The sequence below is a fragment of the Azospirillum brasilense genome, assembly GCF_005222205.1.
GTDB classification, from domain to species: domain Bacteria; phylum Pseudomonadota; class Alphaproteobacteria; order Azospirillales; family Azospirillaceae; genus Azospirillum; species Azospirillum brasilense_G.
The window spans coordinates 1762837-1818042 of sequence record NZ_CP032345.1; the positions used below are offsets into that span (position 1 = coordinate 1762837).

General features: G+C 69.6%; 51 protein-coding genes (2 of these 51 cut by a window edge). 27 read left to right on the plus strand and 24 right to left on the minus strand.

Annotation, left to right across the window (positions count from 1 at the left end):
* Both htpG and D3869_RS08555 read right to left on the minus strand, forming a co-directional pair.
* Positions 1-1701: the 5' portion of a molecular chaperone HtpG gene (htpG, locus tag D3869_RS08550; protein WP_137139700.1), read on the minus strand. It extends 201 nt beyond the left edge of the window; 1701 of the gene's 1902 nt are visible here — the first part of the coding sequence; its start codon is at positions 1699-1701; its stop codon lies beyond the left edge, outside the window.
* Positions 1702-1995: 294 nt separating this feature from the next.
* Entirely contained in the window at positions 1996-3621 is a 1626-nt protein-coding gene (locus D3869_RS08555) for a DUF945 domain-containing protein (RefSeq protein WP_137139701.1), read from the minus strand.
* A 173-nt stretch (positions 3622-3794) separates the two neighbouring features.
* Between D3869_RS08555 and D3869_RS08560 the strand changes: the two genes are divergently transcribed.
* The 3 genes from D3869_RS08560 to D3869_RS08570 all read left to right on the plus strand — a co-directional run bounded on the left by D3869_RS08560 (position 3795) and on the right by D3869_RS08570 (position 7733).
* A complete protein-coding gene (locus D3869_RS08560) occupies positions 3795-6308 on the plus strand; it encodes a helicase-related protein (RefSeq protein WP_247895597.1) in 2514 nt (837 codons plus the stop codon).
* 133 nt (positions 6309-6441) lie between these two features.
* A complete protein-coding gene (locus D3869_RS08565; protein ID WP_137139702.1) occupies positions 6442-6879 on the plus strand; it encodes an RNA-binding S4 domain-containing protein in 438 nt (145 codons plus the stop codon).
* Positions 6880-7001: 122 nt separating this feature from the next.
* Complete coding sequence (locus tag D3869_RS08570) at positions 7002-7733, plus strand: TerC family protein (RefSeq protein ID WP_137139703.1); 732 nt, start codon at positions 7002-7004, stop codon at positions 7731-7733.
* Positions 7734-7805: 72 nt separating this feature from the next.
* Here the strand turns inward: D3869_RS08570 and D3869_RS08575 are convergent, their stop codons facing one another.
* The 3 genes from D3869_RS08575 to D3869_RS08585 form a co-directional block, all read right to left on the minus strand.
* Positions 7806-8237, minus strand: a complete 432-nt coding sequence (locus D3869_RS08575) for a CBS domain-containing protein (protein ID WP_246472179.1) — start codon at positions 8235-8237, stop codon at positions 7806-7808.
* A gap of 120 nt (positions 8238-8357) precedes the next feature.
* The gene (locus D3869_RS08580) at positions 8358-8972 is read right to left on the minus strand and encodes a DUF938 domain-containing protein (protein ID WP_137139704.1); all 615 of its coding nucleotides are present in this window, start codon (positions 8970-8972) and stop codon (positions 8358-8360) included.
* A 9-nt stretch (positions 8973-8981) separates the two neighbouring features.
* Entirely contained in the window at positions 8982-10172 is a 1191-nt protein-coding gene (locus D3869_RS08585; protein WP_137139705.1) for a YbfB/YjiJ family MFS transporter, read from the minus strand.
* 133 nt (positions 10173-10305) lie between these two features.
* Between D3869_RS08585 and D3869_RS08590 the strand changes: the two genes are divergently transcribed.
* The 5 genes from D3869_RS08590 (at position 10306) to D3869_RS08610 (ending at position 14716) form a co-directional block, all read left to right on the plus strand.
* Positions 10306-11229: a LysR family transcriptional regulator gene (locus tag D3869_RS08590; protein ID WP_137139706.1), complete on the plus strand. Its 924-nt coding sequence runs from the start codon at positions 10306-10308 to the stop codon at positions 11227-11229.
* 144 nt (positions 11230-11373) lie between these two features.
* Complete coding sequence (gene fdxA, locus D3869_RS08595; protein ID WP_014238741.1) at positions 11374-11706, plus strand: ferredoxin FdxA; 333 nt, start codon at positions 11374-11376, stop codon at positions 11704-11706.
* Positions 11707-12025: 319 nt separating this feature from the next.
* Positions 12026-12526, plus strand: coding sequence for a CarD family transcriptional regulator (locus D3869_RS08600; RefSeq protein WP_014238739.1), 501 nt, complete (start codon positions 12026-12028; stop codon positions 12524-12526).
* A 198-nt stretch (positions 12527-12724) separates the two neighbouring features.
* Complete coding sequence (locus tag D3869_RS08605) at positions 12725-13540, plus strand: hypothetical protein (RefSeq protein ID WP_137139707.1); 816 nt, start codon at positions 12725-12727, stop codon at positions 13538-13540.
* A gap of 273 nt (positions 13541-13813) precedes the next feature.
* A complete protein-coding gene (locus tag D3869_RS08610) occupies positions 13814-14716 on the plus strand; it encodes an RNA polymerase factor sigma-32 (protein WP_137139708.1) in 903 nt (300 codons plus the stop codon).
* A 230-nt stretch (positions 14717-14946) separates the two neighbouring features.
* Here the strand turns inward: D3869_RS08610 and D3869_RS08620 are convergent, their stop codons facing one another.
* Both D3869_RS08620 and D3869_RS08625 read right to left on the minus strand, forming a co-directional pair.
* Positions 14947-16920: an adenylate/guanylate cyclase domain-containing protein gene (locus D3869_RS08620; protein WP_137139709.1), complete on the minus strand. Its 1974-nt coding sequence runs from the start codon at positions 16918-16920 to the stop codon at positions 14947-14949.
* 105 nt (positions 16921-17025) lie between these two features.
* The gene (locus tag D3869_RS08625; protein ID WP_137139710.1) at positions 17026-18543 is read right to left on the minus strand and encodes a M48 family metalloprotease; all 1518 of its coding nucleotides are present in this window, start codon (positions 18541-18543) and stop codon (positions 17026-17028) included.
* Positions 18544-18759: 216 nt separating this feature from the next.
* Between D3869_RS08625 and D3869_RS08630 the strand changes: the two genes are divergently transcribed.
* The 7 genes from D3869_RS08630 to D3869_RS08660 all read left to right on the plus strand — a co-directional run bounded on the left by D3869_RS08630 (position 18760) and on the right by D3869_RS08660 (position 25998).
* Positions 18760-19596 (plus strand): thermonuclease family protein, encoded by an 837-nt coding sequence (locus D3869_RS08630; RefSeq protein ID WP_137139711.1) that lies wholly within the window; start codon positions 18760-18762, stop codon positions 19594-19596.
* Positions 19597-19665: 69 nt separating this feature from the next.
* The gene (pip, locus tag D3869_RS08635) at positions 19666-20616 is read left to right on the plus strand and encodes a prolyl aminopeptidase (protein ID WP_137139712.1); all 951 of its coding nucleotides are present in this window, start codon (positions 19666-19668) and stop codon (positions 20614-20616) included.
* A 167-nt stretch (positions 20617-20783) separates the two neighbouring features.
* Positions 20784-20984, plus strand: a complete 201-nt coding sequence (gene rpmI / locus D3869_RS08640) for a 50S ribosomal protein L35 (RefSeq protein ID WP_094301526.1) — start codon at positions 20784-20786, stop codon at positions 20982-20984.
* Positions 20985-21005: 21 nt separating this feature from the next.
* On the plus strand, positions 21006-21377 hold the full coding sequence (gene rplT / locus D3869_RS08645; RefSeq protein ID WP_014238729.1) for a 50S ribosomal protein L20: 372 nt from the start codon (positions 21006-21008) through the stop codon (positions 21375-21377).
* Between the two features lie 122 nt (positions 21378-21499).
* The gene (gene pheS / locus D3869_RS08650; RefSeq protein ID WP_014238728.1) at positions 21500-22567 is read left to right on the plus strand and encodes a phenylalanine--tRNA ligase subunit alpha; all 1068 of its coding nucleotides are present in this window, start codon (positions 21500-21502) and stop codon (positions 22565-22567) included.
* 13 nt (positions 22568-22580) lie between these two features.
* Complete coding sequence (pheT, locus tag D3869_RS08655; RefSeq protein ID WP_137139713.1) at positions 22581-24977, plus strand: phenylalanine--tRNA ligase subunit beta; 2397 nt, start codon at positions 22581-22583, stop codon at positions 24975-24977.
* 511 nt (positions 24978-25488) lie between these two features.
* Positions 25489-25998, plus strand: a complete 510-nt coding sequence (locus D3869_RS08660; RefSeq protein ID WP_247895598.1) for a response regulator — start codon at positions 25489-25491, stop codon at positions 25996-25998.
* Between the two features lie 28 nt (positions 25999-26026).
* On the opposite strand, the gene D3869_RS08665 is transcribed toward D3869_RS08660, so the two are convergent.
* The 3 genes from D3869_RS08665 to D3869_RS08675 all read right to left on the minus strand — a co-directional run bounded on the left by D3869_RS08665 (position 26027) and on the right by D3869_RS08675 (position 29722).
* Positions 26027-27613, minus strand: a complete 1587-nt coding sequence (locus tag D3869_RS08665) for a DUF3369 domain-containing protein (RefSeq protein WP_137139714.1) — start codon at positions 27611-27613, stop codon at positions 26027-26029.
* A gap of 159 nt (positions 27614-27772) precedes the next feature.
* Positions 27773-28732 (minus strand): SH3 domain-containing protein, encoded by a 960-nt coding sequence (locus D3869_RS08670; protein ID WP_137139715.1) that lies wholly within the window; start codon positions 28730-28732, stop codon positions 27773-27775.
* 105 nt (positions 28733-28837) lie between these two features.
* On the minus strand, positions 28838-29722 hold the full coding sequence (locus D3869_RS08675; RefSeq protein ID WP_137139716.1) for a LysR substrate-binding domain-containing protein: 885 nt from the start codon (positions 29720-29722) through the stop codon (positions 28838-28840).
* A gap of 144 nt (positions 29723-29866) precedes the next feature.
* On the opposite strand from D3869_RS08675, the gene D3869_RS33025 reads away from it, so the two are divergent.
* Positions 29867-30037, plus strand: a complete 171-nt coding sequence (locus tag D3869_RS33025; protein WP_175426424.1) for a hypothetical protein — start codon at positions 29867-29869, stop codon at positions 30035-30037.
* Positions 30038-30045: 8 nt separating this feature from the next.
* Here the strand turns inward: D3869_RS33025 and D3869_RS08680 are convergent, their stop codons facing one another.
* Both D3869_RS08680 and lepA read right to left on the minus strand, forming a co-directional pair.
* Positions 30046-30774 carry a hypothetical protein gene (locus D3869_RS08680; protein ID WP_247895774.1) on the minus strand — a complete coding sequence of 243 codons (729 nt, stop codon included), beginning with the start codon at positions 30772-30774 and terminating at the stop codon, positions 30046-30048.
* A gap of 149 nt (positions 30775-30923) precedes the next feature.
* A complete protein-coding gene (gene lepA / locus D3869_RS08685; protein ID WP_094301531.1) occupies positions 30924-32726 on the minus strand; it encodes a translation elongation factor 4 in 1803 nt (600 codons plus the stop codon).
* Positions 32727-33003: 277 nt separating this feature from the next.
* On the opposite strand from lepA, the gene D3869_RS08690 reads away from it, so the two are divergent.
* Positions 33004-34320, plus strand: a complete 1317-nt coding sequence (locus D3869_RS08690; protein WP_175426425.1) for an FkbM family methyltransferase — start codon at positions 33004-33006, stop codon at positions 34318-34320.
* A gap of 22 nt (positions 34321-34342) precedes the next feature.
* Here D3869_RS08690 and glgA read toward each other — a convergent pair whose 3' ends face one another.
* Both glgA and glgC read right to left on the minus strand, forming a co-directional pair.
* Entirely contained in the window at positions 34343-35821 is a 1479-nt protein-coding gene (gene glgA / locus D3869_RS08695; RefSeq protein ID WP_137140605.1) for a glycogen synthase GlgA, read from the minus strand.
* 90 nt (positions 35822-35911) lie between these two features.
* Complete coding sequence (gene glgC, locus D3869_RS08700) at positions 35912-37183, minus strand: glucose-1-phosphate adenylyltransferase (protein WP_137139718.1); 1272 nt, start codon at positions 37181-37183, stop codon at positions 35912-35914.
* Between the two features lie 549 nt (positions 37184-37732).
* Here glgC and D3869_RS08705 point away from each other — a divergent pair.
* A complete protein-coding gene (locus D3869_RS08705) occupies positions 37733-39049 on the plus strand; it encodes an ammonium transporter (RefSeq protein ID WP_137139719.1) in 1317 nt (438 codons plus the stop codon).
* A gap of 91 nt (positions 39050-39140) precedes the next feature.
* Here the strand turns inward: D3869_RS08705 and D3869_RS08710 are convergent, their stop codons facing one another.
* The 3 genes from D3869_RS08710 to D3869_RS08720 form a co-directional block, all read right to left on the minus strand.
* Entirely contained in the window at positions 39141-40379 is a 1239-nt protein-coding gene (locus D3869_RS08710; RefSeq protein ID WP_137139720.1) for a class I SAM-dependent methyltransferase, read from the minus strand.
* Between the two features lie 89 nt (positions 40380-40468).
* Positions 40469-41320, minus strand: a complete 852-nt coding sequence (locus D3869_RS08715) for an AraC family transcriptional regulator (RefSeq protein ID WP_137139721.1) — start codon at positions 41318-41320, stop codon at positions 40469-40471.
* A gap of 56 nt (positions 41321-41376) precedes the next feature.
* Positions 41377-42477 carry an asparaginase gene (locus D3869_RS08720; RefSeq protein ID WP_137139722.1) on the minus strand — a complete coding sequence of 367 codons (1101 nt, stop codon included), beginning with the start codon at positions 42475-42477 and terminating at the stop codon, positions 41377-41379.
* A gap of 117 nt (positions 42478-42594) precedes the next feature.
* Between D3869_RS08720 and D3869_RS08725 the strand changes: the two genes are divergently transcribed.
* From D3869_RS08725 to D3869_RS08735, 3 genes are read left to right on the plus strand one after another with little or no spacing between them, the layout of a single operon-like run.
* Entirely contained in the window at positions 42595-43179 is a 585-nt protein-coding gene (locus D3869_RS08725; RefSeq protein ID WP_137139723.1) for an RNA methyltransferase, read from the plus strand.
* A gap of 58 nt (positions 43180-43237) precedes the next feature.
* On the plus strand, positions 43238-43786 hold the full coding sequence (locus tag D3869_RS08730) for a class I SAM-dependent methyltransferase (RefSeq protein WP_137139724.1): 549 nt from the start codon (positions 43238-43240) through the stop codon (positions 43784-43786).
* A complete protein-coding gene (locus tag D3869_RS08735) occupies positions 43783-44022 on the plus strand; it encodes a hypothetical protein (protein ID WP_137139725.1) in 240 nt (79 codons plus the stop codon). The genes D3869_RS08730 and D3869_RS08735 overlap by 4 nt, the downstream gene beginning before the upstream one ends.
* A gap of 71 nt (positions 44023-44093) precedes the next feature.
* Here the strand turns inward: D3869_RS08735 and D3869_RS08740 are convergent, their stop codons facing one another.
* On the minus strand, positions 44094-44780 hold the full coding sequence (locus D3869_RS08740) for a ChrR family anti-sigma-E factor (RefSeq protein WP_137139726.1): 687 nt from the start codon (positions 44778-44780) through the stop codon (positions 44094-44096).
* A complete protein-coding gene (locus D3869_RS08745; RefSeq protein ID WP_137139727.1) occupies positions 44777-45352 on the minus strand; it encodes a sigma-70 family RNA polymerase sigma factor in 576 nt (191 codons plus the stop codon). The genes D3869_RS08740 and D3869_RS08745 overlap by 4 nt, the downstream gene beginning before the upstream one ends.
* Positions 45353-45768: 416 nt before the next feature.
* Between D3869_RS08745 and D3869_RS08750 the strand changes: the two genes are divergently transcribed.
* The 5 genes from D3869_RS08750 (at position 45769) to D3869_RS08770 (ending at position 49569) form a co-directional block, all read left to right on the plus strand.
* The gene (locus D3869_RS08750; RefSeq protein ID WP_137139728.1) at positions 45769-46317 is read left to right on the plus strand and encodes an invasion associated locus B family protein; all 549 of its coding nucleotides are present in this window, start codon (positions 45769-45771) and stop codon (positions 46315-46317) included.
* A 78-nt stretch (positions 46318-46395) separates the two neighbouring features.
* Positions 46396-47565 carry a 23S rRNA (adenine(2503)-C(2))-methyltransferase RlmN gene (gene rlmN / locus D3869_RS08755; protein WP_114857867.1) on the plus strand — a complete coding sequence of 390 codons (1170 nt, stop codon included), beginning with the start codon at positions 46396-46398 and terminating at the stop codon, positions 47563-47565.
* A gap of 27 nt (positions 47566-47592) precedes the next feature.
* Positions 47593-47829, plus strand: coding sequence for a hypothetical protein (locus tag D3869_RS08760; protein WP_094301545.1), 237 nt, complete (start codon positions 47593-47595; stop codon positions 47827-47829).
* On the plus strand, positions 47829-48140 hold the full coding sequence (locus D3869_RS08765) for a hypothetical protein (protein WP_119508841.1): 312 nt from the start codon (positions 47829-47831) through the stop codon (positions 48138-48140). The genes D3869_RS08760 and D3869_RS08765 overlap by 1 nt, the downstream gene beginning before the upstream one ends.
* 193 nt (positions 48141-48333) lie before the next feature.
* Positions 48334-49569, plus strand: a complete 1236-nt coding sequence (locus D3869_RS08770; RefSeq protein WP_035669763.1) for an argininosuccinate synthase — start codon at positions 48334-48336, stop codon at positions 49567-49569.
* A 79-nt stretch (positions 49570-49648) separates the two neighbouring features.
* Here D3869_RS08770 and D3869_RS08775 read toward each other — a convergent pair whose 3' ends face one another.
* The 3 genes from D3869_RS08775 to D3869_RS08785 all read right to left on the minus strand — a co-directional run bounded on the left by D3869_RS08775 (position 49649) and on the right by D3869_RS08785 (position 52389).
* A complete protein-coding gene (locus tag D3869_RS08775) occupies positions 49649-51355 on the minus strand; it encodes a methyl-accepting chemotaxis protein (RefSeq protein WP_137139729.1) in 1707 nt (568 codons plus the stop codon).
* Positions 51356-51539: 184 nt separating this feature from the next.
* The gene (locus tag D3869_RS08780; RefSeq protein ID WP_137139730.1) at positions 51540-51974 is read right to left on the minus strand and encodes a VOC family protein; all 435 of its coding nucleotides are present in this window, start codon (positions 51972-51974) and stop codon (positions 51540-51542) included.
* A gap of 1 nt (position 51975) precedes the next feature.
* On the minus strand, positions 51976-52389 hold the full coding sequence (locus D3869_RS08785; RefSeq protein WP_211114934.1) for a rhodanese-like domain-containing protein: 414 nt from the start codon (positions 52387-52389) through the stop codon (positions 51976-51978).
* Positions 52390-52544: 155 nt separating this feature from the next.
* On the opposite strand from D3869_RS08785, the gene D3869_RS08790 reads away from it, so the two are divergent.
* Positions 52545-52988, plus strand: a complete 444-nt coding sequence (locus D3869_RS08790) for a YkvA family protein (RefSeq protein WP_137115261.1) — start codon at positions 52545-52547, stop codon at positions 52986-52988.
* A gap of 4 nt (positions 52989-52992) precedes the next feature.
* Here D3869_RS08790 and D3869_RS08795 read toward each other — a convergent pair whose 3' ends face one another.
* Positions 52993-53922: a DMT family transporter gene (locus D3869_RS08795; RefSeq protein WP_137139731.1), complete on the minus strand. Its 930-nt coding sequence runs from the start codon at positions 53920-53922 to the stop codon at positions 52993-52995.
* Between the two features lie 122 nt (positions 53923-54044).
* Positions 54045-55206 carry the 3' portion of a c-type cytochrome biogenesis protein CcmI gene (gene ccmI, locus D3869_RS08800; protein WP_137139732.1) on the minus strand. The gene runs 269 nt beyond the window's last position, so the window shows 1162 of its 1431 coding nt (coding positions 270-1431); its start codon lies beyond the right edge, outside the window; it ends in the stop codon at positions 54045-54047.

Sequence of the window (55206 nt, forward strand, 5' to 3'; positions counted from 1 at the left end):
CTTGGCCGCCGGGGCGTCCATGCCGAGCTGCTTGTGCTGCTTCAGCAGGCGCTCCAGGTGCATGTCCATGTCGTTCTCGTCGGCGACGAGGCAGACGGCGCTGTCGGTCAGGCGCTCCGACGGGCGGACGTCCTTCACAGCGTCCTGGAGCGTCAGCTTCAGAAGCGCCAGCAGGTCGGTCAGCTCGCCTTCGGAGGCCTTCTCCTCGGCCGGCTTCTCCTCGCCGCCCTGGATCTTGCCGAGGTCGGCGCCGCCGCGGGTCACCGACTTGAAGGGCTTGTCCTGGAAGCTGCCGACCGACGGCACCCAGAACTCGTCCACCGGGTCGGTCAGCAGAAGCACTTCGACGCCCTTGGCCTTGAAGCCTTCGAGCTGCGGGCTGCGCTTCAGCGTCTCGATGTCGTCGCCGCTGATCGTGAAGATGGCCTCCTGGCCCTCCTTCATGCGGCCCAGATACTCCTCCAGCGAGACCAGACCGTCACCGGCGGTGCTGCGGAAGCGCATCAGCTTCAGCAGATCGTCCCGGTGCTCGTAGTCGTCGTAGAGGCCCTCCTTGAGGACGGCGCCGAAATTCTCCCAGAAGGCCGCGTATTCCTCCGCCTTCTCGGCGTCGCGGGCCTTCTTGCCCAGCTCCGACAGGACGCGGCGGGTGATGCCGGCGCGGATCTTGGCCAGCATCGGGTTGTGCTGGAGCATCTCGCGGCTGATGTTCAGCGGCAGGTCCTCGCTGTCCACCACGCCGCGCAGGAAGCGCAGGTAGGGCGGCAGCAGCCCTTCCGCCGAATCGGTGATGAAGACGCGCTTGACGTACAGCTTCACCCGGTGGGCGCGCTTGGGGTCGAACAGGTCGAACGGCTTGGAGGACGGCACGAACAGCAGGTTCGTGTATTCGATGGCGCCTTCCGCCCGCCAGTGCAGGGTCAGCCACGGATCGTCGAAGGCGTGCCCGACATGGTGGTAGAACTCCGTGTACTGCTCCGCCGTGATCTCGTTCTTGGAGCGCATCCACAGGGCCGACGCGCTGTTCAGCGACTTGGCGTCCTCGCCCTCCCCGAAGAGGATCGGGATGGCGATGTGGTCGGAGTATTTGCGGACGATGGCGGAGAGGCGGTGCTCCTCCAGATACTCGTCGTCGCCTTCGCGCAGGTGCAGCCGGATCTGCGTGCCGCGCGGCAGGTCGGCGACGTCGGAGATGGTGAACTCGCCCTTGCCGTCCGACAGCCAGCGCCAGCCCTGCGTCTCCCCGGCCTTGCGGGTCAGCACCTCCACCCGGTCGGCGACCATGAAGGCGGAATAGAAGCCGACGCCGAACTGGCCGATCAGGTTGACGTCTTTCTTGGCGTCGCCCTCCTTCGCCCCATCCTTAGCGTTCTCCTTCAGGTTGCGCATGAAGGCGGCGGTGCCGGAGCGCGCGATGGTGCCGAGGTTCTCGACCAGATCCTCGCGGTTCATGCCGATGCCGTTGTCGGCCACGGTGAGGGTCCGCGCCTCCTTGTCCACGATCAGCCGGACCTTCAGGTTCGGGTCGTCGGCGGACAGTTCGGGCTGCGTCAGCGCGGCGTAGCGCAGCCGGTCGCAGGCGTCGGAGGCGTTGGAGACCAGCTCGCGCAGGAAGACTTCCTTCTCGCTGTAGAGCGAGTGCGCGACGATGTCGAGCAGGCGGCTGACCTCGGCCTGGAAGCTGAGCCGTTCCTCGGTCATGGTGTCATCCTTGATCGTTTTTGTTGGTGGTGGGCTTGTTGGTGGTGGCCTTGCCGATGGGGCCGAAGGACGGCGCAGATATGTGCGAGCGCATCGCCCCATGCAAGAGCGATCGGCTGGCGTTGCGCTGGAGTTTCGCAACCGGAGTGGTGGGGTGAGGGGAGGATTGCCCCCACCCTGACCCTCCCCCGCTGCGCAGGGGAGGGGACTAAGATTCCCTCTCCTGCGAAGCGGGGGAGGGAAGGGGCCCGCGGCGAAGCCGCGGGAAGGGTGGGGGCAAGAACCTCGGCAGCCTCAGCGCTTCTTGCCCTGGATCGGCTCGGGCTCCGGCGCCGGCTGGCCCATGCCCATCAGCGCGCTCATGTCCGCCCCGTTCAGCAGGAACTGGCCGGTCTCGGTCACGTCGATCTTGTAGCTGCGCACGTCGTTGCCGGCGTCGTCCTTGGACGCCTGTCCGAAGGCCTGGAGCATGGCGATCACCCCCAGCGCGTTCTGGGTGCTCTCGTCGGCCTTCTTGCCCGGCTTGGGCTGCATCGCCTTGGCGGCGGCGTCCAGCCCGCGCAGCAGCACCGTGCTGTTGCCCACCGCGCCGAAGGCGGAGTTGGCGGCCATGCGCATGGCGCCGGTCATGGTGCCGGAGGCCGCCGGGGTGTTGACGACGAAGCGGTCGATGCGCAGCTCCGTCCCGACCTCCGCCATGGCGCCCATCAGCCGGTTGCCGATGGCCGACATCTCGGCCTCGTCGTCCGGCAGGGCGGCTTCCTCCTCGGCCTCGCCGTCCTCCTCGTCCTCCTCACCGGCGGCGGCCTGGGATTCGGCCAGCGTGGCGAGGTCGGCGAAGGCCCGCCACAGCGAGGCGGTCGGCAGCTTCGCGGTGCTGATCTGGATGTCCAGCTTGTCCGGCATGAAGGCCTTGGGCGCCACCTCCGGCTCCAGCGTCAGGCCGCTGGACTCGATCCCGAAGGTGGTGGAGGCCATCGGCTTGTCCAGGTCCTCGGCGCTGCCGCGCAGAACGAGCTGGCCGAGGGCGAGGCGGGTGCCGTCCTCCGGGTTCAGGGCGGTCAGGCCGGACAGGCGGACGCGCCCGCTGGCCCCGCCCATCAGGTTCTGCATCAGCGGGATCAGCTCCGCCGCCGGAGGCTGGGTGCCGGCCAGGGCGTGGGTCTGGGTCAGCCGCTGCATGGCGTCGGCGCGGGCGAGGTCGACGCGGGTGTAGGTGCCCTCCATCGTCAGGCCGCCGAGGTTCAGCACCTCCTTCTTCGTCTCGTCGAGGAAGCGCAGGTTGCTGACGGACAGGGCGCCCGGCCCGCTCCACAGCGGGGTGCCGGCGGCGGCGGTGCCGTCGGGCTTCAGCTCCCCGGCGACGGTGATGGCGCCGACGGTCAGGGCGCTCTCGTCCTTCTTGCCCTTCTTGCCCTTGCGGTCGCTGGTGACCGACAGGTCGCCAAGCTCCGCGTCCATGGACAGCGCCGTCTCGTAGGCGCCGGACCACAGGGCGCTGATGCGCTGGCGGCCCAGCTTGACGGTGGCCGACGGCTTGCCGTTGTCCAGGATGGCGACGCGGTCGGGCAGGGTGGCGGTGACGGCGTGGGTGTTGCCGTCCTGCGGCTTCACCGTCAGGTGGATGGTGCCGATGTCGGCGGTGGTGCCGTCGTCCGACACCGCGGTCAGGGCGGGCAGCGCCACCTTGTAATGGTCGCCGGCCGGGGTCGCCACCGGCTCGCCGCTCCAGCGCAGCTCGGTCTCGTCGCCCTCGCTCTTGGGGAACCAGCGGGCCAGCCCGTCCTTCAGCGTGGCGGCGAGGGCCCTGGCCCCGTCCTCGGTCACCGGGGGCGCCTCCGCGCGCGCGGTGGCGGGCGGCAGCGCCAGGGTTGCGAGCATCAGCGCGGCGGCGAGCGGACGGGCGGGAATACGGCGCATGAGGAGTCCCTTAGGGTGGAGCGCGCCAGCGTAGACGGGATAACCGGCGCCCGTCCATCGGCCCGAGGTTTTATACCCCGCCCCGGAAGAGTTCGGCCCCGGATGGGCATTGCGGCACGGCACGGCCGCCCTGACGCTTGCATTGCCGGTGCACAGGCCCAAAACTTACGCTTATGACCTCTGTCCTTTCTTCGTCCGGGGGCGGTCTGGGTGCGGGTGGCCGGGTGGTCGCCGTGCTGGGGCCGACCAACACCGGGAAAACCCATCTCGCCATCGAGCGCATGCTCGGCCACCGGACGGGGATGATCGGCTTTCCGCTGCGCCTGCTGGCCCGCGAGAACTACGACCGCATCGTGTCGATCAAGGGCAAGAACGCCGTGGCCCTGGTGACGGGGGAGGAGAAGATCCTGCCGCCCAGCCCGTCCTACTGGGTGTGCACGGTGGAATCCATGCCGCTCGACCGGGCGGTGGATTTCCTGGCGGTGGACGAGGTGCAGCTCTGCGCCGATCCGGAGCGCGGGCACATCTTCACCGACCGGCTGCTCAACGCGCGCGGGCTGGTCGAGACGATGTTCCTCGGCTCCGACACGGTGCAGCCGCTGATCCGCCGGCTGGTGCCGCGGGCCGAGTTCATCAGCCGCCCGCGCTTCTCGCAGCTGACCTACGCCGGCTACCGCAAGCTGACGCGCCTGCCGCCGCGCTCCTGCGTCGTCGCCTTCTCGGCGACCGACGTCTACGCGCTGGCCGAGATGATCCGGCGCCAGCGCGGCGGCACCGCGGTGGTGCTGGGCGCGCTGTCCCCGCGCACCCGCAACGCCCAGGTCGGGCTCTACCAAGCGGGGGAGGTCGACTATCTGGTGGCGACCGACGCCATCGGCATGGGGCTGAACATGGACGTCGACCATGTCGCCTTCGCCCGCATCGTGAAGTTCGACGGCTTCGCCCCGCGCCGCCTGCGCGCGCCGGAGGTGGCGCAGATCGCCGGGCGCGCTGGGCGGCACATGCGCGACGGCACCTTCGGCACCACCGACGAGGTGGGGGAACTGGAGGCCGACGTGGTCGACCGCGTCGAGAACCACCAGTTCGAGACGATCAAGACGCTGATGTGGCGCAACAGCAAGCTGCGCTTCGACACGCCGGGCTTCCTGCTGAAGTCGCTGGAGGAGCGCCCGCCGATCCCGGAGCTGCTGCGCGCCCGCGACGCCGACGACCATCTGGCGCTTCAGGCGCTGGTCCGCGACCATGAGGTGATGGACCTCGCCAAGGGCCGCGACAACGTGCGGCTTCTCTGGGAGGTCTGCCAGGTCCCCGACTTCCGCAAGGTGCTGTCGGACGCCCACACCCGGCTGCTCGGGCAGATCTTCCGGCAGCTGCGCACCGGCATCGGGCGGCTGGACGAGGACTGGGCGGCCAAGCAGATCGCCCGGCTGGACCGCACCGAGGGCGACATCGACGCGCTGGTCGCCCGCATCGCCCATATCCGCACCTGGACCTACATCTCCAACCGGCCGTCCTGGTTGACCGACCCCGTGCACTGGCAGGCGCGCACCCGCGCCATCGAGGACAAGCTGTCCGACGCCCTGCACGAGCGGCTGACGCAGCGCTTCATCGACCGCCGCTCGGCCACGCTGGTGCGCACGCTGAAGGACGGGCGGGACCTGATCGGCGGCGTGCGCGCCGACGGCGAGGTGGTGGTGGAGGGCCACCCGGTGGGCCGGCTGGAGGGTTTCCGCTTCGTCCCCGACGCCCCGGAGCGCTCGGAGGAGGCCAAGTCCCTGCTGACCGCCGCCCGCCGCGCGCTGCGCGAGGAGGTGGCGTCGCGCCTGCGCGCCTTCGAGCAGGAGCCGGACGACGTGTTCGCCCTGGGGCCGGACGGGGTGCTGACGGCGGACGGGCTGCCGGTGGCCCGGCTCGGCCCCGGCCCGTCGGTGCTGACCCCGGCGGTCCTGCCCTTCGACGAGGGGCTGCTCGACCAGGGGCAGCTCGACCGCGTGCGCGTCCGGCTGGAGCGCTGGCTGAAGGACCGCGTCGCCGCCCGGCTGCGCCCCCTGCTGGCGCTGCGCGACGCGAGCGATCTGACGGGAACGGCGCGTGGGCTGGCTTTCCAGCTCGTCGAGAACATGGGGGCGATGCCCCGCGCTCCGGTCGCCCCGCTCGTCGAAGGGCTGGAGAAGGCCGACCGCAAGGCGCTGTCCCGCCATGGGGTGCGGCTCGGCGTGTCGCACCTCTACCTGACGGCGCTCGCCAAGCCGGGGGCGGTGGAGTTGCGCGGGCTGCTGTGGGCGGTGAAGCACCGCCTGCCCCTGCCGGTGCCGATCCCGCCGCCGGGCCGCGTCTCGGTGGAGGCGACGGGCGCGCCGCCCGCCTTCTGGGAGGCCATCGGCTATCCGGCGGCGGGGCCGCGGGCGCTGCGGGTGGACATGCTCGACCGGCTGGAGACCGAGCTGCTGACCGCCGCCAAGGAGGGCCGGCTTGTCGCCGAGCCGGCGCTGGCCCAGATGATCGGCGCCAAGCCGGACGAGCTGGAGGCGGTGATGAAGGGGCTTGGCTACACCCGTTCGGTGGCGGAGGATGGGGCGGTCTCCTGGCGCCGCCGCCGCAACCCGCGCCACAAGCCCCGCCGCGAGACCCCCGTCAACGCCGACCACCCCTTCGCCAAGCTGCGCCAGCTTTCGGGAATTGGATGAAAAGATTTGCTTTTGCCCCCTCCCTAACCCTCCCCCGCCTTCGGCGAGGGAGGGGACTTCGCAAATTTTCCCTCTCCCGCGAAGCGGGGGAGGGAGGGACCCGCGCGGCAGCGCGGGAGGGTGGGGGCCGCGCATGACCGACATCGACGACGACGACGATCTCCCCGACTCCGGCTCCGACCCCACCCCGGCGGGCCGGCTGCGGATCGACAAGTGGCTGTGGTTCGCGCGCTTCTTCAAAACGCGCAGCCTCGCGGCGAAGCTGTGCAACGGCGGCGGCGTGCGGGTGTCCGGCACGGTGGTCGGCAAGGCGCATTACGCGGTTAAGCCCGGCGACGTGCTGACCTTCGCGCAGGGGCGGCACATCCGCGTCATCAAGGTGATCGCGCTCGGCAGCCGGCGCGGCCCGGCGCCGGAGGCGCAGGCCCTCTACGAGGACCTCGCCCCGCCGGTGCGCGAGGAGGCGATCCAGGACCCCTACCGCGCGCCGCCGGCCCCGCGGGAGCCCGGCGCCGGACGCCCGACCAAGCGCGACCGCCGGGCGCTCGACCAGCTCTACGGAGAGGAGTAAGCCGGAACAGCCGGGAAAAGCGGCGGTGAAGCGCGGGCGGGGCCATTGCCATTCAGGGGCCGCACCCTCATCTGCGCAAAATAATCCCGCAACGGCCGACTTTTCTGGAGCCCGCCGCCCCCATGCTCGAACTGTTCTCCGACCCGCAGGTCTGGGCCAGCCTCCTGACGCTCACCGCGTTGGAGATCGTGCTCGGCATCGACAACATCATCTTCATTTCGATCATGGCGGCCAAGCTGCCGGTCCACCAGCAGCAGAAGGCCCGGCAGCTCGGTCTGGCGCTGGCGCTCCTGATGCGGCTTGCGCTGCTCGCCTCCATCTCCTGGGTGGCGACCCTCACGGAACCGCTGATCACCGTGCTCGGCATGGGCTTCTCGGGCCGCGACCTGATCCTGCTCGGCGGCGGCCTGTTCCTGCTGGCCAAGGGCACGATCGAGATCCACAACACCGTGGAGGGCCACGAGGAGGACAGCGCCGCCCCCAAGCTCGCCAGCTTCGGCGCGGTGGTCGGGCAGATCATCGTGCTGGACATCGTCTTCTCGCTGGACAGCGTGATCACCGCGGTCGGCATGTCCAACGACCTGCCGGTGATGGTCACCGCCGTCATCATCGCCATGGCGGTGATGCTGTTCGCCGCCCGGCCGGTGGGCGATTTCGTGAACCGCCACGTCACCGTGAAGATGCTGGCCCTGTCCTTCCTGCTGCTGGTCGGCGTGGCGCTGATCGCCGACGGCTTCGGCTTCCACATCCCGAAGGGCTACCTGTACTTCGCCATCGCCTTCTCGACGCTGGTCGAGGCGCTGAACCTGATGGCCGCCGCCCGCCGCAAACGGAAGAAGGCCGAAGCGCACTGACGCTCCGGCCCTTCTGAACGGGTCTTCCGACGGGCCGCCCCTTCGCGGGGGCGGCCCGTTCGCCTTTTCGGGTCAGGTCCGCATCAGACCGTCGCGGAACTCCACCTCCTCCACCAGATGCTCGTAGGCGAGCTTGAAGAGGTCGCGGATCGAGACGATGCCGACCGCGCGCTTGCCCTGGGTGATCGGCAGGTGGCGGTAGTGCTTCGACTGCATCAGGGTCAGCGCCTCGATGGCGTCCGCGTCCGGCGGCAGGGTGTCCGGGTTGCGGGTCATGATCGCCGACACCTCGGTCTCGAAGGCGTCGATCTGGGTGGAAAGCACCTTGTTGTTCAGGTCGCGCTCGGTGACGATGCCGACGAGGTCGCCGTGGTTCACCACCAGGACGGCGCCGATGTTCTTCTCCGCCATCAGCTTCGACACGGTCAGGACGGAGGTGTCCTCCGTCACCAGGATGAGTTCCTGCGACTTCACCACGTCCGGAACCAGCTTCCGCTTCATCATTTCCCCCAATTTGTAATTTGTTTACAAACTCAAGCGCTGCAGGGAAACAATAGCAAATATCGCAGGTGCAAAACTGCGGCAGAAGACCGCACCTCGGATGGGGTGGTCCGGATTGGGCAGTTAGCGACGACGCAGGACGACGGTCAGGTTGTTGGCGGGCATCTCCACCACCTCGGCCAAAGCGAAGCCGGCGGCGGCGCCCTCCACCGCGTCGAGGTCGCGCACGCCCCAGGCGGGATTGCGGGCCTTCAGGTCGGCGTCGAAGGCGGCGTTGCTGGGTGCGCTGTGCCGCCCGCCGCGCGTGAAGGGGCCGTAGAGCAGCAGCGGCCCTCCCATGGGCAGAAGGCGGGCGGCCCCGGCGAACAGGCCGAGCGCCGCCTCCCACGGGGCGATGTGGATCATGTTGATGCAGACCACCGCATCGGCCGCCTCGACCGGCCAGTCGGGTGCGGCGGCGTCGAGGTCCAGCGGGTCGCGCAGGTTGGGCAGCGCCGCCGTGGCGGCCCAGGAACGGACGCTGTCGCGCAGGCCCGGGTCGGGGTCGCTCGGCTGCCACGTCACGGCGGGCAGCGCCGCGGCGAAGGCCACGGCGTGCTGGCCGGTGCCGCTCGCCACCTCCAGAACCAGACCTTGCGGCGGCAGGACGCGGCGCAGCACCTCCAGGATGGGGGCGCGGTTGCGCTCCGTCGCGGGGGCGTGGCGGCGAAAGTCCTCGGGGTGCAGCGGATCGAACATGGGGGGAGGCTAACCGCCCCCGGCGCCCAGGGCAACCGCGGCGGGGTCGCGGCGTCCGGCCATCCAGGCCCCGGCGGCGAGGAGGAGCGCGCCGGCCAGCACCGCGGCGGCGGCGCCCAGCAGGGCGGAATCGAAGCTGCCGGTGCGCGCCACCACCAGCCCCGCCGGCACCGGCCCGATGATCTGCCCCAGCCCGTAGACGGCGGTCAGCGCGCCGATGACGCGGGCCGACGCCCCGCCCGACAGGTGCCGCCCCAGCGTGAAGGACAGGGTGACGATGCCGACGAAGGTTCCGCCGAACAGCACCGCCGACAGCAGGGCCGCCGCCGGGGAACCGGTGATCGGCAGCAGGATGCCCACCGCCTGCACGACATGGGCGAGGATCAGCGCCCGCCACAGGCCGAGCCGCCGCCCCGCCGCCGCCCAGACAATGCCGGACGGCATGGCCGCCAGACCGGTGACCATCCAGGCCGCGGCGCCGAGCGGCGCCGTCTCCGGCATCGTCTTCAGGATGGCGACCAGGAAGGTGCCGGTGACGATGTAGCCGGCCCCCTCCAGGAAATAGGCCAGCGTCAGCAGGATCATGGGAACGGAAGGGCGGAAGGCGGGCATGGATGTGGGCCGGGCGGCTGCGGTGTGACCAGGCTCGCGCGGCGCATCGCTCACCCACAGCCAGGACAGGGTGCCGAAGCCCAGGCAGACCAGCCCCAGCCACAGCCAGTCGCCGCGCCAGCCCAGCCGGTCGCCCATCACGGCGACGAACAGGCCGCTCGACGCGATGCCGAGGCCGACGCCGGTGTAGAGCCAGCCGGTCCAGGACTCCCGCCCGGCGCGGGCCAGCGCGTCCAGCGTCATGGCGATGCCCAGGATGAACAGGCCGGCGCTGGCCAGCCCGGAGACGAAGCGCAGCACGGCCCAGGCCGCCAGGTCGTCGGTGAAGCCCATACCGGCGGTGGAGGTGACGCTGGCGATCAGCGCGGTGCGGAAGACGGCGGTGCGCGCCGCGCCCTGCGGCACCAGCCCGACGCCCAGCGCCCCCAGGAAATAGCCGAGATAGTTCAGCGAGGCGAGCAGCCCCGCCGCGTCGGTGCCCAGACCGGTCGCCGCCTGCATGGCCGGCAGGATCGGCGTGAAGGCGAAGCGCCCCACCCCCATGGAGACGACCAGCACCAGCACGCCGCCGATCAGCGCCCGGACCATGCTTTCCTCCCACCGGCTGGCTTTTTTTCTCTGCGCCCATCCTCGCGCGTCGGAACCCTCATTTCCAATGATTTGTTTCGATGCTATGCTTCACTGTGAGTGATGGGAGATGTCCGGATCGGGGGAGGGGGCGATGGACCTCGCGGGCCTGCGGGTGGTGAAGGCGGTGGCGGACACCGGCAGCGTCAGCCGGGCGGCGGAGACGCTGAACTGCGTCCAGTCCAACGTGACGGCCCGGCTGAAGCGGCTGGAGGAGGATCTCGGCGTGCCGCTGTTCCTGCGGCTCAGCCGCGGCATGGCCCCGACGCCGGCCGGGCGGGTGCTGGCCGACTACGCCGACCGCGTGCTGCGCCTCGTCGCCCAGGCCCGCGACGCGGTGGCCGACGCGGCGGGGCGGGGCGGGCGGCTGTCCGTCGGCACCATGGAGACCACCGCCGCGGTGCGGCTGCCGCCGATCCTCGCCCGCTTCCACGCGGAAAATCCGGACGTCGACCTGACCATCGTCCCCGGCCCCACCGAAACCATGCTGGGGGAGGTCCTGGCCGGGCGCATCGACGGCGCCTTCGTCTCCGGGGCGGTGGAGCATCCCGAACTGGTCAGCCGGCCCGTCTTCGAGGAGGAGCTGGTGCTGGTCGAACCGGCCAGCGGCATCACCAGCGAGTCCGGGCGGAACACCCTGCTGGCCTTCCGGCGCGGCTGCGCCTACCGCGCGCGGGCCGAGACGGCGATGCGCGAGGCCGGGCGGGTCCCCTACCGGGTGATGGAGTTCGGGGCGCTGGAGGCCATCCTGGGCTGCGTCGGCGCCGGCATGGGCGTCACCGTCCTGCCCCGCGTCGTGGTGGAGCGGGAGCCCTGGCGCGGCCTGTTCACCGCCCGCCCGCTGCCGCCGGAACTGGCCCGCATGCCCACCCGTTTCGTCCGGCGGGTGGATTCCATGGAGACGGTGGCCCTGCGCACCTTCCTGGAGGCGGTCGCGGAGGGGAATATGGAGGGTGGGGCTGCGTCGCTTGCGCCCACACAACCGGCGGGGTTGATCCCGTCTCGGGCGGCGTGCTAGGCAAGCGCCGCGGTCGGGCCATGGTCCATCCATGCCCTCGGCCGCGCCCACGCGCGAGCACGTCAGTCGAAGCGTCCATCGAAGCGACTCGAACCCCGGCGCGTGAACACCGCCGGAACTGGCGAGAACAGCGGAGAACGAATCATGCCCTACGTCGTGACGGAAGACTGCATCAAGTGCAAGTACACCGATTGCGTCGAGGTCTGCCCCGTGGACTGCTTCTACGAGGGCGAGAACATGCTGGTCATCCACCCGGATGAGTGCATCGACTGCGGCGTGTGCGAGCCGGAATGCCCGGCCGAGGCCATCGTGCCGGACACCGACGGCCGCGCGGAGAAGTGGATGGAGCTGAACCGCGACTACGCGGCGCAGTGGCCCAACCTGACCCGCAAGAAGGACGCGCTGCCCGACGCCGACGCCATGAAGGGCGTGGACGGCAAGTTCGACAAGTTCTTCTCTCCGAAGGCCGGCGGCTAAGCGGAGTCGGGACTATTGCGGCGCATGGCATTCTTTTGCCGCCATGCAAAAACGACAGGTCGGCCATCGGCGGGCAACGTCAGAATCCGGACGGCTGCCCGCGCGTAGCCTTTGTAACCCGGCCGTAACATCGCTATAATACGCGCCCGGAGCCGGCCTCAGCGTCATTGCCGGAATTCCCATCGACCAAGGGCTCAGTGCAACAGTGCGCGGCGTGGAGGACCCCATCCCCACGGTGTGTCGTTGTCACCGGGCCTTTTTCGCCCCCTCCACCGGGGCGGCAAAATGGCGCGATCGCGAGAAGTGAGAGCCAACCCAAATGTCGAACAAGCTTGACTTCGAGGCCGGTGACTTCGTCGTCTACCCGGCCCATGGCGTCGGTCGGGTCGAGGGAATCGAGACCCACAGCATCGCTGGCATGGATGTTCAGCTCTACGCGATCACGTTCGAAAAAGAGCGCATGACGCTCAAGGTTCCGGTCGGCAAGGCCAAGGCCGCCGGCCTGCGCCGCCTCAGCACGAAGGACCGCATCAAGGTCGCCCTGGAGACGCTGCAGGGCCGTTCGCGCGTCCGCCGCACGATGTGGAGCCGCCGCGCCCAGGAGTATGAGGCCAAGATCAACTCCGGCGACCCGGTGGCCATCGCGGAGGTCGTGCGCGACCTGTACCGCGGCGCCGACCAGTCCGACCAGTCCTACAGCGAGCGCCAGATCTATCAGGCCGCCCTGGAGCGTCTGGCCCGCGAACTGGCCGCCGTCGAGAAGATCGACGAGACCAAGGCCACCGAGCGGCTGGAACTGGTCCTGAAGAAGGCCGCCTGAGTCCGGTTCGACCCCGTTTCCCGGTCCGGAAGCGGGAACCGGTTTCCGATTGTGATGTTGACGATGAAGGCGCGGCGCTTTGGCCGCGCCTTTGTCTTAAGTTTTCGTCTTTCGCCGGGTCCGTGCGGCGCCTACACTCCCGCCCCCGGCCTGTTCTGGGCCGGTCCGTGACCGCTGGATGGGGTGAGCGTCTCCGGCATGTCTGAAGCGCAGAAATTCATCGATCTCCGGAACCCGCGGCGCATCTGGGCCGTCGGCTCGATCCACGCGCAGACGGACCATCTCCACGCCGTGCACGAGGTGATCGCGGCGCGCTTCCTGCCCGGCGACCGGCTCGTCTATCTCGGCAACATGGTCGGCTGGGGCGAACGGGTGCTGGAGACGGTTGACGCGCTTCTGGCCTTCCGCACCTGGCTGCTGAGCTGGCGGGGCATGGAGGCCGACGACATCGTCTATCTGCGCGGCGCGCAGGAGGAGATGTGGCACAAGCTGCTCCAGCTCCAGTTCGCGCCCGACCCGCAGCAGGTGCTCGACTGGATGACCCGCCACGGCGCGGGGGCCACGCTGGCCGCCTATGGCGGCACGGTGGAGCAGGGCATGGCGGCGGCCCGCGGCGGCACCATGACGCTCGGCCGCTGGACCCAGGGGCTGCGTCAGGCGATGCACGCGCAGCCCGGTCACGAAAATGTGTTCAACACCCTGCGCCGCGCCGCCTACTGCACCGGCCAGGAACAGGGCCAGGGCGGCGTGCTGCTGGTCAGCGCCGGCGTGGACACCCGCCGCCCGCTGAACCATCAGGGCGACGCCTTCTGGTGGGGGGCGCCCGGTTTCGCCCAGATGTCAGAGCCTTACGGCGGTTTCGCCCGCGTCGTGCGGGGCTACGACCCGGCCCGCAAGGGCGTCGCGGTGACCGACCGCGTGGCGACCCTGGACGGCAATTGCGGGTTGGGTGGGCACCTCGTTTGTGGATGCCTGTCGCCTTCGGGTGAGATCCTGGACCTGTTCCAGGTCTGATCCATCTCCCTTTTTCCTACCCGTCCGACCCATTCCTTCGGCCTCCGCCACCGAATCCCTTCCGGTGCGGATGATCCGAAACGTCTTGTGCTGCGTATGACGTGCAACAGGGCGAGGGGAACGGCTGTTGTCCCAACCGTCGGCGGTCCGTGGCGAACCGGCCACAGCGAACCGACGGATCTTTGGACCTGAGGGGGCCTGTCCCTTCGGACTCCGCAGCACAGGGCACGAGCAGCCTGAAACGCGGCCGCCCAGACGGGAAGGAAGGGACGTATGGCCTACATCGACGATCCCGAGACTCAGCGCGCGAATCTGAGTTTCATCAAGGCTTCCATGCGTGAGCCTCTGCTGACGCGCGATCACGAATTCGATCTCGCCCGCAAATGGCGCGAGGGCGGCGACGAACGGGCCCTTCACGAACTGGTCCGCGCCTACACCCGGCTGGTGGTGGCGACCGCCGCGCGCTTCCGCAACTACGGCCTGCCCATGGGCGACCTCGTGCAGGAGGGCAATGTCGGGCTGATGCAGGCGGCCAGCCGGTTCGAGCCGGACCGCGAGGTGCGCTTTTCCACCTACGCGGCGTGGTGGATCCGCTCGGCCATGCAGGATTACATCCTGCGCAACTGGTCGATCGTCCGCACCGGCACCACCGCCGCGCAGAAGTCGCTGTTCTTCAATCTGCGCCGCCTGCGCGCCCGCATCGAGAGCCTCAGCCAGGGCGGCACCGGCTCCGGCAACAGCCTGACCAAGGAGGGTCGGGAGTGGATCGCCGGCGAACTCCAGGTCGACGTGACCGAGGTGGAGGCGATGGAGATGCGGCTGTCCGCGTCCGACCAGTCGCTGAACTCCCCGGTCGCCGACGGCTCCGACGAGGACTGGCAGGATTTCCTGGCCGACCAGCGCCCCTCGCCGGAGGAGGTGGTGATCGGCATGCGCGACAGCCGCACCCGCTCGCAATGGCTGGCCGAAGCGTTGGGCGAACTCAGCCCGCGCGAACGCACGATCATCCAGGAGCGCCGCCTGCGCGAGGAGGGCGCCACCCTGGAACAGCTCGGCCGCGAACTGGGGGTGAGCAAGGAGCGGGTGCGCCAGCTTGAGCACCGCGCCCTGCTGAAGCTGCGTCAGTCGATGCTGAAGCGGGTGGAGGGGTTCGGGGACCTGCTGGCGGACGCGTAGACGCCAGTTGCTCCCTCCCTAAAGCGAACGTCCGTTCGCTTTAGATTCACATCGCCTCACTCGCCGGCGGCTTCGGCCGCACGTGCGGCCGGGACCGCCGTCGCGGTCCAAAGCGGATTGCAATCCGCTTTAACCCTCCCCCGCTTCGCAGGGGAGGGGACTGCCGCCGCTTCGCGATCATCTCCCTCCCCTGCGCAGCGGGGGAGGGCCGGGGTGGGGGCAAAACCCACCTACGCCTTCTCCTCCTCCCGAACCGCCCCCGCACCATCTCCCCCGCCCTCATCATCCAGGGTGACCCGCCACACCTCCGTCGTGCCGCTGCGGCCGCGGAGCGTGCGGTCGCCGACGCAATCCAGCGGGGCGGCGCCGTCGCCCTGGAAGGCGGTGGCGGCGCTCGACAGGACGATGACCTCCTCGTCCCCCTGCAGGGCGGAGGCCAGCTCCTCGATGCGGGCGGCGACGTTCACGGTGTCACCGACGATCGTGTAGTTGATCCGGCTCGCCGACCCGATATTGCCCACCACCACCGGTCCGGAATGCAGCCCGATTCGCACGCGGATCGCCGGCAGCCCCGCCGCCGCGCGGCGGCGGTTGCCGTCGCACACGGCGCGGGTGATGGCGTGGGCGGCGCGCAGCGCGCGGGCGGCGTGGTCCGGCTGCTCCTCCGGCGCGCCCCAGAAGGCCATGATGGCGTCGCCGATGAACTTGTCCACCGTGCCGCCCTCCGCCTCGATGCAATTGGCGAGCAGGGTGAAATGCTCGTTCAGCAAAGCGGCGGTGTCGGCGGCGCCCATATGCTCGGCCATGCGGGAGAAGCCGCGGATGTCGGTGAACATCACCGTCACCTCCCGCTCCTCCGACTGGAAGCTGGTCAGGCCGCCGCGGCGGTGCATCAGCCGCAGCACCAGCGCCTTGGGCACATAGGTCTCGAACCAGCGCAGGCCGCCGACCATGGCGTTGAAGGCGCTGTTGGCGCGGGCCAGCTCGCGCAGGCGCGAATCGGGAAGCTCGTCGATCGCGCGGAACTCGAAGGTCCGGACGCGGTCGGCGGCCTCGGCCAGACGGGCCACCTGGGCGCTTATGCGCCGTCCGACGATCAGCGCCACCGCCACCGAGATCAGCAGGATGCCGAGACCGGCGAGGCCGGTGGTGTAGAGGCGGCGGACCTCGGCGCTGGCCTCGTTCGCGCGGAAGCTGATGCCGATGGTCCAGTCCCGCTGGCCGTAGCCGGCCATGCTGCGCATCAGGAACAGGTAGTCCTCGTCCAGCACGTTGACGATCCGGCCCTCCACCCGCTTCTTCAGCGCGTCCACCGGCTGGCCGGTCTGCCACAGGGCCGCCAGCGCCGGGTCGGCCACCTGATCGATGCGCGGCAGGGGCGGGCCGTCGGTCTTGCCGGAGAAGTCGAACTTCATGCCGGCCAGCGACGGGTGGGCCAGCACATGCTGGCGGTCGAACAGGACGAAGGCGTTCAGACCCTGCTCCACATAGAGCGTGGACAGGAAGCGCGACAGGTCGCCCAGCGACACGCCGACCACCACCTGCCCCAGATAGGTGCCGTTGCGCCGCACCGGCTGGAACAGGGTGACGAAGCTGGTTCCCGCCTCCTTCGACCACAGCGGGTCGGCCCAGACGGCGGTGGTGCGGTCGGCGCCGTTGCGCAGCTCCGGCGCCAGCTCCGGCTCGTGGCGCAGATCCTCCCGCCCGATGTGGAGCTGGTTGCCCAGCCGGTCGGCGCGCAGGCCGGTGCGGTCGGGATGGAAGAAGGCGATGCCGGTCACGTCCGGCGCCCCGGCCAGCGCGCCGCGCAACGTGTCCTGGAGCGAACGGGAATCGGCGGGATCCAGCTCCCCCCGCTCCATCAGTCCGGCCACGAAACGGGCCATGTCCCGCGCGGGGTTGAGCTGGTTGCGGATGCGCACCTCCACCCCCGACAAAGCGAGGTCGGCGCGGTCGTTCAGCAGCGTGAAGGTGTTGCGGCTGGCGCTGACGAGGCCGAGCACCAGAACGCTCGCCACCGCCAGCAGCATCAGCGACCCGAAGCCGGCCACCAGCACCGCCGCGATGGGCAGGCGCAGGCGCGGGCGGCCCAGCGCGGGCGGGCGCGTCCGGCGTGGACCACCCCTCTTGCGCACGGCCTCCTTCAGCCGGGCGACGCGCAAGCCGGTTTGCAGAAAACGCCGTTTGGTGGGGTGGTCAGCCATGGCGCGGAGCCTACAGGACGCACGCGGCCATCGGCAATCGGCCATCGCGCCGCGTCCCGCAACGGTCACCCCGCCATCAACCGGGCGCCGTCAAACGGGCGTTCCTCAGCCGGTGATGATCTTCACCGGACGTCCGGGCTGGATCGGCGTGCCCGGGGGAAGGTCGTTGATGATCCGGAACAACTCCTCCGCGTAGGGCTCCCGCGGCATCTGGCGGACGAAGCTCTCCACGCTGTCGCCGGGGCGGGCGGTCTGCACGCGGATGCGCCGGGGCTGGTAGGACGCCGCCTCCTGCCGGGTCAGCCGGCGGAAGCTGCCGGCGGTCTGGCGGAAATCGGCGTCGAAGCGGGACAGCGCGCCGCCGGGGGCCAGGAAGGTGAAGCGGTAGAGGGTGCCGGAGTCGGCCCGGATGGCGACCAGCCGCACGTCCACCGCCCCGGCGTCGGTCTTGCCCTGGGTCAGCGCGGTGGCCGCCGGCATGCCGTTGACGGCGAAGGATTGCAGGTCCCGCAACGGCGCCCCCTGCGCCCAGGTGCCGCTCAGATAGGCGGCGGGGTCGCGCACGCCCGGCGCCTTGCCGCCGTCGAAGACGATGGCGCCGCCGTTCGGCCCCTTGGCGATCACCTGCTGCGCCCCGTTGAGCAGGCTGTAGCCCTGCGGCACGTCGAAGGCGATGCCCAGCTCCGGGTGGGCGAAGGTCCGGCCGCGGACGAAGCCGTTCTCCGGGCTGTCGCCGTAGATCACCCCGTCCATCGCCGCCATGTAGGGATCGACGGGCCGCGCCCCGCGGGGCAGCTCGCGGGCGATGGCCGCCGCCTCGTCGACGCGCGACGCGGTCTGCGGGTGGGTGGCGAAAAAGTCGAAGCCGCCCTCAGACGCCCCCTTGCCGGCGCGCAGGCCGGAATATTGGGTGTCGCGGCGCATGGTCTCCAGGAAGGTCGCCATGGCGAAGGGGTCGTAGCCGGCGCGGTGCAGATACTCGATGCCCAGCCGGTCGGCCTCCGTCTCCTGGCCGCGCGAATAGCGGGCGAGCAGGGCGGTACCGCCGATGTTGGCGATCTGCGCCAGCTCCGGGCTGCCCAGCACGAGGCCGATGCCGGCGGCGAGCAGCCCGGCGATGGTCTGGTTGGTCTGCCGCGCCTGGCCATGGTGGGCGATGACGTGGCCGATCTCGTGCCCGAGCACGCTCGCCACCTCCGCCTCGTCCTTGGCGAGCGCCAGCAGGCCGCGGGTGATGTAGACGTAGCCGCCGGGCAGGGCGAAGGCGTTGACCACGTCGCTGTCCAGCACGGTGAAAGTCCAGGGGCCGGAACGGTCGGTCTGGGCGGCCAGCCGGTTGCCGATGTCGGTGATGTAGGCCTGCAGCCGCTGGTCGGGGTAGGCCCCGCCATACTGGGCGAGGATCTTGGGATGCTCCTGCGCGCCGATCGACTCCTCGCTGCCGCCGAGCAGCTGGGCGCTGGCCGGGGCACAGGCCGAGGTGAGCAGCAGGACGGCCAGCCCCGCGGCGGCGATCCGGCGCAGCGGGGATGGGGACGATGGTTGTTTCTGACGTCCCCTCTCCCCCCTGGGGAGAGGGTCAGGGTGAGGGGGGTGCGCTTGTGCCCGTGGCGCCACGCGCATTCCCCTCACCGGCCCTCCGGGCCACCCTTTCCCTGGGGGAGAGAGGGTTGGATCGGCCGATTGCCTTGGCGGAGACAGGGAAGACGGCTTGCGTTTGGTCGTCGGTTCGGGCGTCATGAGTCGTCATATCGGAAGGGGGTTCGCAGGGATCAAACTCCCCATGATCAAACTCCCCATCCGCACCGCCTGTTCCACCGCTCCATCCCCGCACCCGCTATGCCGCGCCGCCTTCTTCCGCTGACGCTGTCCGCCCTGCTGCTGATGGCGAACACCGCCGGGCCGCCGGAGCTGCGCGTCGCCGCTGTGACCGACGGCGCCACGCTTCTGCTGGAGGACGGGCGCAGCCTGCGTCTGGCCGGCATCGAGCCCGCCGCACCGCCCATGGGGGCGGAGCCGGGCGACCACTGGCCGCTGGCCGAGGCGGCGCGGCAGGCGCTGGCGGAGCTGGCCGTCGGGCAGCGCCTGAGCGTGCGGGGGGAGGCGCGGACCGACCGGCACGGCCGCCTGCTGGCCCAGGTGGAGCGCGGCGACGGGCTGTGGCTCCAGGGCGAGCTGCTGGCCCGCGGCCTCGCCCGCGTGCACACCCGGCCCGACGCCCGCGCCCTGGCCCGGGAGATGCTGGCGGCGGAGGCCGGCGCGCGGGCGGCGGAGCGCGGCATCTGGCGGACCCGCGCCTACGCCGTGCGGCCCGCCGACCCCGACGCGCTGCGCCGGGACCGCGACAGCTTCCAGATCGTCGAGGGGCGGGTGCTGCGGGTGAGCAAGGCCGGCGGCGACGCCTATCTGGATTTCGGCGAGGACTGGCGGACCGACGTCACGGTGCACATCGGGCGGGCCGCCTTCCCGGCCTTCGTCGCCGCCGGCATCGACCCGCTGTCCTACGAGGGACGGACCGTCCGGGTGCGCGGCTGGGTGGGCCTGCGCGCCGGCCCGCTGATCGAGGCGACCCACCCCGAGCAGATCGAGCGGCTGGATGGCGCCGGCCCGCCCCTCCGCGCTTCACGACGCCATCCATCCCCGCCGCCGGAGCCTTCCGACGACGAGGAGGAGTGAGCCTGTGGCGGACAGCGGACGGGCGTCCTACACTTGCTTCCATTCGGCCCGGACTGACAGGACCTCTTCATGCCCCGCAGCGAGCTTTTCCCGCCCATCGACCCCTACCAGACCGGCTTCCTGCCCGTGGACGAGATCCACACGCTCTATTGGGAGCAGTCGGGCAACCCGCGCGGCGTGCCGGTGCTGTTCCTGCATGGGGGGCCGGGGGCGGGCGCCTCGCCGACGCACCGGCGTTTCTTCGACCCCGGCCATTACCGCATCGTCGTGATGGACCAGCGCGGGGCGGGCCGCTCCACTCCGCTGGGCGAGGTGCGGCGCAACACGACCGAGCTTCTGGTGGAGGACGCCGAACGGCTGCGCCGCCATCTGGGGATCGAGCGCTGGCTGCTGTTCGGCGGAAGCTGGGGATCGACTCTGGCGCTGGCCTACGGGCAGACCCATCCGGAGCGCTGCCTGGGGCTGATCCTGCGCGGCATCTTCCTGATGCGGAAGACGGAGATCGACTGGTTCCTCTACTCCATGCGCACGATCTTCCCGGAGGCCTGGGCCACCTTCGCCGGCCACATCCCGCCGGAGGAGCGCGGCGACCTGCTGGAGGCCTACTGGCGGCGCCTCAACGCGCCGGATGCGGCGACCCGCATGGCGGCGGCGCGGGTGTGGAGCATGTACGAGGGCTCCTGCTCCTCGCTGCTGCCCTCGCCGGAGCTGATCGCGACGAGCGCGGAGGACACCCACGCGCTGGGCCTCGCCCGCATCGAGGCGCATTACTTCCGCTCCAACCGCTTCACCCCGGAGGACAGGCTGCTGCGCGACGTGCACCGCATCCGGCACCTGCCGGGGGCGATCGTCCAGGGCCGCTACGACATCGTCTGCCCGATCGCCAGCGCCGACGAGCTGCGCCGCGCCTGGCCGGAGGCCGATTACCGCGTGGTGCCCGACGCCGGCCATTCCGCGATGGAGCCGGGCATCCGCGCCGCCCTGGTCCAGGCGACGGAGCGGTTCAAGGAGTACCGGTAGGGGGAGGGGCGCGCGCCGGCCCCCTCATACCTCGCCCGCATTCGCTCCCCCTTGCGTTGCGGCGTGGCCGCGCGTATAACCCTGCGCTCCAACGGGCGGCGAGGCCGGGTCCGAGACCCAGGGCATGCCCAACCGTCAGTCGGGAACATCCAACGCAAGGATTGAAAATGCCCAAGCTGAAGACGAAGAGCGGCGCCAAGAAGCGCTTCAAGGTGACCGCGTCCGGTAAGGTGCGCGCCCAGGCGGCTTTCAAGCGCCACTGCCTGGAGCAGAAGAGCCCGAAGATGAAGCGCAACGCGCGCGGCATGATGACCCTGGCCGAGCCGGACCAGAAGATCGTGCTGAAGAACTGGCTGCGCAACGCTTGATATCGTAAGGGAATCTGAACCATGGCTCGTGTTAAGCGCGGCGTCACCACGCACGCCCGTCACCGCAAGATCCTGAAGCTCGCCAAGGGCTACCGGGGCCGCAACTCCAAGAACTTCCGCATCGCGATCGAGAAGGTCGAAAAGGCCCTTCAATACGCGTATCGCGATCGCCGCAACAAGAAGCGCGATTTCCGCGGCCTGTGGATCCAGCGCATCAACGCCGGTGTCCGCCAGTACGGCCTGACCTACTCGCGCTTCATCAACGGCATCAAGCTGGCCGGCATCGAGATCGACCGCAAGGTCCTGTCGGATCTGGCCGCCCGTGAGCCGGAGGCCTTCAAGGCCATCGTCGATCAGGCCCAGGCCGCTCTCGCCTCCAAGGCCGCCGCCTAAAGGGTTCGCCGCGCAAGCGGAAACCCCGGTCCGGCGCCGGACACGAAAGAAGGGAGCCGTGCCTCTGGGCCGGCTCCCTTTTTCTTTACGCTCGCACTTCCTTATGGCTCGCGGGAAATGACATGCTCGATGCGCTGAAAGACGAACTCCTGTCGCAGGTCAACGCCGCTGGCGACCTCGCGGCCCTCGAAGAGGTGCGGGTCACCGCGCTCGGCAAGAAGGGGCGCATCACCGGCTTCATGAAGGAGCTGGGCGGGCTGTCGCCCGACGAACGGCGCGAACGCGGCCAGCAGCTCAACGCGCTGAAGGACGAGATCGCCGCCGCCATCGACGGCCGCAAGGCCGACCTCGCCCGCGCCCATCTGGAGGCCCGCCTCCAGGCCGAGCGGATCGACGTCACCCTGCCGGTCCGTCCGGAGACCGAGGGGCGCATCCACCCGATCAGCCAGACCATCGACGAGATGGTGGCGATCTTCGCCGAGATGGGCTTCAGCGTCGCCGAGGGGCCGGACGTCGAGGACGACTTCCACAACTTCACCGCCCTGAACTTCCCGCCGGGCCACCCCGCCCGCGACATGCACGACACCTTCTATCTGCCGGACGCCGGGGATAAGAAGATGCTGCTGCGCACCCACACCAGCCCGGTGCAGGTCCGCACCATGCTGAACAAGAAGCCGCCGATCCGCATCATCGCGCCGGGCCGCACCTACCGGTCCGACTACGACATGACCCACACCCCGATGTTCCACCAGATCGAGGGGCTGGTCATCGACGAGGCGACCCACATGGGGCACCTGAAGGGCTGCCTGATCGAGTTCTGCCGCGCCTTCTTCGACGTGGACGACCTGCCGCTGCGCTTCCGCCCCAGCTTCTTCCCCTTCACCGAACCGTCGGCGGAGGTGGACATCGGCTGCTCCCGCAAGGGCGGAGAGCTGAAGCTCGGCAACTACGGCGACTGGCTGGAGATCCTCGGCTGCGGCATGGTGCACCCCAACGTGCTGGAAGCCTGCGGCATCGACAGCACCAAGTACCAGGGCTTCGCCTTCGGCATGGGAATCGAGCGCGTGGCGATGCTGAAATACGGCATCCCCGACCTGCGCACCTTCTTCGAAGCCGACCTCCGCTGGCTGAAGCATTACGGCTTCGTGCCGCTCGACGTTCCCAGCATGGCCCAGGGCCTGACGCGCTAAAGGAGCCGGACCCATGAAGTTCACGCTGTCCTGGCTGAAGGACCATCTGGAGACCGACGCCACGCTCGACCAGATCGTGGAGAAGCTGACCGCCCTCGGCCTGGAGGTCGAAGGGGTGGAGGACCGCTCGAAAGAGCTGAAGCCCTTCCGCGTCGCCCACGTCGTCTCCGCCGAGAAGCACCCGGACGCCGACAAGCTGCGCGTCCTGGTCGTCGACACCGGCACCGAGAAGCTCCAGGTCGTCTGCGGCGCGCCCAACGCGCGCGCCGGCCTGAAGGGCGTCTTCGCGCCGGAGGGGGCCTACATCCCCGGCTCCGACATCACGCTGAAGAAGGGCGTCATCCGCGGCGTCGAGTCGAACGGCATGATGTGCTCCGAGCGCGAGCTGAAGCTGTCGGAGGAGCACAACGGCATCATCGAGCTGCCGGACGACGCGCCGGTCGGTGTCGCCTACGCCGACTACGCCGGCCTGGGTGACCCGGTCATCGACATCAGCCTGACGCCGGACCGCGCCGACTGCGCCGGGGTGCGCGGCATCGCCCGCGACCTCGCCGCCGCCGGTCTGGGCCGGCTGAAGCCGCTGGCGGCGGAGCCGGTGAAGGGTGCCTTCGCCAGCCCGTTCGGCGTGACCATCGAGGCGCCGGACGCCTGCCCGATGTATGTCGGCCGCTACTTCCGCGGCGTGAAGAACGGCCCGTCGCCGAAGTGGCTGCACGACAAGCTGGTCGCCATCGGCCTGCGCCCGATCTCCGCGCTGGTCGACATCACCAACTTCATCACCTTCGACCTGTCGCGCCCGCTGCACGCCTTCGACGCCGACAAGGTCAAGGGCGGCATCGTCGTCCGCATGGCCCGCGAGGGCGAGACGCTGGCGGCGCTGAACGGCAAGGAATACCCGCTCGACCCGAGCATGACGGTCATCGCCGATCATGAGCGGGCCGAGGCGCTGGGCGGCATCATCGGCGGCGAGGCGTCGGGCTGCACCGAGACGACGGTCAACGTCTTCCTGGAGGCGGCGATCTTCGACACCGTGCGCACCGCGCAGACCGGCCGCAAGCTGGGCATCGAGTCGGACGCCCGCTACCGGCTGGAGCGCGGCGTCGATCCGGCGGCGGTCGTGTCGGGGATGGAGCGGGCCACCCGCCTGATCCTGGAGATCTGCGGCGGCGAGGCCTCCGACCTCGTGATCGCCGGCGAGGAGCCGCAGTGGCGCCGCACCCTGACGCTGCGTCCGGGCCGAGTCGCCGCCCTGGGCGGCGTCGAGGTGCCGCGCGACGAGCAGACCCGCATCCTGGTCGATCTCGGCTGCGAGATCGTCGGCGAGGATGCGGACGGCACCCTGCGCGTCGTCCCCCCCTCCTGGCGCGCCGACATCCACGGCGAGGCCGATCTGGTGGAGGAGGTGCTGCGCATCCACGGCTTCGACGCCATCCCGGCCACCCCGCTGCCGCGCGACAGCGTGCTGACCCGCCCGGCCCTGACCACCAAGCAGCGCCGCGTCGGGCTGACCAAGCGCACGCTGGCCGTCCGCGGCCTGTCGGAAGCGGTCACCTGGTCCTTCATGGCCGGTCCCGTGGCCGAGCTGTTCGGCGGGGTCGGCGAGGGGCTGACGCTGGTCAACCCGATCAGCGCCGACCTCGACGTGATGCGCCCGTCCATTCTCGGCAACCTGATCCAGGCCGCCGGGCGCAACGCCGACCGCGGTTACGCCGACGCCGGCCTGTTCGAGGTCGGCCCGGCCTTCCGCAAGCCGTCGCCGGACGGGCAGGACATCGTGGCCGCCGGCATCCGCGCCGGCAACGCGGTGCCGCGCCACTGGGCGGAGAAGGCCCGCGGCGTCGACGCCTTTGATGCCAAGGCCGACGCGATGGCCGTGCTGGAGGCCGCCGGGGCGCCGGTGACCAACCTGCAGGTCACCACCGACGCGCCGGGCTGGTACCATCCCGGCCGCTCGGGCGTGCTGCGCCTCGGCCCGACGGTGATGGCCCGCTTCGGCGAGATCCACCCGACCGTGCTCGGCACGCTGGGCGTCAAGGGGCCGGTGGTCGGCTTCGAGGTGTTCCTCGACGCCATCCCGCTGCCCAAGAAGAAGGGCGGCACGGCGCGTCCGCTGGTCCAGCTCTCGCCCTTCCAGCCGCTGGAGCGCGACTTCGCCTTCGTCGTCGGCAAGGATGTCGAGGCCGACAAGCTGATCCGCGCCGCCAAGGGCGCCGACAAGGCGCTGGTCAAGGACGTGACGGTCTTCGACGTCTACCAGGGCGCGAATCTGGAGGAGGGCAAGAAGTCCGTCGCCCTCTCCGTCACGCTCCAGCCGACCGAGCGCACCCTGACCGAGCCGGAGATCGAGGCCATCGGCCAGAAGATCGTGGCCGCGGTCGCCAAGGCGACGGGGGGCAGCCTGCGCACCTGAAGCGTGCGCATCCAAAGGCTGCGAAACCGAAGAAGAACTCAATTTCGTAAGACAAAGTTCGGGCCTCCGCCGCAAGGCGGAGGCCCATTGTTTTTCGGTGTCCAGATGGAACGGCTCCCGATCTGGACAGTTCAAAGGATTGTTCCGGACCCGACATGTTTGGATTCGCAGAGCACGCTGCGGTCCGTTGCTTGGAATGGGTTTCCGCACCGCATCCGTGCGTGCCTCATATGCGCTTTTTCAGAGTTGAATAGAGTTTGTCCATCAGATAAAGCGAATGAACATAAGTTTGCAAAACATGCGTCCGTATTGTCTCGATGCTGCGCATCGCTGCCTATAAATTTCAGAAATGGAATGTTTTCTTTCCACGATACATGGCAGACATTCCAAAAAGTTTGTTAGGCAGATATTTCGATTTTTTTAATAGTTTTCATTCTTCTTTGAAGCGGTCAGCGGAAAAACGGTGCGGGGCGCCCTGGCCCCGTCGCCCTCAGACCTGGTGAAGAATCCGATGGTGAGCTTAACGAACGACCACGCCAAAACCGCCTCCGTCCTCGCCATGACCGGGGATGCCGGCAATGGTTCGGTGAATGGCGGCGGCGCGCTCCGCCGCGAGGATGACGATGGGGAAGCGCCGGCCGAAGCCAGCCGGCTGGTCATTGTCGTGGACGACGACCGGTCGATCGTGGAAGGGCTGGCGCTGCTTCTGGAGGCCTGGGGCTACGACGTGCTGACCGCCCTGTCGCTGAACGAACTGGCGCAGCGGCTGCCGCAGGCCCCCGGCCGTCCGGGGCTGGTCCTGGCCGATCATTTCCTGCCGGCGGGAGGCACGGGCGCCCAGGCGGTGGAGATGGTGCGCGCCCATGTCGGCGCCCCGGTGCCCGCCCTGATCCTGACCGGCGACACGATGCCGGAACGTCAGGCCGAAGCCGCCGCCCTGGGCTGCCGGCTGCTGCACAAGCCGGTGCAGATCGGTCCGCTGAAGGACATGGTGGACACGCTGATGAGCGGCGCCGGCTGACGATGCCCGGGGGGATGGGGCGTCCGCCTCATTCCCGGCGCAGGCTGCCGGACACCGACAGGAAGGCCTCCACCACCAGCGGATCGAACCGGCTGCCCGACAGGCGGCGGATCTCGGCCACCGCCACGTCGTGGTCCAGCGCCTTGCGGTAGGGGCGGTCGCGGGTCATGGCGTCGAAGCTGTCGGCCACCGCGACGATGCGGGCGCTCAGCGGGATGGCGTCGCCCTTCAGGCGGTCGGGATAGCCGGTGCCGTCCCAATTCTCATGATGCGACCGGGCGATCTCCGCCCCCAGATGCAGATGCGTCCGTCCGTCGGACCGCTGGCTCGCGCGGTCCAGCAAATCCCAGCCCGTGGTGGTGTGGGCCTGCATGACGGCCCGCTCCTCCGGGGTCAGCGGCCCGGTCTTGCCGAGAATGGCGGGGTCCAGCGTGGCGTTGCCGACGTCGTGGAGGATGGCGGCCAGACCGACCGACTCCAGGAACACCGTGTCGAGGACGGCGGGATAGCGCCCCTCTTCGGCCAGCCGGCGGGCGATGCGGTCGGTCACCAGGGCGATGCGCGGGCCGGTCTCGGCCTCCGCGCCGGGATGGCCGGCGCGTTCGGCCAGATCGGCCATGGCGATGACCGTGTGCTCCTGGCTGCGCCGCAGCTGCTCGTAGAGGTGCAGGTTGTCGAAGCCGACGGAGATCTTGCGGCAGAACACCTCGATCAGGTTGCGGTCAAGGTCCGACAGCGGCCGGTCGGAGCTGAGATAGACCACGTTCTCGCGGTCGTTCGGCGTCCGGATGTAGAGCGTGCAATGGTCGGCGGCGTAGCGGTTGCTGCGCGACTCCAGGCAGCGCTTCACCTCCGCCAGAACGGCGGGCTCGACATGGTTGGCCGCCGGCTCGTCGATCAGCGTCTCGAACCGGCCGGAGCCGGCCAGGACGTACAGCCCGTCCGCCGCGCCGTTGATGACCGGGCCGCGCTGCACGCACAGGATGGCGTCCGGCCCGACGCCGAGGATGCCCGAGAGCTGCGTCAGCACCCCGGCGGCGAACAGCTTCATGGAGCGCGCCTGGAACAGCGACGACGACGCCTCGATGATCTTCTCCAGCCCGCGCCGGTTCATCTCGATCGCCATGATGTCCTCGTAGGAGCGCAGGGCGGCGACCGTGGTGGTGAACAGCTGCTGGGCGGTGAGCTGCGTCTTGGCCTTGTAGTCGTTGATGTCGTAGTCGAGGATCACCGCGCGCTCCGGCGCCTGGCCGGGCTGGCCGGTGCGCAGGATGATGCGGACGTGGCGGTTCTTCAGCTCCTCCCGGATGTGGTGGACAAGCTGCAGCCCGGCGTCGTCGGTCTCCATCACCACGTCCAGCAGGATGATGGCGATGTCCTCCTCCTGCGCCAGGATCGTCCGCGCCTCCGCGGCGGAATAGGCGGAGATGAACTGGGCGGAGCGGCCCTTGTAGGCGAAATCGGCCAGGACGAGCTTGGTGATGGAATGCACCTCCGGCTCGTCGTCCACGATCATCATCTTCCACCGGTTCCCGGTCACCGGCGACCCGGTTTCGCCGTTGCCGTCGCCGTCCTGGTCGTCCAGAAAAAGGAACTCGTCGTCGGAGTCGGTCATGGGCAAAGCCTGGGGCGGAGCGGGCGGGGGAGTAAGAAAGATTAACATGGCACGGACGCGCCCGCCTACCACCACGATCGATGCATTTTCGTCGAAAAAGCTCAGCAATTTACCGGGTGCGGCGAGTTGCTGCCGCTTGGCGGACGGCGCCGCCGGGGGTCAGAAGGTCTCCAGCTCGATCACCCAGCAGTCCATGGAACGCTGCGCCAGCGCGCCGCAGACGTTGTCCACCTGCGTCCGGGTGAAGGGGCCGACGCCCATCTGGTAGGTGGTGCGGGCGCCGCGGAAGACCGGCCAGACCATCGGCGGCAGGTCGCGGTAGGCCGTTCCAGGGCCGTAGGTGAACTCCTGCCAGGCGCGCAGCCCCTCGGCGTGGCTGACATACTCGCCGAGCCGCGCGGCGAACAGCGCCCCCGGCTCGATCGGCGGCATGCCGGGCAGCGGGTAGGGGGCGACCACCCCGATCAGCCCCTCGGCGGTGGCGACCGCCCGCGTCCGGCCGGGCATGCCCAGCGTCACCCGCCCGTTCGCGGAATCGATCAGGCTGACCACGTCGCCCTTGCGCAGGGTGAAGCTGCGCCGCTTCTTGTTGTCGAGGATCTCCGTCGCTTTGATGGCGTCCGCCGCGACGACATAGCCCTGGGCCGGCACCTGGGCGGCGATCTCCCACGCGCTGCGCGGCACCACGGCGGCGCTGCGGTGGATGACCGGCGGCTTGCCGGTTGCGGGGGGCGACCCGCCGGCGTTGGCCCCGGCGGCGGTGGCGCCCATGGCGGCGGTGATGGAGCGCGAGACCATCAGCGCCGGGTCCAGCGAATCGGAGGGCACATAGCCGATGGGCTGGCCGCCGATGGCGACCTCCGTCCAACTGGTGCCGCGGGGCGTGCCCAGCGCGTTCAGCGCCTTGCCGCGCGGCAGGGTCTGGATGATGCGGGCGTCGGCGTTGGGGCCGATGCGCACCTCGATGTCGCGGTTGAGGACCACCTCGCCGGTCAGCGGCGCGCCGATGGCGACGGGACTCTGCGCCAGGGCGGCGTCCGTGGCGAACCACATCGTCGCCGCGGCCAGGATCAGCCGCAGCGCCAGGGCGCGGAAGGCGGTGGTGGAACGCGTGCGCACGGCGGTCGGCCCCTTTGGAGGAAGGGCCATTTTGCATCGGTCCGGCCCGCCGGGGCAACCCGGCGCGTGCGCGCCGGGACGGATGTCACGGAGCGGCACGGTCGGTCAGGCCGCCCGATTCCCGCCCACCAGATCGTGGATCGCCTCGGCCAGCAGGCGGACCGGCTTGGCGGCCATGCCGGGGGCGCGGTGCAGCGCGATGTCGATGTCCGGCAGGTCGGGGAAGCCGTCCGCCGCGGTCAGCCGGCGCAGGCTGTGCGGAACGGTGCATTCCTCCATGGCGGTGACGCCGAGCCCGCCGAGCACGGCGCCGTGCACCGCCACCACGCTCTTGCTGATGAAGGCGACGCGCCAGCCGCGCCCGATGCCCTCCAGAGCCGCGACGGCGAGGTCGCGCACCACGCAGCCCTTGGGGAACAGCGCCAGCGGCAGCGGGTCCTCGCGCTCGATGGGGATGGAATCGGGCGCGGCGGGGCGCGGCGGGGCGACCCAGGCCACCGGCTCCCGCCGCACCAGTTCGCCGCTGCGGCTGTCGGGGTGGCGGGTGACCAGAGCGAGGTCGTAGCGGCCCTTGTCGATCTCCGCCACCAGATCGGGGCTGTTGTCGCAGATCACCTCCACCGGCACGTCGGGGTAGGCGGCGGCGAAGCGGGCGAGCACGCCGGGCAGCAGCATCGTGGCGTAATCGTCCGGCGTGCCGATGCGCACGCTGGCGATCGAGGCGGGCCGGCGCATCAGGGCCAGAACCTCGTCGTTCAGGGTCAGCATCCGCCGGGCGTAGGTCAGCAGAAGCTCGCCCTCCCGGGTCAGATGGACGCTCTTGGTGTCGCGCTGGAAGACGCGGGTGCCCACCACCTCCTCCAGCCGGCGGACCTGCTGGCTGACGGCGGCCTGGGTGCGGCCCAGCGTGTCGCCGGCACGGGTGAAGCTGCGCGCGTCGGCGACGGCGACGAAGGCGCGCAGAAGGTCGGTGTCGAGGTTGGCCGGCATGGTCACGCATTCAAGCAGAGGGGGCGCGCGGGTTCAACGCGCGGAAGGACCATCACGATCTGTGATGAACCTCATAAAGCCTATTCGTTTCCAAGATTTTTCGCGCGGGCGCAGGGTGCCCTCCGATCTTGGGAGGACGGAGCGATGGGCGTGTTCGACGCGATGACGACGGTGGTGCTGGAGGCCGGACGGCTGGACCGCGAGGAGAAGCGCCGCCCGATGACGGTGACGGCGGCAGCGCCGTCGCCGTGGCGCTTCCGGCTGCCGCGGATGCCGGCTCTGCCGGTGCTGCTGCTGACGATCCTGGTGGCGTGAGGGCCGGGTCAGGTGGCGGGCGTGCCGTCGGCGGGCTTATCCGCCGGGGCCTCGGCCGCCGGCACCGGCTCGGGAGCCGGGGTTGCTGGCGGGGTGAGGCGGATGGGCGCCGGTCCGCCGCTGTCGGGAGTCGAAGCCGCCGGGGCCTCGGCAGGTGTCTCCGCCGGAGGCGGGGCGGGAAGCTCTTTCGCCTCGATCGCCTCGGCGGGCTTGGTGTCCTTCGGGGCGTCTTTCGCCACGTCCTTCGGGGCGGGAGCGGGCTCCGGGTCCGTGGAATAGTCGGCGACGATGCGGGCCTGGCTGCCGGCGATGACCAGCACCTTCTGCCCGATCTCGATGGGCTTCTCTTCCCGCTGGGTGACCGACAGAAGCTCGCCGTCCGGCTTGCGGACGATGTATTCCCAGCCCGTGGTGTCGCCGGTCACATGCTCGATCGAGGTGCCGATCAGCCCGCCGATGGCCGTGCCGCCGACCGCGCCCAGCGCCGAGTTGATGCCGAAGGTGCCGGACTGCGAACCGAGCACGCCGCCCGCGGCCCCGCCGGTGACGGCGCCGACGGTGCCGCTGGTGCTGATCTTGACCTGACGGAACCCGATGACGACCGCCCGCTCCACCTTGTTCGCCTGCTGGGTCGCGGTGGCGGCGTAGGTGTTCGGGGAGTAGTTCGGGGTGCAGCCTGCGAGAATGCCGGCGACCAGGGCCGCGGCGGGCAGGCCAAACATGACAGTGCGTGTCACGGGACATCATCCGTTTGGAAGCCTGACCGGGTGATAGGCGATTCCGCGCGGCGAGTCATTCGACTTTTTGTGGGCTCCGGGATGCGTGGACAAAAAGAAAGCGGGCCTTTCCGGACCCGCTTTCCATCACATCACCGCGAAACCGTGGCTCACTCGTCGCCCATCTTGAGGGCGGCGATGAAGGCGCTCTGCGGGATTTCGACTTGGCCGAACTGGCGCATGCGCTTCTTGCCTTCCTTCTGCTTGTCCAGCAGCTTGCGCTTGCGGCTGATGTCGCCGCCGTAGCACTTGGCCGTCACGTCCTTGCGCAGCGCGCCGATGCTCTCGCGGGCGATGATCTTGCCGCCGATGGCCGCCTGCACGGCGATCTTGAAGAGCTGGCGCGGGATCAGTTCCTTCAGCCGCTCGCAGAGCTGGCGGCCGCGCCGCTCCGACTGGGAGCGGTGGACGATCATCGACAGGGCGTCCACCGGCTCGGCGTTCACCAGGATCGACATCTTCACGAGGTCGCCTTCCTCGTAGCTGTCCATCTGGTAGTCGAAGCTGGCGTAGCCGCGGCTGATCGACTTCAGACGGTCATAGAAGTCGAAGACCACCTCGTTCAGCGGCAGGCGGTAGACCAGCATGGCGCGCGCACCGGCGTAGGTCAGCTCGATCTGCTGGCCGCGCCGCTCGGTGCAGAGCTGAAGGATGCCGCCCAGATACTCGTCGGGCAGCATGATGGTGGCCTTGATCCACGGCTCGTCGATGCGGTCGATCTTCATCACATCCGGCATGTCCGCCGGGTTGTGCAGATCCATCACCGTGCCGTCGGTCATGTACAGCTTGTAGACCACCGACGGCGCCGTGGTGATCAGGTCCAGGTTGAACTCGCGCTCCAGCCGCTCCTGGATGATCTCCAGATGCAGCAGGCCGAGGAAGCCGCAGCGGAAGCCGAAGCCCAGCGCCGCCGATGTCTCGGCCTCGTAATGGAAGCTCGCGTCGTTCAGCTTCAGCTTGCCCAGGGAATCGCGCAGCCGCTCGAAGTCGGCGGCGTCCACCGGGAACAGGCCGCACCACACCACGGGGATGGAGGGCTTGAAGCCGGCCAGCGGCTCGGCCGCCGGGCGGCGGTCCTCGGTGATGGTGTCGCCGACCTTGGTCAGCGTGATGTCCTTGATGGCGGCGGTGATGAAGCCCATCTCGCCCGGCCCCAGCTCGCCGGTCAGCAGCGCCTTCGGGGTGAAGACGCCGACGCGGTCGACCTCGTGCGCGCTGCCGGTGGACATGAAGCGGACCTTCTGGCCGACCTTCAGCCGCCCGTCCACCACGCGCACCAGAATGACCACGCCGAGATACGGGTCGTACCAGGAATCGACCAGCAGGGCCTTCAACTCGCCGTCGGCGTTGCCCTTGGGCGCGGGCAGGCGCTGCACCACGGCTTCCAGCACGGCGTCGATGTTCAGGCCGGTCTTGGCCGAAATCTCCACGGCGTCGGTGGCGTCCAGGCCGATCACGTCCTCGATCTGCTGCTTCACGCGGTCGGGCTCCGCCGCCGGCAGGTCGATCTTGTTCAGGACCGGGATGATCTCGTGGTTGTTGTCGATCGCCTGATAGACGTTGGCGAGCGTCTGCGCCTCCACACCCTGCGAGGCGTCCACCACCAGGATCGAGCCCTCGCAGGCGGCGAGGCTGCGGCTGACCTCGTAGGCGAAGTCGACGTGGCCCGGCGTGTCCATCAGGTTCAGCGTGTACTGCTGCCCGTCCTTGGCCTTGTAGAGCAGGCGGACGGTCTGCGCCTTGATGGTGATGCCGCGCTCGCGCTCGATGTCCATGCTGTCGAGCACCTGTTCGCGCATCTCGCGCGAATCGAGGCCGCCGCACTGCTGGATCAGCCGGTCGGCAAGGGTCGACTTGCCGTGGTCGATGTGCGCGATGATCGAGAAATTGCGGATGTGCGAAAGGTCAGTCATCGGTGCCCGGAGCCCTGGTTTGGGGCGGAACATAGGGCGGACGGACGATGCGCGCAATGGAGAAGGGCGACGGTGCCGCTTTGACCAATGTTGGTCGCGGCTCGCAGGGCGGCTCCCCTCACACCCCCTCCCATGGTCCGCCGCGCGACAACCATGCCGCGCGCCGGTCAGGGGCGGGGCCGCCCGGGGCACGATGCGGCGCCCGGCCTTTTCCCTTTACCGTCCCGCGCCAGCCATGGACTATGGCGGCGCGAAGCGTGCCCTCGGGGGATCATTCATGAAATGCGCGGTGATCATCCCGGTCGGGCCGGGGCACGACGGCTTGTCCGAAGAGGCGGCGGCCTCCGTCGAGGCGGCGTTCCGCGCCGACCAAGGCCCCTTTTCGGACGTGATGATCCTGCGCATCCCCGACCCGGACGGCGCGATCGGCCGTTCGAAGTGCCGGAACTTCGGTGTCGAGCACGCCATCCAGCATGGTGCGGAGTGGGTGTTCTTCCTGGACGCCGACGATTTGATGGACCGGAACGGCTTTGCGGCGGTTCGAACCCATGTCGCGGACTTCGACGCCGTGTTCGGAATGATCGCCGAGCAGTGGTACGGGTCGGACGCGGTGGCGTTGCGGGAAAAGCAGGTGGGGGCGACCACCCTTCTGACCGACATCCTGCTGAACGACCCGTATCTGACGCTGCAGATGGGGCATTTCGTCCGCGCGCGCGTCGCGCGATCCATCCCGTTTGACGAGGCCATGGATACCGGCGAGGACTTCAAATACTACCTGGAGCTCTGGCGGACGCACAAATGCTGCAAGATCGGGCAACCGCTCTTCATCAACCGGCGCGGGGCCCACTCCACCGGGCCGCGCTCGGCGGACGGTGGACGGTGGCGCCACGCGGTGACGCGGGTGTTCGGCGACTTCTTCCGCAACCACCCCATCGTGATCAACTTCGTGGTCTCCGGCGTGAAGGTCGGCTTCGCCATCGCCAACCCGTTCGACCTGATCCACCGCCATTACCTGCGCCGCGTGTTCTTCGAACAGGAGGAGCTGAACTATCTGCGGGGGCTCGTGCCCGCCGGATCGTCGATCCTGGAGATCGGCGCCAATGTCGGGAACCACGTTGTCTACTATGGTCTGTTCATGGCGCCGCGCCGCATCATCGCGGTCGAGCCCAACCCGGCGGCCATGCATTTCCTGAAGAAGAACGCGGAGATCAACCGGCTCGACCCGGCGATGATCACCTTCCTGGAGTGCGGCGTCGGGGACCGCCCTGGTTTCTTCGACCTCAGCGTCGCCGACGAGGCCAATTTGGGGGCGGCGCGGCTGGTCCCGGCGGAGGGCGGGCGCGTCGCCGTCCACCCCATCGACGATCTCGTCCAGGAGCGCGTGGACTTCATCAAGATCAACGTCGAGGGCATGGAGATGGAGGCGCTGATGGGCGCGCAGGCGACCATCGCGCGCCACCAGCCTATCCTGTTCATCGAGGTCATGAACGCCAACAAGGACGCCTTCCTCGACTGGGCCGGACAGAACGGCTACCGCATCGCCGAGGAGTTCCGGTACGTCAACGCCTCAAACTACGTGGCCATGCCGGCGTGATGCCGATGGGAAAAGGGCGGCCTTACGCCACCAACACCGGCGCCACCGCGCGGTAAAGCTCCATGTATTCCTCTGCCGGGCCGTGCCAGCCGAAGTCGCGGGTCATCGCGTGCTGCTGCAGGACGTGCCAGCGCTCCGGCTTGCGGTAGAGGGCGGCGGCGCGGCGCAGCGCCCAGGTCAGCTCCTGGGCGTTGGCATTGACGAACTGGAAGCCCGTCGCGCTGCCGTCGTTCACCGCCGCCGGGTTGGCGTCCACGATGGTGTCGGCCAAGCCCCCGGTGCGGCGGACCAGCGGCAGGGTGCCGTACTTCAGCGCGTACATCTGGGTCAGGCCGCAGGGCTCCGACCGCGACGGCACCAGGAACAGGTCGGCGCCGGCCTGGATGCGGTGGGACAGCGCCTCGTCGTAGCCGATGCGCACGCCGACCGACTTCGGGTACCAGGTGGCGAGGTGGCGGAAGCCGGCCTCCAGCGCCGGTTCGCCGCTGCCGAGAACGGCGAGCTGGCCACCCCAGGCGATCCACTGCGACGCCGCCTCCAGCACCAGGTCCAGCCCCTTGTGGCCGGTCAGGCGGCTGACCACCGCGGCCAGCGGGGCGTCCGCCCGGCGGTCCAGGCCGAAGGTCGCCTGGAGGTCGGCCTTGCACAGGTCCTTGCCGCCGAGGTCCGCGGCGCCGTAGCGGGCGGCGATGTGCGGGTCGGCGGCGGGGTCCCAGATCTCGTAGTCCACGCCGTTGAGGATGCCGGTCAGCGCCTCGGCCCGCGTGGCGAGCAGCCCTTCCAGGCCCGCGCCGTGCTCCGCCGTCTGGATCTCGTGGGCGTAGGTCGGGCTGACCGTGGTCAGGCGGTCGGAGTAGAAGCAGCCGGCCTTGAGGAAGCCGACGCCGCCGTAATACTCCACGCCGTCGATCCGGAAGGCGGCCGACGGCAGGCCGAGATCGCTCATCATCCAGGCGCCGAACAGGCCCTGGTAGGCGATGTTGTGGATCGTCGTCACCGTGCCCGGCCGGAACGGCCCGGCGAAGCGGTCGGGGCGCAGCTCCAGATAGGCCGGGATCAGGCCGGTCTGCCAGTCGTGCCCGTGCAGCACGTCGGGACGCCACCAGGGGTCGAGGCCGTCCTCCGCCGCGAAGCCCGCCGCGCACCAGGACAGGGCGGCGAAGCGTTCCGCGTTGTCCGGCCAGTCCTTGCCGTCCGGCCCCAGATAGGGGTTGCCGGGCCGGTCGTAGAGCGCCGGCGCGTCCAGCACATAGGCCAGCACCCCGTCCGGCATCCGTCCGATCCGCAGCGTCGCCGGGGCGCCGCCGGGCAGATCAGTCAGGGGCTTGCCGACCGGCTGCAGGTCGGTGAGCCCGTTCAGCACCGCCGGATAGCCGGGCAGCAGCAGGCGGACCTCGGCTCCGGCGCGGTTCAGGGCGGGGGGCAGGGCGGCGGAGACATCGGCCAGCCCGCCGGTCTTCACCAGGGGGTAGCATTCCGGCGTGACGAACAGGACGCGCATGGAGGCGGGGTCTTTCGGTTTCTTCTTGGTCTTGCTCACCGCCCCCTCGCCCCGTGGGGGCGAAGGGGGCAAAGGGGGCGGTGGGAGGGGTCAGTCCTTGGGCAGACGGTCGATCATGTCCTGGGTGATCAGGCAGACGCCGCCCTCACTGCGGTAGAAGCGCTTGGCGTCCAGCTCCGGGTCCTCGCCGACGACCAGCCCCTCGGGGATCACCACGCCGCGGTCGATCACCACCTTGGTCAGGCGGCAGTGGCGGCCGATGTCGCAGTCCGGCAGGACCACCGCCTGGTGCAGCTCGCTGAAGGAGTTGACGCGCACCTCGCTGAACAGCAGCGAGTTCTTCACCAGCGAGCCGGAGATGATGCAGCCGCCCGACACCAGGCTGTCCACCGCCATGCCGCGCCGGTTCTCGTCGTCGAAGACGAACTTCGCCGGGGGAAGCTGCTCCTGGTAGGTGAAGATCGGCCACTCGCGGTCGTACATGTTGAGCTGCGGCGTGACGTGGCAGAGGTCGAGGTTGGCCTCCCAATAGGCGTCGATGGTGCCGACGTCGCGCCAGTAGGGCTCGGACTCGTGGCCGTTCAGGATGGCCGAGTCGGCGAAGTCGTGGGCCATCACCCGCGCCCCGCTCGTCACCAGATGCGGGATAATGTCCTTGCCGAAGTCGCGGGACGAGCCGGGATCGTTGAAGTCGCGCTCCAGCTGGTCGTAGAGGAACTGCGCGTTGAAGACGTAGATGCCCATGCTGGCCAGCGACTTGTCCGGATTGCCCGGCATCGGCGGCGGGTCGGCGGGCTTCTCGACGAAGTCGATGACGCGCTGCGTCTCGTCCACATGCATGACGCCGAAGCCGGTGGCCAGGGGGCGCGGCACCTGGATGCAGGGGATCGTCACATCGGCCTTCTTGGCGATGTGGTCGAGCAGCAGCGCGCCGTAATCCATCTTGTAGATGTGGTCGCCGGCGAGGATCAGGATGTATTCCGGCTCGTGGTCGCGCAGGATGTCCAGGTTCTGGTACACCGCGTCGGCGGTGCCCTGGTACCAGGCGGTCTCGCTGATGCGCTGCTGGGCCGGCAGCAGGTCGCAGAACTCGTTCATCTCGCCGCGGAAGAAGTTCCAGCCGCGCTGCAGGTGGCGGAGCAGGCTGTGCGACTTGTACTGCGTCAGCACGCCGATGCGGCGGAAGCCGGAATTGATGCAGTTCGACAGCGCGAAGTCGATGATCCGGAACTTGCCGCCGAAATAGGTGGCCGGCTTGGCGCGACGGTCGGTCAGCTGCTTCAGCCGGCTGCCCCGGCCGCCGGCCAGGACGAGGGCCACGGCGCGGCGCGGCGCCAGCCGCAGATCCCGTTTGTCGAGCATGTGTCTCCCCTTTCGGTTCTCTTTTTTGCTGTCGGCCATCCGGAAGCGTCCGGCGGACCAGCGTGGGCGGAGGCCGCTTGTTCCCGGCCCCGTCCGGCTCCGCCGGTTGAGATCATGACCGTGCCACATTTCACCGGGGCGGGCCAATAGGCCGAGGGGAACAGGCCGGAAATAGAAGGGGGCTGCCCAACGGTTGTGCGGAATTCAGACGCAGCTTTGTGCACAAAAAGCAGGCAAGCGCGCGGGAAACGAGCGCGCAACGCCCGAACGGGCGGCAATCGGCCTGCAATCCACGGGCGAATCACGCCGCGCCGCAAGGCTTTGGATGGTCCGATTTTCTGCTCAATTTCTGAGCAGCGCAGGTCCGCGACTCGGGTCCTATGCTGCTTTGCGGTCATCCGAAAGGCCGCAACCACCGCGATTCCTAGCCCTTTTGGGTTGGCACGCTTCTTGAAGACAAATCGGCGTACACGGCCCCCTCCCGCCGCCCCGTCTGTACCGGGGACGGGGCGAAACGGGCCAGAAGCATTCGAATAAAGAGGAGCCTCGATGAGCCGTCTCTTCACCCTCGCCGCGCCGACGATGGCGGCGATTCTGGGCTTGGCCGGTCTGCCTGCCGCCGCCCTCGCCCAGGAAGCGGCCGCCGCCGCGGCCGAGCCCACCCTGAGCAGCGGCGACACGGCTTGGATGCTGGTCGCCACGGCGCTGGTTCTGTTCATGACCATCCCGGGTCTGGCCCTGTTCTACGGCGGCATGGTCCGCAAGATGAACGTGCTGGCCATCGTGATGCAGAGCTTCGCGATCTGCTGCCTGGTCAGCATCCTGTGGTTCTTCGCCGGTTACAGCATCGCCTTCACCGAGGGCACCCCGTATTTCGGCGGCCTGTCGAAGTTCATGCTGTCGGGCATCACCAAGGACGGCCTGTCGGGCGTCATTCCGGAGACGGTCTTCATCGTCTTCCAGATGACCTTCGCCATCATCACCCCGGCCCTGATCACCGGCGCCTTCGCCGACCGCATGAAGTTCTCCTCGATGCTGGTCTTCACGGGCCTGTGGTCGCTGATCGTCTACGCGCCGATCACCCACTGGGTCTGGGGTCCGGGCGGCTATCTGATGGGTGACGGCGTGCTCGATTACGCCGGCGGCACCGTGGTGCACATCAACGCGGGCGTGGCCGGTCTCGTCGCCGCCCTCGTGCTGGGCAAGCGCAAGGGCTACCCGAACGAGAACTTCGCCCCGCACAACCTCGTGCTCAGCCTGATCGGCGCCTCGATGCTGTGGGTCGGCTGGTTCGGCTTCAACGCGGGTTCCGCCGTGGCCGCCGACGGCCGTGCGGGCATGGCCATGCTGGTCACGCAGATCGCCGCCGCCACCGCCGCCATGTCCTGGCTGCTGGTCGAGTGGGCCACCAAGGGCAAGCCCTCGGTCCTCGGCATCATCTCCGGCGCCGTCGCCGGCCTCGTCGCCATCACCCCGGCCTCGGGCTTCGTCGGTCCGACCGGCGCCCTGGTCATCGGTCTGGTCGCCGGCGTGGTCTGCTACTGGGGCGCCACCGGCCTCAAGCGCGCCCTCGGCTATGACGACTCGCTGGACGCCTTCGGCGTGCACGGCGTGGGCGGCATCGTCGGCGCCATCCTGACCGGCGTCTTCGCCCAGGAAGCCATCGGCGGCACCGCCGGCGCCCTGGAAGGCAACGTCGGCCAGATCTGGACGCAGGTCTACGGCATCCTGGCCACCGTCGCCTACTCGGCGGTCGGCTCCTTCATCATCCTGAAGGTCATCGACGTGGTGATGGGCCTGCGCGTCGACGAGGACGTCGAGCGCGACGGCCTGGACCTCGCCCTGCACGGCGAGACCATCCACTAAGCACCCTTTGCTGCCTGGTTGTTTCCTCCATGAACTTCCGCCGCCGGGGCCTCCCGGCGGCGGATTTTTCATTTTGGAAGCCGTGACGCGCTCAGCGGCGCAGATACATCTTGCCGACGCCGTTCAACGCCGTGAAAAGCTGCGTGAACTGCGCCAGGAAGGCGTCCCAGGCCAGCGGGCCGGCCTTCTCCGCCACCGCCTGGTGGATGGCCCCCAGGCTGGTCCGCCCGTCCACCCGAGCCAGGATCGGCCCGGCCAGACGGGGCAGGGGCAGGGGGACGACGGCGCCCATCAGCTCGGCCTCCAGCACGCCGCCGGGGGGCAGGCCCTTGGCCACCGCGGCGCCGTAGAGGTCGCGCAGAACCGGCACCACCTCCGGCCCGTCCGGGCGGGCGACGGCGCCCTCGGCATCCTCGGGGCGGACAAGATAGGCGATGTGCTTGGTCATGCTGCCGGTGACCTGCTCGGTCCAGGCGGCGCGCTCCAGCCGCGACAGCCCGTCCAGCCGCTTCAGCAGGCGGGGATCCTTCACCCAGACGGCGGGGTCGTAGCGGTACGGCTCCACCAGCGCGGCGATGGTCAGACCGCCCGCCGCGGCCAGCTCCGCCAGCTCCGGCACGGTGAAGGGCCGGTCGCAGGAATGCAGCAGCAGGTCGTAAAGGTCGGCGTCGGCCTGTTTGTGGTCGTTGATGAAGGGGTTGCGCAGCAGCCAGTTGGACGGCGGCAGGCGCTCGATCAGCCGGCGGGCCAGCGCCACCTGCTCCTTCGGCGGCAGGTCCGCCGTAAGGGTGCGCAGCGCCGCCTGCATGGGATAGACGCCGGTGCGCCCGTACGGCGCGTAGACCATCAGCCCGATCCCGCCGCCCGGCTTCAGCGCCCCGGCCAGCGAGCGGACGCCCGCCGCCGGCTCGTCCAGATGATGGAGCACGCCGCAGCAGTCGATGTAGTCGAACGGCCCCCCCTCCTCCAGCAGCCCGCCGAGGTCGAGGAGCGAGCCGCGGCGGAAGTCGATGTTGGTCAGCCCGCGCACCGTGGCCCGCGCCGCGGCGACGTCGCGCGCGGCGTCGGAGAGGTCGAGATAGGTGACGCGCCCCGGGTTGCCGGCGTCGGCCATCTGCTGGGCGATCATGATCGTCCCGTCGCCGGTCCCGCCGCCGGCCACCAGCACCCTGAGGGGCTTGGCGTGGTCGAGGCGCCCGCCGAAGACATTGTGGTTCACCTCGTCCAGATGGCTGGGCGATCCGGTGATCAGGCGCTTCTTCTCGTCGGCGGGGTTGCGCGCGGGATAGGGGAAGGCTTCGTACTGGGCGCGCAGGGTGTCGATGCTCATGGATCGGGCAACCGGTCAGGTGGACGGGTGCCGGACCATAGCATCATCGCGGGAAAGGGTGGGGAGGAAGGCCTCCCCACCGCCTCCTCTCACGCCAAAGGCAAACGGATCTCGGTCAGCCACGCTTCGGGGGGCAGCTTGCGGCAGTCGTTCAGATACTCCTCGACGCAAGGACGGTTGGCCGGCGCGTGGCCGCTCGCCGGCAGCCAGTCGCGGTAGAGCCAGCGGTAGGGGCGTTCCAGCTCCGCATAGGGGCCCTTGTGGATCAGAACGGCGTGCCGGCCCCCGGGGATCTCGAGCGCGCGGACCGGCCCGTCCTCGGGGATCGGTCCATCGACCAGCAACGCGGCCTCGGAGCGGAGGCGGTCCGCCGGAACCGACTCCGGGTCGTCGTAATAGAGGGCGAAGGACCGCGTGTCCGGTCCCACGAGGCCGCGGCCCGCGGCCCAGGCGTACAGCCGCTCGAAGGTCGTGCCGATGTCCATGTAGGGGCCCTGGTGGGCCATGGCGGCCACGCGCAGCGGCGGCAGGTCGCGGATGGTGACGTCGTGCATGATTCGCTCCTCGTCCGTTGGTTGGTCGGGTGGAGGAACCAGACGGCCCTGCCGCCGGTAGGCGCCGGGGCTCAGGCCGTAGACCTGCCCGAAGGCGCGGGTGAACGCCTCCACGCTGCCGTAGCCGGCGCGCCGTGCGACCTGCGCCACGCCGTCGCCACCCTGCACCAGATCCCCTGCGGCACGGTGCAGACGCAGCCGCCGCAGCGTGTCCGCCACCGTCTCCCCCGTCATGGCGCGGTAGATGCGGTGGAAGTGGTAGGGCGAGAAGCAGGCGACGGCGGCAAGCCGCTCCAGCTCCAGCGGCTCGTCCGGATGGGCGGCGATGTGATCGACGACGCGCGCGATGCGGCGGCCGTAGTCCAGCAGGGTGTCGGGCTTCGTCATGGGTCCTCCATGCCCGGCACCCTAGCCGAGGGCGGCTTGATCGCGCTTGCGGACCTTCAGCCCTCCGCCGGGCGGACCACGCCGACCTCCAGGCCGTTGCGGTTGGTCACCGGCTGGTGGATGAGTTGGCCGGCCCGCGCCCACTGCTCGTCGGACAGGACCTTGGTGGCGCGGATCAGGGCGGCCAGGGCGACCTCGCGGGCGCGCGGGGTGCCGTCGTCGATCTTCAGGGCGATGCCCAGCCCCTGCTTGGGCAGGACGGCGCAGCCCACGCCCTCGGCCCCGCCCTTGACCAGGACCAGACCGCCCGCCGCCTGCATCATGCCGGTGTCGAAGCTGTCCTTGCCGGCGATCAGGTGCGGGTGCGCCCGCCAGGCGCGGCGGATGCGGGTCACCGCCTCGGCGCGGGAGTCCGGCAGGTCCTTGGGGTCGCCGATGCGGGCCATGGCGTAGGCGATGGCGCCCAGCGGGATGCCGATGGTCGGGATGGCGCAGCCGTCGACGCCCCAGGGGGCCTGCGACAGGTCCTGTCCGGTCATCTGCTCCATCACGCCCAGGATGCGCTGCTGCACCGGGTGGTCGAAGCGGACATAGCCCTTGGTCGGTTCGCCCTTGTGCAGGGCGGTGGTCAGGAAGCCGGCGTGCTTGCCGGAGCAGTTGTTGTGGAAGGCGGTCGGCGTCTCGCCGTGGCGGATCATCTCGTGGGCGGTCTCGGTGTCGGTCGGCAGATGCGCCCCGCACTCGTAGTCGTCCACGGTCAGGCCGATGCGCTTGATCCAGGCCTCCGCAATGCGGGTGTGGCGGATCTCCCCGTGGTGGGAGGAGCAGGCCAGAGCCAGCTCCTGGTCGCCCAGCTCGTAGGCGTCCAGCGCGCCTGTCTCGACCAGCGGGATCGCCTGGATCGACTTGACGGCGGAGCGCGGGTAGACCGGTGCCTGGATGTCGCCCCACTGGGCCAGCACATGCCCGTCGGAATCGACGATGCAGGCGCGCCCGCGATGGACGGATTCCACCATGCCGCCGCGCGTCACCTCGACGAGGATCGGCGCCTCCGGCGGGCCGGAAAGGTCGGCGTGCCCCTCGGCGGGGGTGTGATGGTCGGCGTGGCCGTGGTGGTCACCGTGGCCGCCGCAGCAGGAGGAATGGTCGTGGCTCATGGGTGGAGAGCTTGCCTCTCTCCGGGGCGCGAGGCAAGGTGTCGCACCGTCGGACCCGCCGGATCACGGCCGATTCGCGCTATGTGCGGGCCGAAACTACGAGTGATTGTGCAAGCCATGCGTGGATATTTCGCCATCGGGGTGGAACGGATCAGCAAGCCCGGCAACGTCGGCAACCTGATGCGCTCCGCCCATGCCTTCGGCGCCTCCTTCTTCTTCGCCATCGACCCGGAGCCCGACCTGAACGAGGCCCGGTTCGTCGACACCTCGGGCGCCGCGGAGCATCTGCCGCTCTACGTCTACGACCGGGTGGCCGATCTGGCGCTGCCCAAGGACTGCCAGCTCGTCGGGGTGGAGCTGACCGAGGACGCGGTGGAGCTGCCCAGCTTCCGCCACCCGACGCGCGCCGCCTATGTGCTGGGTCCGGAGCGCGGCAGCCTCTCCGAACCGCTGCTGGAGCGCTGCGACTTCACGGTGAAGATCCCGATGAAGTTCTGCATCAACGTCGGGGTGGCCGGCGCCCTGGTGATGTACGACCGGATGATCAGCCTGGGCCGCTTCGCCGAGCGGCCGGTGCGCGTCGGCGGCCCGACCGAGCCGCTGCGCGATCACCAGCACGGCCGCCAGATCATGCGCAACCCCGAGCGCCGCCGCCGCATGCGCGGCATCCCGAAGCCGGTGATCGTCCGCGACGACGAGTGATCCGGAGCAGGGCCTCGCAGCCAGGAGCCGCCCCGTTCCACCCCGAAGGAGACGTTCGATGTCCGATCCGCTCTACGACGACCGCTTCTACGACATCCAGGAGGAAGGGTCGCTCCGTTCCGCACGGGTCATCGCGCCGCTTGTGCTGGGCTGGGTGGGGGCGGAGTCGGTCCTCGACGTCGGGTGCGGGGTCGGCACCTTCCTCCGGGCCTTCGCGGAGGCGGGGATCGCCGACGTCCAGGGGCTGGACGGCGACTATGTGCGCCGCGACCGTCTGCGCATCGATCCGTCCCGCTTCAGCGCCCACGACCTGTCGCAGCCTTTCGATCTGGGGCGGCGGTTCGGCCTCGTCCTGTCGCTGGAGGTGGCCGAGCATCTGCCGGAGGAGCGCGCCGAAGGCTTTGTCGACGATCTTTGCCGCCATGGCGACGTGGTGCTGTTCGGGGCCGCCATCCCCGGCCAGGGGGCAACGGCCACATCAACGAGCAATGGCAGAGCCATTGGGCCGGGAAGTTCCTCTCCCGCGGCTACGAGGCCTTCGACATCCTGCGCCCTGTCCTGTGGGCCGACCCGTCCGTCGAATTCTGGTACCGACAGAACACGGTGATCTTCGCCAATCCGGATGGCCTCGCCGCCCATCCCGGCCTGGCCGCCATGCGGGGGAAAGGGCTTCCGCTGTCCTGCATGGGGCTGGTCCATCCGGAGCTGCTGGCCCTCCACGCCCGTCAGGCCGCCCGGTCGCGGCGGGTGGTCGAGGTCTTCAACCAGATGGCCGCGCAGGGCGGCAGCTACCGCTTCGACAAGGGGGCGGACGGGTCGGTCAACATCGTGCGCATCGAGTGACGCGGTTGGACGATGATCGCGTCCGTCGCTTTTCGGCGGCGAACCTCCAGCCGTGAGCCCTGCCCCGGGGCTCAGAACTTCACGAAGGGGTTGAGGATCAGCCCCAGCGCGCCGGTGAAGCGCAGCGGCGCGTCGGTGACCGCCAGGCACAGGCAGCCCTCCTCGTCGGCCACCGGGCGGTGGCGCACGGAGTCGTCGGCGACGGACAGGTCGCCGCGGGCGAACTGGCCCAGATCGTCGGTGAAGCCGCCGTCCAGCACCAGGGTCAGCTCGATCCCCCGGTGGGTGTGGTGCGGCGGTCCGACGCCGCTGGCCAGCCGCATCAGCCGGGCCTTGCCGCGGCGTTCGGAACCGGACTCGAGCGGGAAGCCCAGCGGGATGTCGTAGCAGTCCATGCCGCGCATCAGCCGTTTCCAGGGCAGGCGCGACAGGTCGTTGCCGACGTAGCGGCGCAGCGGTTCGGGCAGCAGCGGCACCTCGGCCGGCTGGCAGACCAGCTTCGGCCGGGGGACACGGGGCAGGGGCGGCAGGTCGTCCAGCCGGGCCAGCACCGTCTCCAGGCAGGCGGGGTCGACCTCCTCCGGCTCGATGCTCTCCAACAGGGCGCCGCCGACCGCCTCCATCTCGGCGACGTTCAGGCGGCAGCAGGGGCACAGCGCCAGATGGGTCGCCACGATCAGCGACGCCGCCTCGCCCAGAGCGCCGCCGGCATAGTCGATCAGCAGGGTGTCGCCGGGATGGTGGGTGGGCACGGTCATCGGGAGTCCCTCATGGCCTTGCGCAGCCGTTCCATGGCCAGCCGCAGGCGCGACTTGACGGTGCCCAGCGGAATGCCCTGTTCGGCGGAGATCAGGCTGTGCGGCTTGTCCTCGAAATAGGCCAGACGCAGCAGGTCGGCCTGTTCCGGCGGCAGGGTCCTCAGCGCGGCCTGGAGGCGGCCGGCGGTCTCGCGCGCCGCCACCCCGTCGTCGGCGCTCTCCATCGGGTCGGGGACCAACGTGGGGTCGGCGGGGTCGATCTCCGGCCGCTGCTCCCGCCGCAGCGCGTCGATCCGCTTGTTGCGGGCGATGGTGAACATCCAGGTCGCGGCGGACGCCTGGGTCGGGTCATAGGTCTCCGCGCGGCGCCACACCAACAGCATCACGTCCTGCACCAACTCCTCCGCACCACCCGCGTCGCAGCCCTGGCGACGCAGATAAGCCTTCAACCGCGGGGCGAAATGCCCGAACAGGGCCGCGAAGGCCGTGCGGTCACGATCCCGCCCGACCGCCGTCAGCAGTTCTTCGAACGTCCGGTCGGTGCCGGCGGCTGGGGAACCGAGATCCTGCATCCACGCCTTCGGGCACGTCTTCGGGAGCGCCGTTTCCGCGCGCATGGGCTTTGCGCCCGGAGGCAAGCCCCGCAACACATGGTGCGCGGAGCGCCCCGCTGCAAAGCGTGTTTGGCGCGTCTCCGCATCCTGTGCACCGTCATGGGGTCGTGCGGCCAAGGGTGTCATGGGTGTGCTGCGGCGTTCGGTCCGGCGTTGGATCGGGTGTTCGATGGGCCTTCTACGCGCCCCACCCTCCGTCGGATCACCGGCTTTCGATACGAAATCGAGCGATCGATTGCAGGACCGGCCGTTGGAACAACCCGTGACTTCGCCGCCGGGACGGGGCGGCGGCCCTGGAAAGCCTCCCCGAATTGGGGTAGGGTCCGACCCACTCCCGAACCCGTCCGCGAAACCATTCGAGCCTTCGCCAACCGATGTTGCCCATTCGCACCATCCGTCGCACCGCCGGCGCCGCTCTGCTTCTGGCCGGTCCGATCCTCGCCGCAACTGTTGCCACGGCCGCTGCCGCCGACCCGCGCCTGCTGGGGACCTTCAAGGACTGGAACGCCTTCGCCTTCGACGAGGGCGGGCACAAGGTCTGCTATATGTCCAGCCAGCCCAAGAAGAAGGAACCCGCCGCGGCCAAGCGCGGGGACATCCATGTGCTGGTCACCCACCGCCCGGCGGAGAAGGCGCTGGACGTCGTCAGCTTCATCGTCGGCTATCCCCTCAAGAAGGACAGCGAGTCGACGGTGGAGGTGGGCGGCAAGACCTTCAAGCTGTTCACCGACGGCGAGACCGCCTGGGCGCGCGACGCCGACACCGACAAGGCCGTCACCGCCGCGATGCGCGACGCCAAGGGCAAGTCCATGCTGGTGAAGGGTGTTTCGGGCCGCGGCACGAAGACCACCGATACCTACAGCACCGACGGCTTCGCCCAGGCTTACGACGCCATCAACCAGGCCTGCGGCGTGAAACGCTGAGCAGCGCTGCTCGTTTCACTTGCCCGTTCCTCGTTTCGTCTTTTGACTCCGGACGCTCGTGGCCCTATTTAGGGGGCCATGAGCGCCTCCAATCACGCTGCTGCCTTTGCCCTGCCGGCTGTTGACGCCGACGGGCGCAAGAACCTTGTCGGCCTGTCCCGCGACGAGCTGGAAGCCGAAATGCTGTCCGTCGGCCTGGAGAAATTCCGGGCCCGCCAGCTCTGGCACTGGATCTACCACCGCGGAGCCACCGACTTCGCGGTGATGACCACGCTCGCCAAGCCGGTGCGCGAAAAGCTGGCGGAGAGCTACGCCGTGGCCCGCCCGACGGTCGTGCGCGACCTGAAGTCGGTGGACGGCACGCGCAAGTGGCTGCTGCGCATGCCCGACGGGCAGGAGGTGGAGAGCGTCCACATCCCCGAGGAGGACCGCGGCACGCTCTGCGTCTCCTCACAGGTCGGCTGCACGCTGACCTGCCGCTTCTGCCACACCGGCACGCAGCGTCTGGTGCGCAACCTCGACGCCTCGGAGATCGTGGCGCAGGTCATGCTGGCCCGCGACGCGCTCGGCGAATGGCCGGCGCCGCCGGACGGGCGGATGATCTCCAACATCGTCATGATGGGGATGGGGGAGCCGCTCTTTAACTACGAGAACGTCGCCAAGGCGCTGAAGATCGTCATGGATGGCGACGGGATCTCGATCTCGAAGCGCCGCATCACGCTCTCGACCTCCGGCGTCGTCCCGGCCATGAAGCGCTGCGGCGAGGAGCTGAACGTCAACCTTGCCGTCAGCCTGCACGCCGTGACCGACGAACTGCGCGACATCATCATGCCCATCAACCGGAAATACCCGTTGAAGGAGCTGATGGACGCCTGCCGCAACTACCCCGGCCTGAACAACGCGCGGCGCATCACCTTCGAATATGTGATGCTGAAGGGCGTCAACGACAGCCCGGCGGACGCCCGCGCCCTTGTGAAGTTGCTGGAGGGCATCCCGTCGAAGATCAACCTGATCCCCTTCAACCCCTGGCCGGGCGCCCCCTACGAGCGTTCGACCGACCGGGCGATCCAGGTCTTCGGCGACATCGTCAACAACGCCGGCTACGCCAGCCCCGTCCGCACCACCCGCGGCGAGGACATCATGGCCGCCTGCGGCCAGTTGAAGAGCGCGTCCGTCCGCCTGTCCGCCGCCGACCGCGCCGCCATCGAGAAGGTGCTGGCCGAGAAGGACGCGGCGCTGGCCGGATAAGGCCGGAACCATCCCTGGGAGTGCTCCGTGCCTGAGTTCGCCGTCGATCCCGGCCTGATCCTGTTCCTGTTCAACGCCGCGGCGGTGTGGCCGCTGATGCGCATCTTCCGCCGGGCGGGTTTCTCGCCCTGGTGGGCGCTGGTGATCTTCGTGCCGGTGATCGGGCTGGTCGGCGTGCTGGGGCTGCTGACGATGCGGCGATGGCCGGCGCGCGTCCTGGTCGACGGGCCGGCGCGGCCGCGCAAGGCGCGGAGGGCCGCGTGATGGAGATGCTCGAGTCCGTCGTCGCCCTGCTCAACGCCGTCTACTGGCAGCCCTGGGCGGCGATCATGTCCACCGACCCGTGGACCGCCAACCTCGTCATGGCGATCCTGCTGATGCTGAAGCTGATTTTCGGCGGCTGGGTGCTGGCCAAGGGCGGGCGCAGCCCGCTGTGGGCGCTGGTTCTGCTGATCAATGGGGCGGACATCCTGGCGATGTGGCTCTACGCCTACATCCGCTGGCCCTTCGTGGACCGGGCGCCTGCCCGCCCCGCCGCGGAGGGCACCGTTGCGGCCGACGCCGGGACGGATTGAGTGTCCCAGAGGGTGGCCCGAAGGGCCGGTGAGGGGGATGTGCGTTTCGGTACGTTCGGCAGAAGCGCAACCCCCTCACCCTAACCCTCTCCCCAGGGGGAGAGGGGACTTATGAGCGGGACCGATTGATTCGCATCGGTCGTAGGGCTACTGTCCGGCACCGATATTCTTCCCCACCCGCGTGAGTAGTCCCATGAGCGGTGCGTCCGGCAAACAGATCAAGAAAGTGGTGCTCGCCTATTCGGGCGGCCTCGACACCTCGGTGATCCTGAAGTGGCTCCAGGAAACCTATCAATGCGAGGTGGTGACCTTCACCGCCGACCTCGGCCAGGGCGAGGAGCTGGAGCCGGCGCGCAAGAAGGCCGAGCTTCTGGGCATCAAGCCGGAAAACATCTTCATCGACGACCTGCGCGAAGAGTTCGTGCGGGACTTCGTGTTCCCGATGTTCCGCGCCAACACCCTCTATGAGGGCACCTATCTGCTCGGCACCTCGATCGCCCGGCCGCTGATCGCCAAGCGCCAGATCGAGATCGCCAACCAGGTCGGCGCCGACGCCGTGGCCCACGGCGCCACCGGCAAGGGCAACGACCAGGTCCGCTTCGAGCTGGGCTACTACGCGCTCCGCCCGGACATCAAGATCATCGCCCCGTGGCGCGAGTGGGATCTGAACAGCCGCACCCGGCTGATCGACTACGCCGAGAAGAACCAGATCCCGATCGCCAAGGACAAGCGCGGCGAGGCCCCGTACTCGACCGACGCCAACCTCCTGCACATTTCCTACGAGGGGAAGGCGCTGGAGGACCCGTGGGTCGAGCCGTTCGAGGACATGTACACCCGCTCCGTCGCCCCGGAGAAGGCCCCGGACACCCCGACCTACGTCGAGGTCGAGTTCAAGCGCGGCGACGCCGTGGCGATCGACGGCAAGGCCCTGTCCCCGGCGGCCCTGCTGACCGAGCTGAACCGCCTGGGCGGCGAGAACGGCATCGGCCGCCTCGACCTCGTCGAGAACCGCTACGTCGGCATGAAGTCGCGCGGCGTGTACGAGACGCCGGGCGGCACCATCCTGCTGGCTGCCCACCGCGCGATGGAGAGCATCACGCTCGACCGCGGTGCCGGCCATCTGAAGGATGAGCTGATGCCGCGCTACGCCGAGCTGATCTACTGCGGCTACTGGTTCAGCCCGGAGCGTCTGGCGCTCCAGGCGCTGATCGACCAGACCCAGGAGCCGGTGAACGGCGTGGTCCGCCTGAAGCTGTTCAAGGGCAACGTCACGGTCGTCGGCCGCAAGTCGCCGAACAGCCTCTACCGCATGGACTATGTGACGTTCGAGGAAGACAGCGTCTACAACCAGAAGGACGCGGAAGGCTTCATCAAGCTGAACGCGCTCCGCCTGCGCCTGGGCGCCATGGCCCGCGCCAACGTGAAGTAAGCGCGAGACCATTTTGGATGTGGAACGAGGGGGCTTCGGCCCCCTCGTTTCGTTTTCGGGCGATGGCTGCGTGGTGTGCTCACGCCGCCCGGATGTTGACGAGGAAGCGCTCGACCTCCAGGCGGAGCGTTTCCGCCTGCCGACTGAGTTCCTCGGCCGACGACAGGACCTGGGAGGCGGCCGACCCGGTCTCCACCGCGGCCTGATGGACCTGGACGATGCTGCCCGACACCTCCGTCGTGCCGTGGGCGGCCTGCTGGACGTTGCGGGCGATCTCCCCCGTGGCCGCTCCCTGCTCCTCCACCGCGGCGGCGATGGTGGTGGCGATGCCGTTGATCTCGCCGATCGTCCCGCCGATGGTCTTGATGGCGCGGACGGTATCGGTGGTCACCCCCTGGATCGTCTGGATCTGGGTGGCGATCTCCTCGGTCGCCTTGGCCGTCTGGTTGGCCAGCGACTTCACCTCGCTCGCCACCACGGCGAAGCCCTTGCCGGCCTCCCCGGCGCGGGCGGCCTCGATGGTGGCGTTGAGCGCCAGAAGGTTGGTCTGGTCGGCGATCGCCTTGATGAGCCCGACCACCTCGCCGATCTTCTGCCCGGCCTCCGCCAGCCCCTGGACCGTCCGGTCGGTGCGGGCCGCCTCCTCCACGGCGTTGCCGGCGATGGTGGTGGAGGTCGCGACGTGGCGCCCGATCTCGGTGATGGAGGCGGACAGCTCCTCGGTGGCCCCGGCGACCGCCTGGACGTTGGTGGTCGCCTGCTCCGACGCTGCGGCGACCGTCGACGCCTGCCGGCTGGTCTCCTCGGCGGTGGACGACATGGACTCCGCGGTGGCGCGCATCTCGGTGGCGGCGGAGGCCAGCATCCTCAGCGTCGCGTGGACCGTGCTGTCGAAGCCGACGATGTATTTTTCCACGAGCGCCTGCCGGGCTTCCTTGCGGGCCTGCTCCTGGCGCTGCTCCTCCTCCATCCGGCGGTTCGCGACGGCGGAGTCCTTGAACACCGCCAGCGAGCGGGCGAGCGTGCCGACCTCGTCCATCCGGTCCGTGCCGTCGACGGTGATGCCGAGATCGCCCTTGGCGAGGCGCTGCATGAGTTCGGCCATGGCGCGCAGCGGGCCGACCACGCGGAACAGCGTCGTCGTCATGGCAAAGGCGGCGGCCAGCACGCCGAGCAGCACCGCGATCCCCAGGATCCAGCGGGAGGTGTCGTACGCGGCGTTGGTCCGCTCATACTCGGCCTCGGCCTCCTTCAGCTGCAGGTCGACCAGCTTTCCGACGGCCGCCGCCACCGGGTCGATGCTGGGGTAGAGCGTGGACACCGCGAAGGCATCCAGCGCGGCCTGGTCCCTGGCCTGCATCAGCGCGCGGGCGGTCGTCGCGGCGGCACGCGCCTTGCCCATGTGGCGCTCGGCCTCATTCGCCAGTTCCTTTTCGCGGGCGTTCATCGAGGTGGCGGTGAAGGCCGACCAGCGCGTCGCGATCTCGCCGAGCGCGGCATCGATGGACTTGAGACCGCCCTCCCACGTCTCGGCGCCGCCGCGCACCTTGTGCGTGGTGTCGACGATGTTGACGGCGAACATGTCGGAGACGACCTTCAGGTCGCGCAGCGGGACGACGCGGTCCTTGAACACCGTTTCCATGCCCCGGTGTGACTGTCCCAGGGCCAGCCAGCCGGTGGCCGCAATCGCGAAAAGAAAGAAGCACAGAACAGAGAGGGCAACCAAAAGGCGTGCTTTGACCGTAGACATCGGCTCGTTCCACGATGCGTTGACGTTGCAGGTCATGGCATCGTGGATGATACATATTAATATTGAGCTACATTTTAACGAAAATATGTTTCGTCAAAAAGCAACATTTCTCGTTTTCAAGCGACACCGTCATGGGTGTCATGACGGTGTCCTGCTCTGAACGGCGACAAACGTCTTCACCGCATCTTCGAGCAAAGATTGCAGGCGGGCGACGGACCGCTCACCCCTCCAGCCTGAAGCTTCCGTCCTCGCCCAGCGCGGCGAAGGGGTTCCAGGCGACTTCCCAGGGATGGCCGTCCGGGTCGGCGAAATAGCCGCTGTAGCCGCCCCAAAAGACGTCCTGCGCCGGCTTCAGGATGCGCCCGCCGGCCCGCTCGGCCTGGGCCATCACCGCGTCCACCTCCGCCTTGCTGCGCAGGTTGTGGGCGAGCGTGATGCCGCCGAAGCCCGAGGTCGGGCCGGACTCCGCCAGATGCGCGTCCTCGGCCAGCGCCTCCCGACCGTAGAGAGCCAGCGCGATGCCGCCCAACTGGTAGAAGGTGATGGCGTCCTGGCTGACGGGGGAGGGAGTCCAGCCCAGCCCCTCCTCATAGAAGCGGCGGCTGCGCGCGAGGTCGGCGACGCCCAGCGTGATCAGGCTGACTCGCTGTTCCATCTCAGCTTCCCTTGCGTTCGGCGGCGGGCGGCATGGCGACGGGCAGCCCGGCTTCCTTCCAGCCCTTGAAGCCGCCTTCGAGGTGGCAGACGTTCTCCAAGCCCATCGACTGCACGGTGTCGGTGGCCAGCGCCGAGCGCCAGCCGCTGGCGCAGTAGAAGACGAAGCGCTTGCCCGACGCGAAGACCGGCTTGTGATAGGGGCTGTCCGGGTCCACCCAGAATTCCAGCATGCCGCGGGTGGCCGGGAAGGCTCCGGGGATCATGCCGTCGCGCGTCAGCTCGCGCGGGTCGCGGATGTCCACGAACACCACGTCGGGGTCGCCGTGCAGGGACAGCGCCTCCTGCGGCGTGATCGCCTGGATGCGGGCGTTCGCTTCGGCCAGCAACTCCTTGTAGCCCTTCTTCATCGGCATGGCGGTTTCCTCCTTCTGACCCTTTGGCCGTAGTCAAACCCTTGGCGGGACCGTTGGCGCGTCTGCGCTGTTATTGCTCCACGCAACTGTGCAACAGGCCGCCCCGCCCGGTCCACCGGGAAGGGGCGACGGCCAGGGGGAGCCCAGGGGAAGCCATGCCGATCGCCACCGACGGACCCACCGAAGCCGCCGCCGCTTTGCCCGCCGTCATCGACCCCGTCCGCGTGGAGCGGAACGAGCGCTACGTCCGCCGCCGCTTCTGGAACACGCTGCGCGCCAACCTGCACCGCATTCCCTTCCTGGAGCAGGCACTGGCCGCCTTCTTCTGCGCGACCGACCCGCAGACGCCCTTCAAGGCGAAGGCGATCCTGATGGCGGCGCTGGCCTATTTCGTGCTGCCCGCGGATTCCATCCCGGACTGGCTGATCGCGGTCGGTTTCGTGGACGACGCGGCGGTGCTGGCGACCGCCGTCCATGCGGTGCGGAGCAATCTGAAGCCCGAGCATGAGGACCGCGCCCGCGCCGCCCTGCGCAAGGAGCAGCAGATGAAGCCTGCCGCGGGTGACGCTTCCGGGATGAAGCCCGCCGGAAACGGCTGACGGCTTACGCCTTGGCCGCGCTCCGCTCGGCGCGTGACTGCGCGGCGTCGCGATGGGCGGTGTAGAGGGCGGAGGCGGCGATCACCCCGGCGCCGACCCAGCCCCAGAGGTCCATGGCCTCGCCGAACAGCGGCCAGGCGAGCAGGGCGGTGAAGGGCAGGCGGGCGTAGTCGTAGGGCATCATCGCCGAGGCCGGCGCCAGCTTGAACGCACGGGTCATCGCCAACTGTCCCAGGGTCAGGATGCCGCCCAGCAGGACGAGCCAGCCGAGCGCCGTCCAACTCGGCCACTCCCACACGAATAGGGCCGGCACCAGGGCCATCGGGGTCAGGAACAGCCCCATGTAGGCGACCACCACCATCACCCCGTCGGAGGTTGCCAGGGCCCGCACCTGGAGCGTGGTTATGGCGGCGGCGACGCAATGCAGGAGCATGACGAGGATCGCCGGGTCCAGGGTGGTGTCGCCGGGACGGACGACGATCATCACCCCGGCCAGCCCGACCAGGACGGCGGCCCAGCGCCGCGCCCGCACCGTCTCGTTCAGAAACAGCGCGGCCCCGGCGGTGACGAAGAGGGGAATGGTGAAGCTGAGCGCCGTGGCGTCCGGCAGCGGCAGGTGGGTGACGCTGTAGAACCAGCACAGCATCGCCACCAGGCTGGTCGCCGAGCGCGAGGCGTAGAGGCCCGCCCGCCCGGTGCGCAGCCGCCCCAGCCCCACCGCCGCGATCCAGGGCAGCATGAACATCAGGCTGAACAGGTTGCGGAAGAAAACGATTTCGAAGGGGTGAAGCTCGCCGCTGACATGGCGGATCATCGCGTTGCCGATGGCGATGAACAGGGCGGCCCCCAGCATCCAGAAGGCCGCCTCCAGCGGTTTTCCCGCCATGCCGGGGCCGGTGGCGGGACCTTTGGCGGTGAGCGCGGGGTTGGGCAATCGGTCGCGTCCCTGGCGGATCGGCCTGCGGGTGGCGCTCCATTGCCGGAAGCGCCACCCCAGCGTGCATCGCTATCCTGCTCTTCGGACCGGTCCGGGTGCAAGGGACATTCGGAAGGCGGTCAGCCGCCGGCCTTCAGCGACTCGAGGCGGGAGCGGATCAGCGTGTATTCCGGCTCCTCCGGCTTGAACTGGGCCAGCAGGCGGGTCCACAGGTCGGTGGCCTCGGCGGTCCGGCCGATGCCCGCGGCGTTCAGGCCGAGCAGCCAGAGCGCGTCGCGGTTGTCGGGCTCGGCCGCCAGCGCCTGACGGAGCGAGGCGACGGCCTCCTCCGGCATCGGGCCGGGCTTGCTGCTCCGCGGCTCCGCCGACAGCAGGGCGGAGGCGTAGGCGACCAGCACGTCGGGCCGCTGGGGCGCCCGTTCCCGCGCCTTGCGGGCGGCGTCGATGGCCTTCGCCGACTCGCCCATCACGCCGTAGGAGCGCGACAGCCGCAGCCAGCCGTCCACGTCGTCCGGGTTGGCCTCCAGCCGGGCGGCCAGCCCGTCGACCATGCCGCGGATCATCTGCTGCTGGTCCTCGCCCTCGGCTTGGCCCTGGCCCTGGTTCTGGCCCTGGTTTTGGGCGACCGGCGGCGGTTGCTGGGCGGGCAGGGGCTCCGGCGTCACCTTGGCCGGGTCGAGGTTCAGCGCCTTGGCGGCCTCCGCGATCTGCGTGCGCACGATCGGCACCCAGGGGGCGTCGGCGTGGGACTCGGCGAGCAGGGCGCTCCAGCGCTCCAGGGCGTCCTTGCTGTCGCCGGCCTGGAAGCGGGCCAGCGCGGCGTAGAAGCGGGCGCGCGGCTCCGTCGGATCCTTCGCCAGCACGCGGTCGAAGGTCTTGCGGGCCTCGTCCGGCACGGTGCCGCCGTTGGCCGAGATCAGAACCTCGCCATAGCTGCCGAGAAGCTCCAGATCGTCGCCGGCCAGCGCCACCGCCTTGCCCAGAGCGTCGGCGGCCTCGGGCAGGCGGCCCATCTTGGCGTAGGCCTGGCCGAGGATGGCCCAGCCCTGCGGGTCGTCGGGGGTCTCGGCGAGCTGCGCCTTCAGCTTGTCCATCGCCGCCAGCACGTTCTTGGGCGGCCCGCCGCGCTCATGGTCCAGATTGCGCGAGGCCAGCGGCTGGGCCGGCAGCTCCGGGCGGCCGAGCTTGCCATAGACGGCCAGCGTGCCGAGCGGCAGCAGGACGGCCAGCAGGGCGGCCAGCGCCATCGCGCTGCGCGGGGCGCGGGCGGCGGGCTCCTTG

What these genes read in the sequence shown, in the direction of transcription:
- D3869_RS08660 (WP_247895598.1), top strand. Translation starts at nt 25,489, where the DNA reads ATGGTGAGCTTAACGAACGACCACGCCAAAACCGCCTCCGTCCTCGCC.
- pheT (WP_137139713.1), top strand. Translation starts at nt 22,581, where the DNA reads ATGAAGTTCACGCTGTCCTGGCTGAAGGACCATCTGGAGACCGACGCC.
- D3869_RS08765 (WP_119508841.1), top strand. Translation starts at nt 47,829, where the DNA reads ATGGAGATGCTCGAGTCCGTCGTCGCCCTGCTCAACGCCGTCTACTGG.
- rplT (WP_014238729.1), top strand. Translation starts at nt 21,006, where the DNA reads ATGGCTCGTGTTAAGCGCGGCGTCACCACGCACGCCCGTCACCGCAAG.
- glgC (WP_137139718.1), bottom strand. Translation starts at nt 37,183, where the DNA reads ATGCTCGACAAACGGGATCTGCGGCTGGCGCCGCGCCGCGCCGTGGCC.
- glgA (WP_137140605.1), bottom strand. Translation starts at nt 35,821, where the DNA reads ATGCGCGTCCTGTTCGTCACGCCGGAATGCTACCCCCTGGTGAAGACC.
- D3869_RS08790 (WP_137115261.1), top strand. Translation starts at nt 52,545, where the DNA reads ATGCCGATCGCCACCGACGGACCCACCGAAGCCGCCGCCGCTTTGCCC.
- D3869_RS08620 (WP_137139709.1), bottom strand. Translation starts at nt 16,920, where the DNA reads ATGGCTGACCACCCCACCAAACGGCGTTTTCTGCAAACCGGCTTGCGC.
- D3869_RS08745 (WP_137139727.1), bottom strand. Translation starts at nt 45,352, where the DNA reads ATGCAGGATCTCGGTTCCCCAGCCGCCGGCACCGACCGGACGTTCGAA.
- D3869_RS08780 (WP_137139730.1), bottom strand. Translation starts at nt 51,974, where the DNA reads ATGGAACAGCGAGTCAGCCTGATCACGCTGGGCGTCGCCGACCTCGCG.
- D3869_RS08580 (WP_137139704.1), bottom strand. Translation starts at nt 8,972, where the DNA reads ATGTTCGATCCGCTGCACCCCGAGGACTTTCGCCGCCACGCCCCCGCG.
- D3869_RS08715 (WP_137139721.1), bottom strand. Translation starts at nt 41,320, where the DNA reads ATGACGAAGCCCGACACCCTGCTGGACTACGGCCGCCGCATCGCGCGC.
- D3869_RS08775 (WP_137139729.1), bottom strand. Translation starts at nt 51,355, where the DNA reads ATGACCTGCAACGTCAACGCATCGTGGAACGAGCCGATGTCTACGGTC.
- D3869_RS08570 (WP_137139703.1), top strand. Translation starts at nt 7,002, where the DNA reads ATGCTCGAACTGTTCTCCGACCCGCAGGTCTGGGCCAGCCTCCTGACG.
- D3869_RS08675 (WP_137139716.1), bottom strand. Translation starts at nt 29,722, where the DNA reads ATGCCGGCCAACCTCGACACCGACCTTCTGCGCGCCTTCGTCGCCGTC.
- D3869_RS08720 (WP_137139722.1), bottom strand. Translation starts at nt 42,477, where the DNA reads ATGAGCCACGACCATTCCTCCTGCTGCGGCGGCCACGGTGACCACCAC.
- D3869_RS08750 (WP_137139728.1), top strand. Translation starts at nt 45,769, where the DNA reads ATGTTGCCCATTCGCACCATCCGTCGCACCGCCGGCGCCGCTCTGCTT.
- D3869_RS08725 (WP_137139723.1), top strand. Translation starts at nt 42,595, where the DNA reads ATGCGTGGATATTTCGCCATCGGGGTGGAACGGATCAGCAAGCCCGGC.
- D3869_RS08690 (WP_175426425.1), top strand. Translation starts at nt 33,004, where the DNA reads ATGAAATGCGCGGTGATCATCCCGGTCGGGCCGGGGCACGACGGCTTG.
- rpmI (WP_094301526.1), top strand. Translation starts at nt 20,784, where the DNA reads ATGCCCAAGCTGAAGACGAAGAGCGGCGCCAAGAAGCGCTTCAAGGTG.
- D3869_RS08590 (WP_137139706.1), top strand. Translation starts at nt 10,306, where the DNA reads ATGGACCTCGCGGGCCTGCGGGTGGTGAAGGCGGTGGCGGACACCGGC.
- D3869_RS08560 (WP_247895597.1), top strand. Translation starts at nt 3,795, where the DNA reads ATGACCTCTGTCCTTTCTTCGTCCGGGGGCGGTCTGGGTGCGGGTGGC.
- D3869_RS08770 (WP_035669763.1), top strand. Translation starts at nt 48,334, where the DNA reads ATGAGCGGTGCGTCCGGCAAACAGATCAAGAAAGTGGTGCTCGCCTAT.
- D3869_RS08585 (WP_137139705.1), bottom strand. Translation starts at nt 10,172, where the DNA reads ATGGTCCGGGCGCTGATCGGCGGCGTGCTGGTGCTGGTCGTCTCCATG.
- D3869_RS08565 (WP_137139702.1), top strand. Translation starts at nt 6,442, where the DNA reads ATGACCGACATCGACGACGACGACGATCTCCCCGACTCCGGCTCCGAC.
- D3869_RS08610 (WP_137139708.1), top strand. Translation starts at nt 13,814, where the DNA reads ATGGCCTACATCGACGATCCCGAGACTCAGCGCGCGAATCTGAGTTTC.
- pip (WP_137139712.1), top strand. Translation starts at nt 19,666, where the DNA reads ATGCCCCGCAGCGAGCTTTTCCCGCCCATCGACCCCTACCAGACCGGC.
- D3869_RS08555 (WP_137139701.1), bottom strand. Translation starts at nt 3,621, where the DNA reads ATGCGCCGTATTCCCGCCCGTCCGCTCGCCGCCGCGCTGATGCTCGCA.
- D3869_RS08740 (WP_137139726.1), bottom strand. Translation starts at nt 44,780, where the DNA reads ATGACCGTGCCCACCCACCATCCCGGCGACACCCTGCTGATCGACTAT.
- D3869_RS08730 (WP_137139724.1), top strand. Translation starts at nt 43,238, where the DNA reads ATGTCCGATCCGCTCTACGACGACCGCTTCTACGACATCCAGGAGGAA.
- D3869_RS33025 (WP_175426424.1), top strand. Translation starts at nt 29,867, where the DNA reads ATGGGCGTGTTCGACGCGATGACGACGGTGGTGCTGGAGGCCGGACGG.
- D3869_RS08625 (WP_137139710.1), bottom strand. Translation starts at nt 18,543, where the DNA reads ATGCGCGTGGCGCCACGGGCACAAGCGCACCCCCCTCACCCTGACCCT.
- D3869_RS08600 (WP_014238739.1), top strand. Translation starts at nt 12,026, where the DNA reads ATGTCGAACAAGCTTGACTTCGAGGCCGGTGACTTCGTCGTCTACCCG.
- D3869_RS08785 (WP_211114934.1), bottom strand. Translation starts at nt 52,389, where the DNA reads ATGCCGATGAAGAAGGGCTACAAGGAGTTGCTGGCCGAAGCGAACGCC.
- pheS (WP_014238728.1), top strand. Translation starts at nt 21,500, where the DNA reads ATGCTCGATGCGCTGAAAGACGAACTCCTGTCGCAGGTCAACGCCGCT.
- fdxA (WP_014238741.1), top strand. Translation starts at nt 11,374, where the DNA reads ATGCCCTACGTCGTGACGGAAGACTGCATCAAGTGCAAGTACACCGAT.
- D3869_RS08665 (WP_137139714.1), bottom strand. Translation starts at nt 27,613, where the DNA reads ATGACCGACTCCGACGACGAGTTCCTTTTTCTGGACGACCAGGACGGC.
- rlmN (WP_114857867.1), top strand. Translation starts at nt 46,396, where the DNA reads ATGAGCGCCTCCAATCACGCTGCTGCCTTTGCCCTGCCGGCTGTTGAC.
- D3869_RS08575 (WP_246472179.1), bottom strand. Translation starts at nt 8,237, where the DNA reads ATGATGAAGCGGAAGCTGGTTCCGGACGTGGTGAAGTCGCAGGAACTC.
- lepA (WP_094301531.1), bottom strand. Translation starts at nt 32,726, where the DNA reads ATGACTGACCTTTCGCACATCCGCAATTTCTCGATCATCGCGCACATC.
- D3869_RS08710 (WP_137139720.1), bottom strand. Translation starts at nt 40,379, where the DNA reads ATGAGCATCGACACCCTGCGCGCCCAGTACGAAGCCTTCCCCTATCCC.
- D3869_RS08705 (WP_137139719.1), top strand. Translation starts at nt 37,733, where the DNA reads ATGAGCCGTCTCTTCACCCTCGCCGCGCCGACGATGGCGGCGATTCTG.
- D3869_RS08630 (WP_137139711.1), top strand. Translation starts at nt 18,760, where the DNA reads ATGCCGCGCCGCCTTCTTCCGCTGACGCTGTCCGCCCTGCTGCTGATG.
- D3869_RS08605 (WP_137139707.1), top strand. Translation starts at nt 12,725, where the DNA reads ATGTCTGAAGCGCAGAAATTCATCGATCTCCGGAACCCGCGGCGCATC.